Source organism: Paucisalibacillus algeriensis, from assembly GCF_000577245.1.
GTDB lineage: Bacteria > Bacillota > Bacilli > Bacillales > Amphibacillaceae > Ornithinibacillus.
This window is the reverse complement of sequence record NZ_CBYO010000016.1, coordinates 230,685-288,355: the sequence shown is the minus strand read 5'-3', so window position 1 is coordinate 288,355 and position 57,671 is coordinate 230,685. Positions and strand designations below refer to the sequence as shown.

At 37.0% G+C, this 57,671-nt stretch carries 58 protein-coding genes (1 of these 58 only partly in view); 16 read left to right on the top strand and 42 right to left on the bottom strand.

The window, feature by feature from the left end:
- Positions 1-52 precede the first annotated feature (52 nt).
- Together TY11_RS13535 and TY11_RS13530 are read left to right on the top strand one after the other, a co-directional pair.
- On the top strand, positions 53-1,057 hold the full coding sequence (locus TY11_RS13535) for a tetratricopeptide repeat protein (RefSeq protein WP_042147052.1): 1,005 nt from the start codon (positions 53-55) through the stop codon (positions 1,055-1,057).
- A gap of 87 nt (positions 1,058-1,144) precedes the next feature.
- Positions 1,145-3,205, top strand: a complete 2,061-nt coding sequence (locus TY11_RS13530; RefSeq protein ID WP_042147050.1) for a thioredoxin domain-containing protein — start codon at positions 1,145-1,147, stop codon at positions 3,203-3,205.
- Positions 3,206-3,289: 84 nt separating this feature from the next.
- On the opposite strand, the gene TY11_RS13525 is transcribed toward TY11_RS13530, so the two are convergent.
- Positions 3,290-3,655 carry a carboxymuconolactone decarboxylase family protein gene (locus TY11_RS13525; protein WP_042147048.1) on the bottom strand — a complete coding sequence of 122 codons (366 nt, stop codon included), beginning with the start codon at positions 3,653-3,655 and terminating at the stop codon, positions 3,290-3,292.
- 261 nt (positions 3,656-3,916) lie between these two features.
- Here TY11_RS13525 and TY11_RS20425 point away from each other — a divergent pair, with 261 nt between their 5' ends.
- Positions 3,917-4,057 carry a hypothetical protein gene (locus TY11_RS20425; RefSeq protein ID WP_155982701.1) on the top strand — a complete coding sequence of 47 codons (141 nt, stop codon included), beginning with the start codon at positions 3,917-3,919 and terminating at the stop codon, positions 4,055-4,057.
- Between the two features lie 144 nt (positions 4,058-4,201).
- Here TY11_RS20425 and TY11_RS13520 read toward each other — a convergent pair whose 3' ends face one another.
- Positions 4,202-4,441 carry a DUF362 domain-containing protein gene (locus tag TY11_RS13520; RefSeq protein WP_010094280.1) on the bottom strand — a complete coding sequence of 80 codons (240 nt, stop codon included), beginning with the start codon at positions 4,439-4,441 and terminating at the stop codon, positions 4,202-4,204.
- Positions 4,442-4,553: 112 nt separating this feature from the next.
- Positions 4,554-9,749 (bottom strand): ATP-binding sensor histidine kinase, encoded by a 5,196-nt coding sequence (locus TY11_RS13515; protein WP_042147042.1) that lies wholly within the window; start codon positions 9,747-9,749, stop codon positions 4,554-4,556.
- A 110-nt stretch (positions 9,750-9,859) separates the two neighbouring features.
- On the opposite strand from TY11_RS13515, the gene TY11_RS21010 reads away from it, so the two are divergent.
- Entirely contained in the window at positions 9,860-10,006 is a 147-nt protein-coding gene (locus tag TY11_RS21010; RefSeq protein WP_081755924.1) for an anti-repressor SinI family protein, read from the top strand.
- Here the strand turns inward: TY11_RS21010 and TY11_RS13510 are convergent.
- The 6 genes from TY11_RS13510 to TY11_RS13485 form a co-directional block, all read right to left on the bottom strand.
- Positions 9,996-10,721, bottom strand: a complete 726-nt coding sequence (locus TY11_RS13510; protein ID WP_042147040.1) for a response regulator transcription factor — start codon at positions 10,719-10,721, stop codon at positions 9,996-9,998. The genes TY11_RS21010 and TY11_RS13510 overlap by 11 nt on opposite strands.
- Before the next feature lie 172 nt (positions 10,722-10,893).
- Entirely contained in the window at positions 10,894-11,334 is a 441-nt protein-coding gene (locus TY11_RS13505) for a GNAT family N-acetyltransferase (protein ID WP_042147037.1), read from the bottom strand.
- A 113-nt stretch (positions 11,335-11,447) separates the two neighbouring features.
- The gene (locus TY11_RS13500; protein ID WP_042147034.1) at positions 11,448-13,625 is read right to left on the bottom strand and encodes a DNA topoisomerase III; all 2,178 of its coding nucleotides are present in this window, start codon (positions 13,623-13,625) and stop codon (positions 11,448-11,450) included.
- 138 nt (positions 13,626-13,763) lie between these two features.
- Positions 13,764-14,177, bottom strand: a complete 414-nt coding sequence (locus TY11_RS13495) for a hypothetical protein (RefSeq protein WP_042147031.1) — start codon at positions 14,175-14,177, stop codon at positions 13,764-13,766.
- A 27-nt stretch (positions 14,178-14,204) separates the two neighbouring features.
- Entirely contained in the window at positions 14,205-14,909 is a 705-nt protein-coding gene (locus tag TY11_RS13490; protein WP_042147029.1) for a hypothetical protein, read from the bottom strand.
- A 1-nt stretch (position 14,910) separates the two neighbouring features.
- Entirely contained in the window at positions 14,911-15,753 is an 843-nt protein-coding gene (locus TY11_RS13485; RefSeq protein WP_052345836.1) for an ABC transporter ATP-binding protein, read from the bottom strand.
- 182 nt (positions 15,754-15,935) lie between these two features.
- On the opposite strand from TY11_RS13485, the gene ytaF reads away from it, so the two are divergent.
- The gene (gene ytaF / locus TY11_RS13480) at positions 15,936-16,562 is read left to right on the top strand and encodes a sporulation membrane protein YtaF (RefSeq protein WP_042147026.1); all 627 of its coding nucleotides are present in this window, start codon (positions 15,936-15,938) and stop codon (positions 16,560-16,562) included.
- A gap of 166 nt (positions 16,563-16,728) precedes the next feature.
- On the opposite strand, the gene TY11_RS13475 is transcribed toward ytaF, so the two are convergent.
- The 11 genes from TY11_RS13475 to TY11_RS13425 form a co-directional block, all read right to left on the bottom strand.
- Entirely contained in the window at positions 16,729-17,112 is a 384-nt protein-coding gene (locus tag TY11_RS13475; protein ID WP_042147023.1) for a 5-carboxymethyl-2-hydroxymuconate Delta-isomerase, read from the bottom strand.
- 13 nt (positions 17,113-17,125) lie between these two features.
- On the bottom strand, positions 17,126-17,881 hold the full coding sequence (locus TY11_RS13470) for a fumarylacetoacetate hydrolase family protein (RefSeq protein WP_042147019.1): 756 nt from the start codon (positions 17,879-17,881) through the stop codon (positions 17,126-17,128).
- Entirely contained in the window at positions 17,878-18,669 is a 792-nt protein-coding gene (locus TY11_RS13465) for a fumarylacetoacetate hydrolase family protein (RefSeq protein WP_052345835.1), read from the bottom strand. The genes TY11_RS13470 and TY11_RS13465 overlap by 4 nt, the downstream gene beginning before the upstream one ends.
- 99 nt (positions 18,670-18,768) lie before the next feature.
- Positions 18,769-20,013 (bottom strand): dihydrolipoamide acetyltransferase family protein, encoded by a 1,245-nt coding sequence (locus tag TY11_RS13460; RefSeq protein WP_042147016.1) that lies wholly within the window; start codon positions 20,011-20,013, stop codon positions 18,769-18,771.
- Positions 20,014-20,016: 3 nt separating this feature from the next.
- On the bottom strand, positions 20,017-21,165 hold the full coding sequence (locus tag TY11_RS13455) for a Leu/Phe/Val dehydrogenase (RefSeq protein ID WP_042147014.1): 1,149 nt from the start codon (positions 21,163-21,165) through the stop codon (positions 20,017-20,019).
- A 33-nt stretch (positions 21,166-21,198) separates the two neighbouring features.
- The gene (locus TY11_RS13450; protein WP_042147011.1) at positions 21,199-21,675 is read right to left on the bottom strand and encodes a flavin reductase family protein; all 477 of its coding nucleotides are present in this window, start codon (positions 21,673-21,675) and stop codon (positions 21,199-21,201) included.
- 536 nt (positions 21,676-22,211) lie between these two features.
- Positions 22,212-23,195 (bottom strand): 3,4-dihydroxyphenylacetate 2,3-dioxygenase, encoded by a 984-nt coding sequence (hpaD, locus tag TY11_RS13445; RefSeq protein WP_042147008.1) that lies wholly within the window; start codon positions 23,193-23,195, stop codon positions 22,212-22,214.
- Between the two features lie 12 nt (positions 23,196-23,207).
- Positions 23,208-24,674, bottom strand: coding sequence for a 4-hydroxyphenylacetate 3-monooxygenase, oxygenase component (gene hpaB, locus TY11_RS13440; RefSeq protein ID WP_042147004.1), 1,467 nt, complete (start codon positions 24,672-24,674; stop codon positions 23,208-23,210).
- Positions 24,675-24,688: 14 nt separating this feature from the next.
- Positions 24,689-26,182: a 5-carboxymethyl-2-hydroxymuconate semialdehyde dehydrogenase gene (gene hpaE, locus TY11_RS13435; RefSeq protein WP_042147001.1), complete on the bottom strand. Its 1,494-nt coding sequence runs from the start codon at positions 26,180-26,182 to the stop codon at positions 24,689-24,691.
- Positions 26,183-26,194: 12 nt separating this feature from the next.
- Positions 26,195-27,115 carry a 2,4-dihydroxyhept-2-ene-1,7-dioic acid aldolase gene (hpaI, locus tag TY11_RS13430; protein WP_042146993.1) on the bottom strand — a complete coding sequence of 307 codons (921 nt, stop codon included), beginning with the start codon at positions 27,113-27,115 and terminating at the stop codon, positions 26,195-26,197.
- Between the two features lie 326 nt (positions 27,116-27,441).
- Positions 27,442-28,113 (bottom strand): GntR family transcriptional regulator, encoded by a 672-nt coding sequence (locus tag TY11_RS13425; protein ID WP_042146991.1) that lies wholly within the window; start codon positions 28,111-28,113, stop codon positions 27,442-27,444.
- Positions 28,114-28,283: 170 nt separating this feature from the next.
- On the opposite strand from TY11_RS13425, the gene TY11_RS13420 reads away from it, so the two are divergent.
- From TY11_RS13420 to TY11_RS13400, 5 genes are all read left to right on the top strand, one after another.
- A complete protein-coding gene (locus TY11_RS13420) occupies positions 28,284-28,511 on the top strand; it encodes a hypothetical protein (RefSeq protein ID WP_042146989.1) in 228 nt (75 codons plus the stop codon).
- Positions 28,512-28,832: 321 nt separating this feature from the next.
- On the top strand, positions 28,833-29,210 hold the full coding sequence (locus tag TY11_RS13415) for a GntR family transcriptional regulator (protein WP_042146986.1): 378 nt from the start codon (positions 28,833-28,835) through the stop codon (positions 29,208-29,210).
- Positions 29,210-30,061 carry an ABC transporter ATP-binding protein gene (locus TY11_RS13410; protein WP_042146982.1) on the top strand — a complete coding sequence of 284 codons (852 nt, stop codon included), beginning with the start codon at positions 29,210-29,212 and terminating at the stop codon, positions 30,059-30,061. Before TY11_RS13415 ends, TY11_RS13410 begins: the two co-directional genes overlap by 1 nt.
- Position 30,062: 1 nt before the next feature.
- Complete coding sequence (locus TY11_RS13405; RefSeq protein WP_042146980.1) at positions 30,063-30,701, top strand: ABC-2 transporter permease; 639 nt, start codon at positions 30,063-30,065, stop codon at positions 30,699-30,701.
- Between the two features lie 12 nt (positions 30,702-30,713).
- On the top strand, positions 30,714-31,376 hold the full coding sequence (locus TY11_RS13400; RefSeq protein ID WP_042146977.1) for an ABC-2 transporter permease: 663 nt from the start codon (positions 30,714-30,716) through the stop codon (positions 31,374-31,376).
- A 100-nt stretch (positions 31,377-31,476) separates the two neighbouring features.
- Here the strand turns inward: TY11_RS13400 and TY11_RS13395 are convergent, their stop codons facing one another.
- The 10 genes from TY11_RS13395 to TY11_RS13350 all read right to left on the bottom strand — a co-directional run bounded on the left by TY11_RS13395 (position 31,477) and on the right by TY11_RS13350 (position 40,106).
- Entirely contained in the window at positions 31,477-32,460 is a 984-nt protein-coding gene (locus tag TY11_RS13395; RefSeq protein WP_042146974.1) for a Gfo/Idh/MocA family protein, read from the bottom strand.
- Positions 32,461-32,565: 105 nt separating this feature from the next.
- Positions 32,566-33,189, bottom strand: a complete 624-nt coding sequence (gene hxlA, locus TY11_RS13390) for a 3-hexulose-6-phosphate synthase (RefSeq protein ID WP_042146971.1) — start codon at positions 33,187-33,189, stop codon at positions 32,566-32,568.
- Between the two features lie 15 nt (positions 33,190-33,204).
- A complete protein-coding gene (locus TY11_RS13385) occupies positions 33,205-34,155 on the bottom strand; it encodes a sugar kinase (protein ID WP_042146967.1) in 951 nt (316 codons plus the stop codon).
- A 29-nt stretch (positions 34,156-34,184) separates the two neighbouring features.
- Entirely contained in the window at positions 34,185-34,871 is a 687-nt protein-coding gene (gene rpiA, locus TY11_RS13380) for a ribose-5-phosphate isomerase RpiA (protein ID WP_042146965.1), read from the bottom strand.
- A gap of 77 nt (positions 34,872-34,948) precedes the next feature.
- Positions 34,949-36,235 (bottom strand): TRAP transporter large permease, encoded by a 1,287-nt coding sequence (locus tag TY11_RS13375; protein WP_042146961.1) that lies wholly within the window; start codon positions 36,233-36,235, stop codon positions 34,949-34,951.
- The gene (locus TY11_RS13370) at positions 36,235-36,714 is read right to left on the bottom strand and encodes a TRAP transporter small permease (RefSeq protein WP_042146959.1); all 480 of its coding nucleotides are present in this window, start codon (positions 36,712-36,714) and stop codon (positions 36,235-36,237) included. Before TY11_RS13370 ends, TY11_RS13375 begins: the two co-directional genes overlap by 1 nt.
- Before the next feature lie 75 nt (positions 36,715-36,789).
- Complete coding sequence (locus tag TY11_RS13365) at positions 36,790-37,821, bottom strand: TRAP transporter substrate-binding protein (RefSeq protein ID WP_052345834.1); 1,032 nt, start codon at positions 37,819-37,821, stop codon at positions 36,790-36,792.
- A 32-nt stretch (positions 37,822-37,853) separates the two neighbouring features.
- Positions 37,854-38,486 (bottom strand): bifunctional 4-hydroxy-2-oxoglutarate aldolase/2-dehydro-3-deoxy-phosphogluconate aldolase, encoded by a 633-nt coding sequence (locus TY11_RS13360; RefSeq protein ID WP_042146955.1) that lies wholly within the window; start codon positions 38,484-38,486, stop codon positions 37,854-37,856.
- A 20-nt stretch (positions 38,487-38,506) separates the two neighbouring features.
- Positions 38,507-39,061 (bottom strand): 6-phospho-3-hexuloisomerase, encoded by a 555-nt coding sequence (gene hxlB, locus TY11_RS13355; protein ID WP_042146952.1) that lies wholly within the window; start codon positions 39,059-39,061, stop codon positions 38,507-38,509.
- Positions 39,062-39,104: 43 nt separating this feature from the next.
- The gene (locus TY11_RS13350) at positions 39,105-40,106 is read right to left on the bottom strand and encodes a LacI family DNA-binding transcriptional regulator (RefSeq protein ID WP_042146949.1); all 1,002 of its coding nucleotides are present in this window, start codon (positions 40,104-40,106) and stop codon (positions 39,105-39,107) included.
- A 600-nt stretch (positions 40,107-40,706) separates the two neighbouring features.
- Between TY11_RS13350 and TY11_RS13345 the strand changes: the two genes are divergently transcribed.
- Positions 40,707-41,555 carry a CvfB family protein gene (locus tag TY11_RS13345; protein ID WP_042146946.1) on the top strand — a complete coding sequence of 283 codons (849 nt, stop codon included), beginning with the start codon at positions 40,707-40,709 and terminating at the stop codon, positions 41,553-41,555.
- Between the two features lie 104 nt (positions 41,556-41,659).
- Here the strand turns inward: TY11_RS13345 and TY11_RS13340 are convergent, their stop codons facing one another.
- Complete coding sequence (locus TY11_RS13340; RefSeq protein ID WP_042146943.1) at positions 41,660-41,950, bottom strand: hypothetical protein; 291 nt, start codon at positions 41,948-41,950, stop codon at positions 41,660-41,662.
- A gap of 199 nt (positions 41,951-42,149) precedes the next feature.
- On the opposite strand from TY11_RS13340, the gene TY11_RS13335 reads away from it, so the two are divergent.
- Positions 42,150-43,352, top strand: coding sequence for a dicarboxylate/amino acid:cation symporter (locus TY11_RS13335; protein WP_042146940.1), 1,203 nt, complete (start codon positions 42,150-42,152; stop codon positions 43,350-43,352).
- Positions 43,353-43,661: 309 nt separating this feature from the next.
- Positions 43,662-45,359, top strand: coding sequence for a M3 family oligoendopeptidase (locus tag TY11_RS13330; protein WP_042146937.1), 1,698 nt, complete (start codon positions 43,662-43,664; stop codon positions 45,357-45,359).
- Positions 45,360-45,405: 46 nt separating this feature from the next.
- Here the strand turns inward: TY11_RS13330 and TY11_RS13325 are convergent, their stop codons facing one another.
- Positions 45,406-46,017 (bottom strand): VanZ family protein, encoded by a 612-nt coding sequence (locus tag TY11_RS13325; protein ID WP_042146935.1) that lies wholly within the window; start codon positions 46,015-46,017, stop codon positions 45,406-45,408.
- Positions 46,018-46,100: 83 nt separating this feature from the next.
- Positions 46,101-46,553, bottom strand: coding sequence for a GNAT family N-acetyltransferase (locus TY11_RS13320; RefSeq protein ID WP_042146932.1), 453 nt, complete (start codon positions 46,551-46,553; stop codon positions 46,101-46,103).
- Positions 46,554-46,794: 241 nt separating this feature from the next.
- Between TY11_RS13320 and TY11_RS13315 the strand changes: the two genes are divergently transcribed.
- The gene (locus TY11_RS13315; protein ID WP_042146929.1) at positions 46,795-47,586 is read left to right on the top strand and encodes an HAD family hydrolase; all 792 of its coding nucleotides are present in this window, start codon (positions 46,795-46,797) and stop codon (positions 47,584-47,586) included.
- Positions 47,587-47,659: 73 nt separating this feature from the next.
- Here TY11_RS13315 and TY11_RS13310 read toward each other — a convergent pair whose 3' ends face one another.
- Genes TY11_RS13310 through TY11_RS13300 form a run of 3 tightly spaced genes read right to left on the bottom strand, consistent with a single transcriptional unit; the run spans position 47,660 to position 50,394 of the window.
- A complete protein-coding gene (locus tag TY11_RS13310) occupies positions 47,660-48,190 on the bottom strand; it encodes a chromate transporter (protein ID WP_042146926.1) in 531 nt (176 codons plus the stop codon).
- Positions 48,190-48,750 carry a chromate transporter gene (locus TY11_RS13305; protein WP_042146924.1) on the bottom strand — a complete coding sequence of 187 codons (561 nt, stop codon included), beginning with the start codon at positions 48,748-48,750 and terminating at the stop codon, positions 48,190-48,192. Before TY11_RS13305 ends, TY11_RS13310 begins: the two co-directional genes overlap by 1 nt.
- Before the next feature lie 30 nt (positions 48,751-48,780).
- Positions 48,781-50,394 (bottom strand): gamma-glutamyltransferase family protein, encoded by a 1,614-nt coding sequence (locus tag TY11_RS13300; protein WP_042146922.1) that lies wholly within the window; start codon positions 50,392-50,394, stop codon positions 48,781-48,783.
- A gap of 200 nt (positions 50,395-50,594) precedes the next feature.
- Between TY11_RS13300 and TY11_RS13295 the strand changes: the two genes are divergently transcribed.
- The gene (locus tag TY11_RS13295) at positions 50,595-51,044 is read left to right on the top strand and encodes an Lrp/AsnC family transcriptional regulator (protein WP_042146921.1); all 450 of its coding nucleotides are present in this window, start codon (positions 50,595-50,597) and stop codon (positions 51,042-51,044) included.
- Positions 51,045-51,200: 156 nt separating this feature from the next.
- Positions 51,201-52,538 carry a trypsin-like peptidase domain-containing protein gene (locus tag TY11_RS13290; RefSeq protein WP_042146919.1) on the top strand — a complete coding sequence of 446 codons (1,338 nt, stop codon included), beginning with the start codon at positions 51,201-51,203 and terminating at the stop codon, positions 52,536-52,538.
- Between the two features lie 245 nt (positions 52,539-52,783).
- On the opposite strand, the gene dhaM is transcribed toward TY11_RS13290, so the two are convergent.
- The 6 genes from dhaM to fdhA all read right to left on the bottom strand — a co-directional run.
- Entirely contained in the window at positions 52,784-53,155 is a 372-nt protein-coding gene (gene dhaM / locus TY11_RS13285; RefSeq protein ID WP_042146917.1) for a dihydroxyacetone kinase phosphoryl donor subunit DhaM, read from the bottom strand.
- A gap of 1 nt (position 53,156) precedes the next feature.
- Positions 53,157-53,774, bottom strand: a complete 618-nt coding sequence (gene dhaL, locus TY11_RS13280) for a dihydroxyacetone kinase subunit DhaL (RefSeq protein ID WP_042146915.1) — start codon at positions 53,772-53,774, stop codon at positions 53,157-53,159.
- A 15-nt stretch (positions 53,775-53,789) separates the two neighbouring features.
- Positions 53,790-54,779, bottom strand: coding sequence for a dihydroxyacetone kinase subunit DhaK (dhaK, locus tag TY11_RS13275; RefSeq protein WP_042146914.1), 990 nt, complete (start codon positions 54,777-54,779; stop codon positions 53,790-53,792).
- 85 nt (positions 54,780-54,864) lie between these two features.
- The gene (glpK, locus tag TY11_RS13270; protein WP_042146911.1) at positions 54,865-56,361 is read right to left on the bottom strand and encodes a glycerol kinase GlpK; all 1,497 of its coding nucleotides are present in this window, start codon (positions 56,359-56,361) and stop codon (positions 54,865-54,867) included.
- A gap of 30 nt (positions 56,362-56,391) precedes the next feature.
- Positions 56,392-57,222 carry an MIP/aquaporin family protein gene (locus tag TY11_RS13265; protein ID WP_042146909.1) on the bottom strand — a complete coding sequence of 277 codons (831 nt, stop codon included), beginning with the start codon at positions 57,220-57,222 and terminating at the stop codon, positions 56,392-56,394.
- 205 nt (positions 57,223-57,427) lie between these two features.
- On the bottom strand, positions 57,428-57,671 hold the 3' end of the coding sequence (gene fdhA / locus TY11_RS13260; protein WP_042147132.1) for a formaldehyde dehydrogenase, glutathione-independent. It continues 1,007 nt past the right edge of the window; the window shows 244 of its 1,251 coding nt (coding positions 1,008-1,251); its start codon lies off the right edge, out of view; it ends in the stop codon at positions 57,428-57,430.

The window sequence follows — 57,671 nt, the reverse complement described above, 5'->3', positions numbered from 1 at the left end:
ATATAAAATATGAGATACTCTAGAAAATCAGATGTAGAAAGGTGACTGTTTGGTGAACGTGCACGATTTGCAAAAGGAATTATATAACAAAGGTTTCATAAATACTGCAAAACAATTAGAAAATTTGATAAAAAGCGAAGACTTGATTGATAATATACAATCGATATTTAAGGAGTGCGTCTCTCCTACTCAAACATTTCCTGATGATATTAACTTATTATACAAACAACTATCTAATTTAACTGAAGTAAAAGGTGAATACAGCCCAATAATTACACGTAATTTACTTACTACTTTAATAGAAATCATTAAGCCAACAGATGAATTATCGATTATTTATATGGAGGATGAAGAATTAGAGGAAGCTATTTCACTCTATCAATATGCCGTAATTGGTAATGTAAATGCGCAATTAGAGCTTGGCCACTTGTATAGAAACATTGAACATGATGATTGGGCATTTCCCTGGTTCGAAGCATCAGCGAAAGCAGGGAACCCAGAGGCTCTTTATTGGTTGGGTAATTATTACTATATGGGAAAAGTGGTAGGTAAGGATTTAGGAAAGACCTATTTTTGTTATAAAGAAGCCGCCGAAAAAGGTTATCCAGATGCAATGAATAACTATGCGGATATGTATTTACGTGGTGAATATGTAGATAAGAATGCTAACCGTGCATTGGAACTTTTTATGCAAGCTGCAGAAAAAGAAGTCCCCGAGGCAATGTATACATTGGGGTATATGTATGAAAATGGGGTTGGAACTAAGAGTGACCTTAACGAATCAAGAAGTTGGTATATAAAATCAGCCCTTGCTGGTGATGTATTTGCAGCCAATAAACTAGGGCATGAAGCAGTGGAAAATGGCTTAGGGGAAGAAGCAATCTCATGGTATAAAATGGCTGCAGATCATGGAGACTCATATGGAGAATTTAATCTTGGGCATTGTTATGAGAATGGGATTGGGACACCAATAAACCTAAAAAAAGCAAAGACCTGGTATCAAAAAGCGGCATTAAAAGGGGATAAACAAGCGAAGGAGAGATTGCGGGTGTTATAGGATTGCTTTTACATCTTTCTGTCATTTTTTATTTAGTTTGGGTAACATAATTGTATATACAAGTTTGTATAAAAAGGTGGGAACCGAGTGAAAGAAAATAAAACATCAAATAAATTAATTGAAGAAAAGTCACCTTACTTACTTCAACATGCACATAATCCTGTAAACTGGTATCCCTGGAGTGAGGAAGCCTTCTTAAAAGCGAGCGAAGAGAACAAGCCTATATTTCTTTCAATTGGCTACAGCACTTGCCATTGGTGCCATGTCATGGCACATGAATCCTTCGAAGATGAAGAAGTTGCAAAATTACTAAATGAACATTACATATCCATAAAAGTAGACCGGGAAGAACGACCAGATATTGACTCCATCTATATGAAAGTTTGCCAGATGATGGCCGGACATGGTGGTTGGCCACTCAATATTTTTATGACACCAGAAAAAATACCATTTTATGCCGGGACGTATTTTCCTAAAGAAAGTAAATATGGTAGACCTGGGTTAATCGAGGCTTTGGAACAATTACATAACAAGTATTCTACAGATCCTGAGCATATCTCTGAGGTAACCGAAAGTGTAAGACAAGCATTAGAAAGTACCACCCGTGAAAAGAGTAAAGACCGATTAACGATTGAAACGGCAGACAAAGCCTTTCAACAATTAGGGCGTGGATTTGATTTTTCATATGGTGGCTTTTGGGAAGCACCAAAGTTTCCACAACCACAGAATTTATTGTTCCTACTACGTTATTACTATTTCACCGGTAAAATTGCTGCATTAAAGATGGTTGAAAGTTCATTGCAGAACATGGCTGCAGGTGGTATTTGGGACCATGTTGGCTATGGATTTGCCAGGTATTCGACCGATGAGAAGTGGCTCGTCCCACATTTTGAGAAAATGCTTTATGATAATGCCCTCTTACTATCGGTGTATACCGAATGCTATCAAATTACAAAGAATCCGTTTTATAAACAAATCGCTGAACAAATAATAGATTTTACCAAACGGGAAATGACTAGTACAGATGGTGCTTTTTATTCTGCTATTGATGCGGATTCTGAAGGTGTAGAAGGAAGATATTATGTCTGGAAAGATGAAGAAATATACGAGATATTAGGGGAAGAATTAGGCGAGATTTACACGACAGTCTATGGCATATCCCCATATGGTAATTTTGAAGGAAAAAATATACCTAACCTAATCAAATCAAATCCAGAAAGTGTTGCCGAAGAGTTCGATCTCTCACTGAATGAGTTAAACGAACACTTGGAAGAAGCAAGACAAAAACTTTTGGTCGAACGTAAAAAGCGAAATTATCCTCATGTTGATGATAAAATACTAACCTCATGGAACGCCATGATGATTGCTGGTTTAGCTAAAGCTGGTAGCGTATTTCATTCGGAAGATTATTTGACTATGGCCGATAGAGCTATTCAATTTATTGAATCAAGGATTATAGTGGAAGACCGCTTAATGGCGCGGTGCCGGGATGGTGAAACCAAATATAAAGGTTATTTGGATGATTATGCTTACCTCACTTTGGCATATCTCGAGCTTTATCAGGCGACGTATAACTTGAACTACTTAAAAAAAGGAAAATCTCTTGTTAATCAAATGAATGATTTATTCTGGGATGATGAAAATGGTGGCTATTTCTTTAGTGGAAAAGATAATGAAAAGCTAATTTCCAATGATAAGGAAATCTATGATGCTGCTACTCCTTCTGGAAATAGTGTAGCGGCATTTGTCCTTGTTCAAATGGGTTATTTAACTGGAGAGACTGCTTATCTGGATAAAGTAGATGAAATGTATTATACCTTCTTTGAGGATATAAATAGGCAAGCATCTGCAGGGACTTTCTTTATCCAGAGTTTGCTTCTAACGGAGAACCCGACAAAAGAAGTGGTGATTTTAGGCCGGAACGATTCATCGAATCAAATGCTCAACACGCTTGCTGAAAAGTTCATACCGGACATCTCTTTACTTATTGCAGAAGATTCTAGTGTGTTTAATACTGTAGCTCCGTTCGCTGCAGAATATAAAAAGTTGCATGACAAAACAACGATTTATGTTTGTGAAAATTTTGCATGTCAACAACCGACTACAGATATCAGTCAGGCACTTTCAACAATATTACCAATGCATTAGAAATCTAGGACTAAATTAACCATATCTAACATTTAAAGAGAGGTGCAAGTTTCACCTCTCTTTCATGTCTTACAAACAGCCACTTTACTGTTTCAGTTGGTTTAAATCCTCCATGCTCTCTTGAACAAGTGTAACCGCCTGACTCATTGCAGCCCCGCCACCAAATGCGGCTGTCACTCCGACAGCCTCTAGAATTTCTTCCTCCGAGCACCCTTGATCAAGACAGCCTTTTAGATGATAAATAATGCAATATTCATCTTGAGAATACAAACTTATGCCTAATGCAATAAGTTGCTTCTCCTTTTGAGACAAAACACCCTCCTTAAAACACTCTTGAGTAAAGGCATTATACAGCTCTGCTAACTTTGGCATTTTCTTTGTAAATGTACCTAGCCCAGCTTTATAATCAAGTAATGCTTCTTCGGTAGCATTTCTAGCTTCCATTTCCATATCTAACTCATCTCCATTAATTATATTTTAAAAATCTAAAGTTAGTATGAACAAAACACCAAAGAGTACTCTTGATATCTGGAAAAATAAATATCAAATCACATAACCATTATTCTACTAGTAGAAATAGATTGTTATTCATAGAAGCAAAACGAGTAATTGAAGAGTACTTATTTTTGCAAAAGACACTATTATCCAAATAAATGATTAGAAAAACTTTCTATTGTTCGTTATAATAGAATAAGGAAGGGGTTTTTTACTATGATGATCAAAGTAAAAATGAATGTTCAAACTGCCTATCATGGTGAGCTTTTTCGTGCAGGAAAAGTATATGAAGTTGATGAGGCAACGGCAAAACGTTGGATATCTAGTAAACTAGCAGTTAGTGTCGAAGAAGAATAGAATTAAAAAGTTTAATCATCCTCCCAGAGAGTACTTTTACATCGTTCTCCATCTTAATACTCCTGAATAACATACTGGGAACATTACCAACATACATAAAATCCCGTTAGCAACTTTGCTAGCGGGATTTTCTACTATAATATATTAACGATTCGCAAAAAACTCTTCTGCTTTTTCTAAGAAAATTTCTTGTTCTGGTGTCAAATCATATTCTTCCTCAATTGCCGCAACTGGACATGCTGCTTTACAAGCTCCACAGTCAATACAAATATCTGGATCTATGTAGAATTGATCTGGCCCCTCTTCTATACAATCAACTGGGCAGACACTGACACATTCAGCTGCTTTTTCTTGTCTGCATGGATCTAAAATAACGAAAGCCATCTATGTTAACCCTCCCTAATAAGTAATTCAAGGTACACTTACATATTAATGATACAACTACTAGAAGCTCAAGTAAACTGCTTCACAAAAAGTTTCATGAATTATTTTATTTCTAGTATTCACCTTGAATATCAAAGATTGGAAGAGAAATACAGAATTTTGTCCCTATACCTACTTTACTTTCTGCCCAAATTATACCTTTATGGGCCTGAACGATTTCCTTACTTATTGTAAGTCCTAAACCATTTCCCTTCTTGTTAGGATTTATATTATTAGAATAAGCTCTTTCAAAGATAAACTGGAGTTCTTCTTTTGAAATCCCCTCACCTTGATCTTCTATTAGAATAATTGCTTTTTTGGACGTTTCTAGTAATAAAGCAATACGAATAATTCTTCCTTCACCTGAGTGTTTAATCGCGTTTGATACTAGATTTCCCATTACCTGTTCCATTCTCTTTACATCGACTTCAACTAATGGATATGCCCCATTGCGGTTTGGAAGTTCCATTTGGAACATAAGACCTGATTGCTCAATTTCAAGTTTAAATTGATTACATAAATGAAGAAACAACTTATCAATAGGAATCGTATCCATTTCAAATATTATATCTTGTGATTCAAGTCTTGCAAGGACAAATAGATCCTCAATTAATCCATTTAATAATGCAAGACGTGTTCTCACAACCTGCAAATACTCTCTTTCTTTTTCAGGAGATTCTACAAACCCATCTAAAACTGCTTCTACATATCCTTTAACAACCGCTACCGGGGAAAGAAGGTCATGTGAAATATTTGCAAGCATTTGACGTCTTTTTTCTTCGGAACGTTCTAGTGAACGATTAACATGTGTCAAATTTTGATTGGCGATATGGAGCATTTCGGTACGCTGTTTTACCTTTTCCTCTAAATTAGCATATAAATATGCCTTTTCAATCGAAACAGCTGCTTGTGATGCGATAAAAGATAATAAATCTATCTTTTCTTCTGAAAATGCATATGTCGATTGGTTATTTTCCAGATACAAAACCCCAGTTAGTGTGCCTTGGTTAAGAAGGGGCATGCATAGTACTGATTTTGTATGATTCTTCTTAATATAAGCATCCTTCCTAAAATGCCCTTCATTCAAAGCATCCATTAATACAACTGATTCACTACTATTCACTACATAATCGACAATTGCTAAAGATAAGTTTGATTGCGTTGCTGTACTTTCTGGTTGTTCATAGACCTCTATACCTCTGTTAGAATGATTGACTGCTACTACCTCTAGCTCATTTTCATTGTTCAGTAATAAATAAGCATGCTCTGCACCAGAATAAGTTAATACGACATGCATGAGCTTTCTCAGTAAGTGCTTTAGTATAATTTCACTAGAAATAATTCCGGCAGTTTCAAAGATTGCATGCAAATCTAGTTCCTTATTTTCCGTACTCGCTGCTATTAAAGATGGGATACTCACTTGGATGAGGTCTGGGTATGTTTGTAAAAGATCATTTGCTAACTTATTGGCCCCCCACTTCTGAAAGTTGACGTACGCATCAGTCAAATAGGCTTTTGCCGATTTTGGCAATTTTTGAAACAGGTAATATTCCCCGGCACATTGGTTAGCAATGGCAGCATCTTGTATATAGTCATTTTCTTCCGCATACTTTATCGCCAGATTATATAGTTGCATCACTTCTAGTTCATTTCGCTTGTCCTGTTCCCATTCTGCTTTCACTAGTAAAAATTTATGCTGATAATTTTCTGGTGAATGTTCAGCCCATTGTTTTAACTTCACCATCATTTTTTTAAGTCTTTTTTTATCTTTTTTGGATACATGCTGTCCTTCCCGTATCCATCGGATAAGCCATAATGAATGGTAAAAATAAAAATCTGGAACAACAATAAGCTCTAAGGTACTTTCTACCAAAGGTCCTACTGTATTAATAATAGACCTTGCCACTCGCTCATTTTGAAATAAATAGGTCATTTGCAGTCTAAATGTAGTATGCACAATAGCAATAGACGCATCGTCAAGAAGTGTTGGGAAATCCCAGCTAATGAATGAATCCTCATTGGTAAGATTTTCAATCCACTTCTGAAATTCAGACAAAGCATCATCTGAGATACTATACTCGTTGTCCTTAGCAAATTTTAATTGCTGCTCGATTCCAGCAGAAACCTCTGATAATGGATCACCTTTCATGAACATAATAATTCCAATAAATGCACTACCAGCTCCTGCTAAATGTAAATTACCCGACTCAATTGATAATTGTTGCGAACGCACTAAATAGTTTAGGTTAATACGAAGATGATGCTTCCAGTGATTAACGAATGTTCCAATAACAAAATACACATGCCCTCTTAACCCATTATCCCCATGCTTTTCAGAATGTTCGATAGCTAGTTTTCCAAACTGATAGCTACCATGATAATCCTTAAATCCTGCACTCAGTGTAAGGGCATAATTAATATAGATTATTGCAGAAATATCCATATCACCATACTTAAGCATTAAACGAAGTGTACGAAGCATTAAAATGGTAGCTAAATTTTGATTGACCAGATAAACTGGTGCAATCGTATTAATGATAACCTTCATAAGCTGTCGTCTATCGGAATCTGTGATAGATGGTAGCAATAATAAATCCTTAGGATTCTTTTTTCCTAATGCAAATTTGGTTAACAAGTATTCCTTAGCAACAGCAAACCTACTTGGTTCTGGGTTCACCCTTAATCCGAATAGACGTATACCATCCAATCCTGTTTGAACTGCTTTCTTTACTTCATGAATATGTGTATATAATGTAATTTTCACTTGATAAACGGTTAGCTTATCTTGAGTAGATCTTGCGTGGTCAAGAATTAAATTAAATGTTTCCTCAGATTCATCAAATAAACGGTTTAAATATTGTGATTCTCCCAATCCCATCATGATACGAAATGTCGTTTCATAATGATTATTCCAACTAAAAGGTGGAAGCAATTCTTTTGCCACCAAAAAAAACGAAAGGGCTGCCTCGGTTGCAGCACTTTTCATTGCGCGTTCACCAGATGTCCCGTTCCACTTGGAAAGATCAAGTTTTTCCTCTTCATTCAGCCTATTCCTAGCTCGATTTAAGTGGTTAACAATTTCAAAGATATGCTCCTCCAATTGTTCACCAGCATAATGCTTTTGCAGCTGTTGCCCAATTCGCAGATGGTTTACTTCCCGCGTTTCTTCTGTCATCGTCATATAAAACACCTGTAATACCCTATCATGTAGAAATAAATATCTTGGTGGCTGTGATTGTATTAAATCCATATTCTCATTTGGGTAAATCCATTTGTAACTTTGATCTAATGGAAGTATAAGTCCTTCTTTCAGTCCTTCCCAGAGCAACTCAGCCGTGTCAAAGAAACTTTTTTCTGCAATGGTTGCTAACGATTTTAAATCGAATTGGTTTCCAAAGCAAGACGCAAGCTGCAGTATTTGCTTCGTTTGAGGTAGTAGTTTTTCGATCCGTTTTAACATAAAATCCAGAATTGTATCCTGTACTGGAATTTTTTTTAGGGACAGGGAATTAACTTTCCATTTACCCATAGTTGTATCAAAGCTTAAAATGGATTCATCATATAAGGATTGGAACACTTGAACAATATAAAACGGAATCCCTTTTGTTATTCGAAACATCATGTCAACGAGATAATCAGCATCATCTCCTGCAATCATCAACGTCTCATAGACCCATTCCTTGATATGGTTGTCGTTTAATGGAGTCAGGGATAATTCTGTTACAGATACACCGCTCTCTTTAATATTTTTTTGCATCAATTCTAAAGGATGTCCAACATGAATTTCATTCACACGATATGCCCCAATAACAAATAGGTGTTGAATATCTTCATTTCGCATTATATATTCAATAAGATCAAGTGTTGCGGTATCCGCCCATTGTAAATCATCGAGAAATAAAACTAGTGGATGTTCCCTTTTACTAAAAATCCCTATAAACCTTTTTATTGATTGGCGAAAACGATTTAGAACTCCATCAGGTGGTAATTCTGGTATGTCTCCTTGATCCCCAATGATCCACTTAATCTCAGGAATAAAATTAGCAATGACGCCTGCATACGTATCAAGTTCTGTTAAAATAGTAGTCCGCCAGTTTTGTATTCTATCGGTACCTTCTGTCAATATCTGTCTGATTAATCCTTGAAAAGCATGGACAAGGGGCTCATATGGTATTTGTTTTTTGAGTTGGACAAATTTACCTGAAATAAAATATCCTTTTTCTTGGATAAGTGGCTTATGTATTTCATTTACTAATACCGTTTTGCCAATACCAGATAAACCTGGAATGTACAAGATTTCCTTCTTCCCATCTTGCACCCTCTTAAATCCAGCAAGCAATTCCTCTATAGCTTCCTTCCGACCGTAGAGTTTTGAAGGTTTTTCTAGCAGGATCTTTGATTCTTTTTTTGCAAGCTGAAACTTATCAATTTTTCCATTTTGATTTAAATCAGTTAAACATTTTTCAATGTCTAATTTTAAGTCATAAACGCTTTGGTAGCGTGATTCAGGATTCTTTTCTAATAGCTTCATAATAATGTCTGAAATAATCTCGGGAATTGTTTCATCTAGTTTTCTTGGAGGTACTGGTGCCTTTGCCAAATGGGCATGGATTATTTCAGCAGGATCCTCTATTTGAAAAGGAGGTGAACCTATTATTAGTTCATAGAAAATCACTCCCAGAGAATAGATATCTGTACGATAATCTAATGACCGATTCATTCTTCCGGTTTGCTCTGGTGACATGTACATTAATTGCCTCTTTAATTGATAGGGACTAACAGTTGGAAGTTCATTTTCGGTCGGGAGTTTTGTAGCTTGATGAAAGCCTGTTAGCTTCATTTCACCCGTTTTAGGATGATACAAGATGTGATTAGGATGTAAAGATTTATGAATAATACGTTCTTGGTGAACCAACGATAAAATGGTACAAAGTTGGTTAGCCATTCTTAAAAAGGTAGGCAAATGAGGAGTTTTCTCGTTTTTTAACCATTCCTTCATGGTTAAGCCTTGGAATAGATTCGTAGCAATATAAGCTCGATTTCGATACTTTTCTAATTTGATAGGAGAAAGGATCCCGACTTTCGGTAATTCTTTCGTTATATGGTAATCATGGATTACCTCTGCTATTTCATAAGGTAAATCTATGTCGCTCTTTACAGACTTCAATGCTACAATACGGTCTTCTTCTATTGAATAAGCTTTATGAAGTTCCCAAGTTTCACCATCTATAACTTTCTCCATCAAATGATATCCTGGTAGATTTTCCATTTCATCACCTTATAAACAATATTTAATGTTAACTTTAACTGATTTTTATGAAAACTTTAACTTGATGTTTTACTCTTAGTATTGTGGGAATACGAGGAGGTAATTTTGATATGATCGAGAAACAAAGTATACATATACAGACACTTGAACCAATAGAACTAGATGTAGAATGGATTAAGTTAATTTTAGAAGCTAAAAGGGTTGGAATAAGTTTGGATGAAATACGTGATTTCATAGAAAGAAATACTATTCGCTAAAATCTTGAAATTTATAGCCAATACCACGGATTGTAATGATATAATCAAGGGATTCTGCAAGACTTTCAATTTTTTTGCGTAAATTACTGATATGTACCATTACAGTACGGTAATCACCTAGACTATCCTCACCCCATATTAAATCAAATAGTTGCTCAACACTGTATATTCTCCCTGGATTCCTCGCCATGATTGTTAGTAATTGATATTCTTTTGCAGCTAATTTGATTTCAGATCCGTTTATTTTAACTACCGCGCTACTCAAGTTTATAGTCATTCCTGGAAAAACTAATAAAGATTCATCCTTTTGAACATTGTCAGTTTGATTCACTGTAATGTTTTGAACAATTCGAGTCCGTCTTAAATACGCCTTAACCTTTGCAATAATAACGGAAGGACTTGTAGTTTTAGATAAATAATCATCCCCTCCGATACCGAGTCCAATTATTTTATCTATGTCCTCATCCTTTGAGCTTAAAAACAGAATTGGGACATCACTTTTTTTTCGAATTAGGTGGCATAACTCAAAGCCATCAAGCTGAGGCATCATAACATCTAAAATAATTAAGGCTGGGCGCACTTCTTCAACAAATTGAATTGCTTTAAGTGGATCATTTGCAGTAAAGGTGTTGTAGCCTTCATTCCTAAAATATAGACCAAGAACTTCTAGCATGTCATGATCATCATCGACGATCAAGATTCGTTCATTCGCCATGACATTCCCCTTTCTGAGTACATTCATACCCAATAATATGCCTACGTTTAATATAATACAATATTGGTATTTTTACAAAAATTAACTTATTTCAAATTAATTATATTGCGGTAGAATACGAAACATTTCCAAATTCTATTTATTAGAGAGCATCGGCCTCTATGTTCCCTGCTTACCCTAAATCTTTGACCATCACAATATGTGGACCAATCGGCGGATAATCAAACACTTCACCATACGCTCTGAAACCAATCTTTTCGTAATATCCTTGTACAGTTGTTCTCCCCTTACACCACAGTAACTCATATCCTCTACTTCGGATAATCCCTTCAGCGTAGCTTACAACCTCCCTACCAGCTCCTAAATTTCTAAAATCATCTAACGTAGCCATTGCCCTTAGTCGATATTGTTTATCTGAAGAAAAATCGTGATATTTTTCAACATAAAAAGATGCTATAGTGATTAATTTCTCTTGATAAAAAGCACCAACATGAAAGGCTCCCTCCTGGTGATCGGTATCATATACACAAGCCTCAAAAGGTTGATGCGGACGTAGGATAGAATGTCTAAGCGGATATGCCATTTCTGGAGTTATTTCATTAATCTTAATCATTTTTTCTCTTCCTCCAACATTTAAAGTTTACTTTACTTTATTCTGTATTTCTTTTAAAATCCCTGCAAAACAAAAAACTGCCCAAGATAATTTCACCTCAGACAGTTTCATATTTATTTCTTTTCCTTTAACTTAGCAAGCGCATCGGCCAAAGCATTATTCGTAAATCCATCATCCTGTTTTTTCAAATACTTATTCACATCTTTTTTGGAAACCTTACCTTTTTTCTCTTGCTCTTTTCGTTTATTAAAGGTCGAGAGTTTTTCGCGATGTCCACAAGAGCAAGTAAACATTTGCCCTTCACCCTCACCACGTAGTTCTAATCGCTTATGGCAATTTGGACAGCGAGCATTGGTCTTTCTAGCAATGTTTTTCTTATGTCCACAAGAACGGTCCTGACAAACTAACATACGACCATGTTTATTGTTTACCTCGAGCATAAGCTTTCCACAATCCGGACACTTGGTACCAGTCATGTTATCATGCTTAAACTTGCTTTCCTTACTCTTTATTTCCTGTATGATATTTTTCGTATAGTCCCTAATTTCGTCTATGAATTTATTCTTGTTTAGTTTTCCTTCTGCGATAAGGCCTAGTTTTTGTTCCCATTCTGCAGTTAATGCCGGAGAGCGCAAATCCTCTGGTGCAAGGTCTAGTAACTGTTTCCCTTTTGATGTAATGAATATATGTTTCCCTTTTAGCTCCATATAGCCACCATTGAAAAGCTTATCGATAATATCTGCCCGGGTTGCTACAGTTCCAATACCACCCGACTTTTGTAGGGTACCTGCCAAATGCTTTTCATCTGGATTCATGTAGCGCACAGGGTTCTCCATCGCTTGAAGTAGTGCACCCTCCGTAAGGCGTTCTGGTGGTTTCGTTTCTCCTTTAGTTAAGGAAACAGAAACCGGTGAAAATGTCTCACCTTGCTTTATGATAGGTAAACGTTGATCATCGGTGTCTTCCTCATCAAAATGGCGATCATAAACCGCCTTCCATCCTTGTTTCTTCACTACTTTTCCTTTAGCAGTAAATGCTTCAGAGCCAATTGTAGCGTGGATGGTTGTTTGTTCATATTCGTATGGATCCATCAGAACGGATAGGAAACGCTTTACGACCAAATCATATATTTTTCTTTCTTTATCATCTAGATCCTCCAAAATCACGGACTCCTCGGTAGGTATAATGGCATGGTGGTCACTTACCTTTGCATTATCTACTACTGATTTTGGTAGTTTTCCAATTCCTTTATTAAGAATGGTTTGTGCAAAACGAGCATATTGGTCCACACCACAAGCTTTTAATCGGTCCTTTAAAGTTGGAACAATATCTGTAGAGATAACTCGAGAATCTGTTCTTGGATAAGTTAACACCTTATGTCGTTCATATAGCTTTTGCATGATCGATAGTGTTTGTTTCCCAGAAAAACCAAATATACGGTTTGCATCTCTTTGTAGCTCGGTTAAGTCATATAACTGTGGAGCAAATTTCTTTTTCGCTACAGTATCAATTTTATTAACGGTTAAAGGCTGACTTTTTAGCTTACCAAGTAAGCTCTCTGCTTTTTCCTTTGAGAAAATGCGTGTGTTGTTCTTGTTATCTTGCCAGTTATAGGTTACACCATTTCTAGTTTTTGCTTTCAATCCGTAAAATTCCTGAGGTTTAAAATCCTTAATTTCCTGTTCTCTTGCAGCCACCATCCCTAAGGTTGGTGTTTGAACACGACCACTCGATAATTGTGCATTAAATTTGGTCGTTAGGGCTCTTGTAGCATTAAGCCCCACATACCAATCCGCTTCTGAACGGGCAACTGCTGAAGCATACAAGTTTTCATAGTTTTTACCCGGCCTTAATTGTTTGAACCCGTCACGAATTGCTTTATCTGTAACAGATGAAATCCAAAGTCTTTTCACTGGTTTTTGTACTCGTGCTTTTTCTATAATCCATCTTGCAACAAGTTCACCCTCACGACCAGCATCTGTCGCAATAACAATTTCACCGACATCTTTACGGTTCATCTGTGTTTTTACTGCACTAAATTGCTTCCCAGTTTTCTTCATGACGACTAACTTAAGGTTTGAAGGGAGCATTGGTAAATCTTCTAAGTTCCAGGTTTTATACTTTTCATCATAGGTTTCTGGATCTGCCAATGTTACTAAGTGACCAAGTGCCCAGGTCACAATATAGGTAGAACCTTCCAAATAGCCGTTTCCTTTTTTATTGCAATTCAGTACGCGTGCAATATCACGACCTACGGATGGTTTTTCTGCTAGTACTAGTGTTTTACTCATATTTGTACTTCCTTTCTTAGAAAAACTCGGCATTCGCGCAACACAGGCGAATGTGTTAATTTTTCATATGCTGGTGGGAAAGTTTGTTATACTTTCCTGTCTGCTAAAAAAACAGCTATCTTACCACTATACCATATCTTACTTGGCTTCTTTTTTATCGAAGAGAAGCGAAACATAGTAAAAGATTAATGAGGCTATAATTCCTCCTACAATATATGTAATTAAATCCTGTGAAAATAAATGAACTTCCTCCTCTGCAATGGAAAGAATTATCTTGTAAATTACTGCCACAAATATACCTACCAATATATACAGGCCATACCTTGTGTAGTGACGTGCTAATTGAGAGGAAAAGTTCATTTTCTTCATTAGCTTATCAATTAGATAGGAGATAGGAATACCACCAATCAAATAAACCGGTGCTGCATAAATGGCAAAAAAGAACATGGTTGTCCAAAAACTACTGGTTGTATATGTCATGTAATTTATGAATCCCATCAAAGTCCCAAATAGTAATGTTGATATGATTGCAGTAATAATCTTTTTCAGCATGCTTACTACCTCCAACTGGCTAAAAGTTTAGCCTTTTCTTTTTACTAATTTTAAAAATACCCATAATAATAAGGCAGCATATAATAATATCCAAATAAAAGGAATGACATCAATATGGAAAATATTCTCACCATTCCAGTTTATTAATGTTTTCTGTGTAACTAACACAGGCGGAAATATCCATACGATATTTTTAATAGAAACAGGTAAGATTTCATAAATTCCTAATGCAGTAAAAGAAAACGTGATGGTAAGTGCAAGTCCACCATATGAATTTACTACATTTTCCATGATAACTTTGCTAAATATACTAGCAACGACTATCCCTAGAGTTGACAATAAAATATAGTTCATCCATGAAATGAAACCAATCGTAAACGTAACTTGCTCATTAAACATACCAAAAACTATTGGATAAATGAAGGCAAAAGCCGTTAGTATCAATGAAAGTAGCCAGACCGTAATTAATTTTGAAAGATAATACAAGTTTCTCCCACCAATGTGAAGAATCATGACTTGTCTCTGTACAGGTGGATCCAGTGCCATTACACTAATACATAACCAAGCTGAAATAAAATAAATCATTAATGCTGTAACTGCATAACTATCAATAATTGGATTTGGCGTGTAAGAATAATAGACAACAATCAAAATAATGAATGTTGAGATAGGTGGAAAATACTTATGGGACCGAATAAAGTCGTATAGGGTATAGTTAATCAATGTCTTCATATTATGATCTCCTGTAATTCCCTCTAACTGTTGATACTGCTTCTATGCTTCCACCTAGCTGAAGAACCCTTAATAAAATAACATCACTGTCCCTTGAAGAAACATAGAGAAATAACTGATCTTCCTTTTTCTCTACCTGTATTACCCCATCCCATAGTTTAACATCTGATTCCTTTATTTCTTTTATAATCAGCAATTTTACAGGTTGGTTATCCAATACTTTTGTCTCTGAAATATTCCCATTATGTATGTATAACTTTCTCTCTATTATTGATTCAAAGGCATTCGTTTCGTGGTAAGTTAGCAAAACTGTGGTACCTTGCTGTTTCATTTCCCCTATGATTGTAACCAATTCTTCCTGAGCTAGAGAATCGAGACCAGATAAAGGCTCATCCAATATTAAAAGATTAGGATTGTGAATAAGTGCTTGGATAATACCGACTTTTTGAATATTCCCTTTTGACAATTCCATAATCCGTTGATTCTTCACATTATTCAGCCGAAAGCGGTGTAGTAGATTTTCAATTCTATCTTCAAGGTATTTCACTGAAATTCCACCAATTTTCCCAATGTAATGTAAATATTCACTTGGTGTAAATCGAATTTGTTTAGGAAATCTTTCAGGCACATATCCAATTTTCATATTGTTATTTCGATAGGTAACTTTTCCTGAACTAGGTTGCTCGATTCCAGCAATTATACGTAATAAAGTACTTTTTCCAGTACCATTTTCGCCTCGGATCGCCATTATCTGATTTTCTTCTATTGATAAGGAGATATTACTTAGGACTTGTTTATTCATATAAACTTTACTTACATTTTCAAGTGCTACGCGTTTATTCATTAGATATAACCTTCCTTTGTTCCAAGAACATATGGTATATAACTAGCTAATCATACTTACTGTAAATTTAAAAGTTTAATTTTAGGATAGATCTTGATACGCAATGATTTACTTGTTTTCCAAAGCACATAACAATTCGTATCTCCATACAATACCCTAGAACAAGTAAAGGATATGGTGCTATGCTTTTTTTCACTGGGCTATTCTTCCTAGTAATTGCTGTAAGCTTGGATGGGTTTGGAGTTGGAGTCTCCTATGGAATGAGAAAAATACTTGTACCAAAAAGTGCTCTGGCTGTGATTATGGTTTGTTCAGGGATTGTCGTTCTGGTTTCCATGATTGTAGGTACTATGATGCATTCATTTCTGTCAGTTAGTTTTGCAAAAGTAATTGGTGGATCTATTCTAATCTTTATAGGGATTTTTTCTCTTATTAATACGATTCGAAGTCAAATTAAGAGAGTAGATAAAGATGAACATCCTTCCACACCTAATAATTTTCAAAATTTCCGAACCGTTATAACTACACCTGACAAAGCAGACCTTGATCGTTCTGGAACCATTTCGATTGGTGAGGCAATATTGTTAGGTACTGCCTTAGCATTAGATGCTTTTGGAGCAGGAATTGGAGCGGCAATTTTAGGGTATTCACCGATATACACACCTCTATTGATTGCCATTATGAGTGGAGCATTTGTCCATTATGGAATCAAAGTCGGTATTGTGCTATCTCAAAATAAAAGGTTGGAACGTATGAACTTTTTGCCCCCTGTATTATTAATTGCGTTAGGTGTATTTAATTTAATATAGAAAATGACCCGTAATCTAGTTAAGATTCCGGGTCTATCATACATTAGTGGTACTGACTTTATGATTCTTAGATATACTCAGAGTATTTATATAGAGTTCTTTTTCATTCAGATGAAACAACATAATAAAAACCCGAAATCCATTCCCGATTTCAGGTCTTTAATGTCTATCGATATCGTTGATGAATATTATTCTTTTTATACGTTGGATGCATGAACTCATAAAGTTCCAATGATAATGCTAAATTACGATTGGTGAATTGTTCTTTAAAATGATTTTCGACCAATTCAAATAACCGGTCACAAGCAGATTTCTTTACCTCATCCGACCGTCCACTCCCTATTTTTAACGTAACATGAATAAAAGCATCATCTTTACCAGTTCCATCTGCAACAACATAATCTTTTAGTTCAATTGCACGAGAGCGAATCCCACCAACTGGAAAAGTCCCTCCTTCTGCAATCAACGTTTCATTTATTTTCTTTAACAATCCCTTAATATCACCATCATCACGTAGATTATCCGTATATTCAACCGTAATATGTGGCACCTTGTTTCACCTCTTATCTTGCGAACACTGAATCGCCAACAATCGTATTTCTTAATTCCCCTATTCCTTCAATCCCTACGACAACTTCATCACCTTCCACAACATTCACCGTACCTTTTGGAGTACCAGTCAAAATAATGTCGTTTTCGTTTAAGGTCATAAAGCTACTTAAGTATTCGATTAAAAACGGAATATCAAAAACCATATCCTTCGTTGAGCCTTCTTGCTTAAGCTCCCCATTCACATAGGTATAGAGCTTCAAGTTCATTGGATCATCAATTTCTTCCTTTTCAACAAACCATGGTCCTATGGGAGTTAATGTATCCCGGTTTTTAACAGCTAGATTTGGACGATAATAGTTTTCTAGATAATCCCGAATTGCATAGTCGTTTGCTACAGTATATCCGGAAACAAATTGATAAGCTTCTTCACATTTTACGTTCCGTGCTTTCTTACCAATCACAACGGCCAGTTCACACTCATAATGCATCATCTCAACATTTCGAGGTCTACGGGTCTCACCGTTATGCCCCAATAGTGTATTTGGACCTTTTAAGAATACAAGAGGTTCATCTGGTGCTTTAAAACTGATTTCACTTGCATGGTCTGCATAATTTAAGCCTAATGCGAAAATAGTTCCCGCCTCTACTGGTGGTAACCAAACCACTTCCTTTTCATTCACAAATCTACCATCGGCAAGTTTTATTCCACCATTTACTTCAGTTGCTTCATGAATGGCACCAAAGCAAGCTATTCTAGCATGTTTCATACCTTTTCACCCCCAGCAATGCGAACATTTTCTAATACAAATCGGTTTTCCAAACTTCCAATTTGATCGATTTCAATTCGAATTGTATCCCCAACCGTAGCTACTGGGGGATTATGCGGTACCCCGATAAGTAAGAGATCCCCTTTTGCTAATGTCATATATTCTGTTACATCCTGAATTAGCTTTGGAATAGAACGAACCAAGTCTTTTACACTAGTAACCTGAATCAATTCCTCATTTTTAAAGGTCCAAATCATCAAACCATCTGGATTTGGCAAATTTTCTTTTGGAACAATCCATGGGCCAATTGGACAAAATCCATCTCGTGCTTTTTGTTTGATGGCAGGTCGGTAAAAGCTTTCATGGGGAACCGATACATCATTAACTATGGTGTATCCTTCCACATATTCTAAAGCGTTCTCATCTCTTACATTTGTTACAGTTTTTCCTATCACAACACCCAGTGTTGCATTGATTTCAACAGCTTCGACTCCATTAGGTATTGCAACTTCCCTTAGGTGTGCATTAATCGTGTTTCGTGGTTTAATGTATAAAATTGGCCGTTCTGGCGGATTATTATATGGGGCTTTACTAAATTCACTGCTAAAAGCATCCTTCTGTTCCTGAAAGTTTAATAAAGAACCATAGACAGTCCCCGAAACGGGAGATTGCCAATCAAAAGCATCTTCTGTGAGTTTCTCGCCTTTCCATTCAATGTGAGAATGCCCTACAAAGATATCCTCAAGTCCTATCGTAGAAGAAAACCTTGCTTTCGCTCGAAACAACATGAGTGCCACACTCCTATTTCATTAAATATACGTTTACTATATTCATAGGCTAACAGGCAGTAGAACCAATTTCTGATCCTAGCTGCCCGTAATCATTACTTAGTGTAGATATAAGATGAGTTTTTTCGGTTGTTCGACTAACTCAATAAAACGATTAGTAAACATCACAGAATCAGCCCCGTCGATAATTCGATGATCAAAGGATAGCGACATCGTCATGATAGAACGAATCACAATGTTATCATTTTCCATCACAATAGGTTTTCTTTTTGTCTTATGAAACGCAATAATACTCGCCTGTGGATGGTTAATGATTGGTGTTGCAGCTGTTCCCCCAAGTGGCCCAACATTACTAATCGTAAAAGTTCCGCCCTTCATTTCTGCAACAGATAATTTTTGTTCCTGAGCTTTTTTGGTTAATGCCTTCATTTCAACATGTAATTGTTTAATAGATTTTTTATCGGCATCACGAAGAACTGGAACTAGTAAACCCTTTTCTGTATTAGTTGCGAGTCCAATATGATACCCTTTCAACAGTCTAATGACTTGGTTTTCTTCATCTAAACATGCATTAAATAATGGAAACTCTTTTAAAGTAATAGTTAAGGCTTTTAGGAAAAATGCTACAACAGAGATATTTTCCCCTGATTCTTTTAGTTCCTTCCTAAATTCAAGTAAGTTTGTTAAGTCCGCCTCGTCAAAGTGTGTTACATGAGGAATAGTAGATAAAGATTCTGCCATTTTCATCGCAATTTGTTTTCGTATACCAGTAAATGGAATCGTGTCACCGCTAATTATGTTCGATTCCTCCACTTCTTTCATATCTGGTTCTACTGCTACCTCAACTCGGGATTCTCCCTTACCATCTCGTTCACGAACAAATCGAAATATATCCTCATCCGTAACTCTTCCAGCTGGGCCGCTACCTGTAACTTGCTCAATATCAACGTCATTCTCTCGAGCAATTCTTCTTGTATGTGGTGCAGCAATAATTCGTTTTGGTGGTGTCCTGACTTCAGGCTCTACTATTTGGTTTTCCTTTTTCTCTGGAGTTAATACCGCTGCAGAAACCTCTTGTTCGGAGCCATATGAGGATACTGTCGCGTTCTTTCCATCATCGATTTCTAGTAATACGGACCCGATTGTAATCGTTGATCCTACATCAACATTAATTTTCTTTACCGTACCGGAAGTTGGTGAAGGTATTTCAGCAACCATTTTGTCGGTTTGCATTTCCACAAGGGGTTGGTCGACTTTAACCGAATCCCCAACCTTAACGAAATAATTTACTACTTCACCCTCAGTCATGCCTTCTCCAATATCATGAAATTTCACTTCAACCATTGGTTACACCTCATTTTTAAATATCCACTTCGGGCTTCTCTGTCTTCGATAGAAATTATTCCGTCCGCGCTGTTCTTCAAGACGTTGCTGGCACTTACGGTTAGCCGCCTCTAGGGTCGTAATCGCATCAAGCTCGGATTGCTTGTAAATTTCCAAGATAGATTGATAGATTGCTTTCGTCTTCATAAGGACACGCGCTTTATTTGCTCCATATAATTCATCTGCTACTTGAATTAACCCACCAGAATTGACAATATAATCCGGTGCATATAGAATTCCTTTTTCATGCAATAGTTTCGCATGATGTTCTGTCTTTAGCTGATTATTTGCAGAACCAACAATTGCCCTTACCTTTAACTGATCGATTGTTTCATCGTTTAATATTCCTCCCATTGCACATGGGATAAAAACATCTGCATCTACATGGTAAATATCATCACTTTCTACTACAGTTACATTGCCTGTATGGACCTCTGCCTGAGCTTGAATAGCAGCTATTGCATCTTTATTAATATCGGTAACAACCAGATTAGCACCCATTTCTAATAGCTGTTGACCTACCTTATATCCAACTTTCCCCAGTCCTTGAATAGCATAGGTTTTTCCGGACAACGTCTCGTCACCAAAAAGATATTGAGCCGTTGATTTCAAACCATAAATAACACCTTGGGCAGTAGGAACTGATGAATCTCCGCCACCACCAAACTCAACGGGAATTCCATTAATGAAATGTGTTTCCTTTGCTGCTTGCACAAAGTCATCCATTGTTGTACCCATATCAGTCCCAGTATAAAATCTACCATTCAATGAATCTACAAATTGTCCATATGCACGGAACAAAGCGGAAGTTTTATCAGTTTTAGGGTCACCAATTATAACACCTTTTCCACCACCAAAATCAATGTCAGCAGCGGCACATTTATAGGTCATACCTTCTGATAATCGAAGGACATCATCTAATGCATCATCTAAACTAGCATATGGATACATCCTTGTACCCCCTAGTGCAGGGCCAAGGGTGGTGTTGTGAATTGCAATGATTGCCTGTAAGCCGGTACTAGGGTCATTACAAAATACGACCTGTTCATGTCCACTTATCTTTTCAAAAATATCCATTGTCATCTCGGATGATTGATCTAATTGCTGTTTCATGGTCTTACCCCCAATCAGCAAATTTAAAATCTATTATTTTACCCGTTCACTATTTTCTAATTCTCGATACTTTCCCTCATAAAATGCTAGTGGATCGCCTTCTCTTATAACCAAATCTGTTACTTTCCCTATGAAAAGGGTGTGATCACCTGCATCAACTTCATCATGTAATTCACAAACCATATTTACCAGTGCTTCTTTTATAGTTGGCAGCTCATGAAACCAATGAAAATCAATATCCCTAGTCTCATTAATTTGGCCAGCAAAATAGGCAGACAGATCTTTCTGGTCTTGTTTTAAAATGCTAATTGCAAATTTCCCAGAACTTGGAATATAACGTTTCATGGTCGCTTTATGATCAACCGATACTACTACCAGTTTTGGATTTAAGGATACAGACATAAAAGCATTTGCGGTCATGCCATGGATTTCTTCACCTAGCTTGGTCGTAACCACCGTAACACCGGTTGCGAATTTCCCCATTGCGTTACGGAACATACGATCATCCATTATTTGACCCCCTTTTCACTTTTTTCGTGTTATTACACCATTCCTTATGGAAAGGAGTTCTTGTGATGAACATTTTGAACTCTATTCGCTAGGAAATGTCGATGAATGCGCCTCTCATGAACTTTTTAAGCTTCAATTGGTTACGAAATGTCGATGAGAGCACCTCTCATGAACTTTTTAAGCTTCAATTCGTTACGAAATGTCGATGAGAGCACTTCTCATGAACTTTTTAAGCTTCAATTCGTTACGAAATGTCGATGAAAGCATCTCTCATGAACTTTTTAAGCTTCAATCGTTACGAAATGTCGATGAAAGCATCTCTCATGAACTTTTTAAGCTTCAATTGGTTACGAAATGTCTATGAGAGCACCTCTCATGAACTATTTAAGCTTCAATTGGCTACGAAATGTCGATGAGAGCACCTCTCATGAACTTTTTAAGCTTCAATTGGCTACGAAATGTCGATGAGAGCATCTCTCATGAACTTTTTGAATTTTCATTCTCAACGAAATGCCAATGAAAGCTCTCCTTTATGACTAAATCACAAAAGTTGGCTTATGCTGTTCAAGCTTTGCATCCTGTGGCTCTACTACTTTTCCTGTATGCACATTTAATACAGTTGAAGCTTCTGTAAACCACTTGTCAGGGGCAGCGTGACCCCAGAATGTCTGCCGCATCGGATCATTAATATCCCAACGGATTGGTTCAAAATCAGGATCGCTAGTTAGGTAATCACCACTATATAATTCAATGCGATGTCCATCTGGATCGCGTAAATAGAGGAAGAAGGCGTTTGATAATCCATGTCTTCCTGGACCACGTTCAAGCGCTTCGCCGTAGCCCATCGATGCAAGCACATCACAAGTATGAATAAGTGCTAATTGGTCTGGTAGCCAAAAGCCAATATGATGGAGTCTAGGACCTTTTCCATTCATAAAGGCAACATCATGTACATTCTGCTTACGGTGCAACCATGCTGCCCAAACATTTCCTTCTGGTGTATCTGTATATTCTGAGCAAGCAAATCCAAGCTTCTCTTTATAAAAGGCATAGGCTGCCTCAACATCAGTCACGGCACAATTAAAGTGATCAATTCGTTGCATCCGTGACCCTTTATATAAATCATAACGTTGTAAAAGACGATCCACTGTATCCATTTCAGCAAAAAACTCTAACGGTAAACCAGAAGGGTCATTAACCCTTAATGTACGACCTAGGGCATGTTGTTCTCCCTTTTCCACCCATTTTGTAGCACACCCCTCTTCTTCAAACATTAGGGCCAATGCTTCTAAATCACTATCGGAAGATACTTTATAGCCTAAAGCTTCCACAACTGGTGAATCAGATTTTTTCAAAACTAAACTATGGTGGTTATGTTCTTCCAACCCACGCAGATAAATATGCTCATGATCGGACTCTGTTTCAATAAAGCCTAAGGCATCTACATAGAACTTTCTTGATACTTCAAAATCCCGAACATGTAGAATAGCTCTAGCGCAGCGAATCACGTTATAGTTCATCTAATTCCCCCCTTAATTGGAAGCTTTAACGCCACTAGATTTTTTCAAGAAACTCTCCACGTACTGCTTAAACGGTTCTTTGTCATAACCATCAAAGTATGTCATTCCCATTCGAATTGGATCACCAAAAAAGTAATACTCATAATGCGTTTGTCGGCTACCGAATGCACTTAATGTCATATCCCATGCCAAACGGAATAATTGTACACGCTCACGCCCTTCAAGATTTTTTCCTTGTAATCCACGGTGGATAATTGGTCCAATCTCAGCATGATTGAAGTCTGCTTCCGTTGGAATACCCATTAACCCTGATGCCCCTAAGATACGAACAATTTCCGTTAGTCTTGGGTAAACTCTCGGATACCAGTTACGCGCTGCATCAAGAGCTGCAAAGTCAGGTGTCATCGTTCCTGATTTATCTAACTTAGCATTATGCTCTGCACGATATAAGTGGGATTTCATTGTCTCTAGCGTAAGCATGATTTCTGATCCTTTTTCTTGTACATGCTGAAACCCATCAATACCAATCGCATCCATCATGCTAAGCGCAACACCTAAGACAAATTCCGTCTTCACAATGTTTTTTGCAAGGACTTGGTGCGCCATGTGGACCACAGCATTTGTTTCTTTAAATGTACGATTACATACGGAAGAGTTACCACAAACAAAAACGCGCTCCCATGGTACAAACACATTTTCAAAAGAAACAATTGCATCTCCTTCTTCAAAACGTGATCCAAGTGGGTGATCCCATTCATTCTTCCCATAATCAAAGGACTCACGGCTAATAAATTTCAAGCCAGGCGTGTTATTAGGAATCGCAAAAGCTAGTGAATATGGGTCATCAAGCTCTCCGGCCTTTTTAACAGTCGAAGGGAACACCAGTATTTCATCTGTAATACCACCTTGTGTAGCTAAAAGACGAATTCCATCAACTATAATCCCATCTGGACGCTCTTCCACTAAATGAAGCGCGACATTCGCATCCTTTTGTTGATGTTGCATCTTAGCACGGTTTACTTGTGGGTGAATAAGTGTATGTGTTAAACTAATATCATTTTCACGAGCATACTCATAATAATTACGAGCATTCTCTGCAAAACGAGGGTCACCCTCTGCAAATAGGCTATTATTCACACCCATCGCCATTACTTCTGCGTTTAAGTAGTCTGGTGAACGTCCCATCATCCCACCAGAAGTTCTAGCCCATTCCTGCATTGCTTCACGTCTCATAATCAAATCCTCAACAGTTCGTGGCTGTAAGAATGTCATTCCTACCTTATCTCCTGTAGTCGGAGAAGTATAAAGCATTTTCTCAGGCTTCTCATACTGTAAATCATATAGGTTAGCCATCGATTTAATGACATTTTTAAAAGCAGGATGCTCCGTTACATCGTCTACTCTTTCTCCATGGATATAGATATTGTTATTCGCCTTTTTTAATCCTTCAATATAATCTTTTCCTGTTTTAGCTGGCATGTTAAAGTCCCTCCTTATTTTTCTTTTTCTTTTCCGAATTGTGGTATATGATGATCGCCAATTGCGACATGAATTGCTTTTGGTTCCGTGTAAAATTCGAAGATGGCAAAATGTCCACCTTCCCGTCCGATTCCACTAGCCTTCATTCCACCGAATGGAATACGTAAGTCACGAACGTTTTGTGAATTGACCCAAATCATTCCGGAATCAACTGCTTGTGCTACTCGGTGAGCCCGCTTAATATCATTTGTCCAAACATAGCCAGCAAGACCATATTCCACGTCATTCGCCATTTGGACAACTTCCTCTTCGGTCTCAAATTCAATCACTGCCATAACTGGACCAAAAATTTCCTCCTGGCAAACTCTCATCTCATTCTTGGCATTTAATAGCAGTGTTGGAGGGACATAATTTCCCGAAGTAAATTCCGGAGGGACAGTCCCTTGGAATACCTCACAGCCTTCTTCTTTAGCAAGTTCGATATAACCAGTAACTTTTTTAAAATGTCCCTTATCAATTAATGGGCCTATCTCCGTGTCGTTATCTTTTGGATCTCCTACTACAATATTTCGGACACGTTCTTTTAATGCAGCAGAAAAGCTTTCTTTTAGGTTTTTGTGTACAAACACTCTTGAATTTGCTGTACAACGTTCCCCGTTAAAAGAGAAGATACCCCAAACCGCTGCATCCAATGCTTTATCAAAATCTGCATCATCAAACACAATTAGTGGCGATTTACCACCTAACTCCATGGAAGTTTTCTTTAAGGAGTCTGCACTATTCTTAATAATGTGTTTTCCAGTCGTTGTTTCCCCAGTAAATGAAATAGCTTTTACAGATGGATGTTTAACAAGCGATTCTCCGGCTGATTCCCCAAAACCATGAACAACATTAAATACCCCTTTTGGCAGCTCAGCTTTCTGAATAACATTTGCTAAAATATTGGCCGATAATGGCGATAGTTCCGCAGGCTTTAGCACAACGGTATTCCCAGTTGCTAAAGCAGGTGCAACCTTCCATGTTAATAACATAAATGGAGCATTCCACGGAGTAATCAAGCCCACAACACCAAGTGGCTGATAAACTGTGTAATTAATAAACTCAGCATCAACCTGATAGGCATCCCCATGCATTCTTGCTTGCACCATTCGTGAATAAAAACGGAAGTTCTCCGCTCCCCGTGCAGCCATTTTACGAGTTTGACTGATTGGTAGACCGGAATCTAGTGACTCTAAGTGGGCTATGGTTTCCGCCTCTTCCTCAATTAAATCTGCAATTCTTTCAATATATTTCATTCGTTCTTTCAGTTTCATCGAACCCCATGGACCATTAACAAAAGCTTCTTTCGCTGAAGAAACTGCTTTATCTATATCAGCACTAGCTCCTTTTGCTACTAAATTCATAACATCATTCGTAAAAGGGTTAATATTTTCAAAAGTTTCCTCACTTACTGCATCAACAAAGTCGCCATTTATGTAGAGTTTTACATCCTCTAGCTTTTCGCTCAAATTCTGCCCCTCCTATAGACTCACATCTTCTGTGATTAATTGGTAATCTAGTAATACTTCTCGAATTTCAGCCTGAATCTCAGGTGATGGAACATCTAATGGTTTTCTTAAAATAGGTTTAATTTTACCCATCATTCCAAGTGCAGCCTTTACCGGCGCAGGGTTGGTATCACGGAAAAGAACATCGTTTAATGGCATTAATTCATAGTGCAAGCTTTGAGCACCTTGAACATCACCTTCCGCCCAGCGGTTATAGACTTCCGCTACTTCTCTTGGGGCCACATTTGCTGTAGCACTAATATGACCTGCTCCCCCAATTGCTAACATTGGATAGCAGAGAACTTCAATGCCAGAGTATAGATTAAAATCACGGCCACAATGGAGTAATACTTTATTAACATGTTCAAAGTCTTTATTAGATTCCTTTACCCCGATAATATTTGGGCAATCCTCAGCAAGCCTCGCAATTGTAACCGCTTCCAAATTTATCGCCGTTCTACCCGGAATGTTATATAAAATGATTGGAATATCTACTGAATCTGCAATTGCTTTGAAGTGTTTGTATAAAGCGTGTTGGTTAGGTTTGTTGTAGTATGGGACAATGACCATGGCACCGTCTGCTCCCATTTCTTGTGCAGCCATAGTCATGCGGAGTGTTTCTTGGTGGTTTGTTGATCCGGTTCCTGGGATAAACGGAACCCGTCTATTGACAGTTTTGCAGGCAATTTCCATTACTTGAATTCGTTCCTCAACCGTCATGGAACTTGGTTCACCTGAAGTTCCTGTAACGGAAATCCCATGACTGCCACTTTCAATTTGCCAATTGATTAATTCCTTAAACTTATCAAAATCAATGCGCTCGTCTTCATGAAATGGTGTTATCACAGGTGCTATCGAGCCTCGGAATCTTTCTTTTGCTTCTTCAAAAGCCATTTGATTACCTCCAACTCTAGATTCTAATAAATTGAATAACTATAAATTTTCTGAACAGTTAAATCATATATGATTTCATATGTCATGTCAACAGGAATATATGCTTCGTTTTGGCCTGATTACCAAGTATGTGCCTATAACAATCAATCATCCTCCCAAACCTTTAAAACTTGGTCTCTTCTCGCTTAACCATGTTCCTGTTATTTATAAACTTGTGACCTTTCCCAATTCCAAAAGTCATCTTCCTATTCTAACTCACATTCTGCCCTATCCCCAGTACCTTTTCCACATGAAAAAAGAACTAGATAAAAGTTCCAGTTCCCCTCTCAAGAAGTAATAGTATTGGTTTGGATTAGATTCTTACGTCGTTTCTCAAAATTCTCCGCAGTTTTCACTTTATGAGCACGAGCAACACGTTCTATTTCTTCTGTTTCTCCAGATTCTAATAATGCAATAATTTCTTTATGCTCAGCAATTGATTCCTTTACACGTTTCGAGTATAAGGTTGATCCTGTTCCCCGTATGGAATCAATTCGGTTCCAAGTATTTTGAATGGATTCCATTAAAAAGGTATTTCCAGATTCCTCGCAAATAATCCGATGGAACGTCGCATTTAGTTTGCTAAACAGAATAATATCAAATTCTTCCAGTGCCTCCTCCATTAACCGGTTTAGTTCATGTAACTGACCTAATTTTTCTTTTGGGAAATTCCTAGCTGCTAAGGATGCAGCATATCCTTCTAGTAATGCAAGAACATGAACCGTGTCCAAATAATCGGATTCATTCACTTCCGCAACAACTGGTCCTACATTTCGTTTATAGACGACTAACCTCTCCGCTTCTAATTGGCGAAGTGCTTCCCGAACAGGGATGGAACTTGTCTCTAACTCCTTTGCAATTTGATCAATAACAATTCTCTGGCCAGGTACATACTCGCGTTCAATTATTCTACCTTTGATAATACGATATACTTTTTGTTGTTTATTTTCTTTTATCATAATACTTTATATAGTATAGGAAATGATATATAATGTCAATATTCTGAAAACAAATAATCTAAAGTTGACATTTGTTTACATGAAAATTTGTCTTTAGTTTCTATAGCGATGGTAATTTAGCAAGTTTCTCCATATAATAGAATTACCTTTAATAAACGGGGGATGGAAAAATGGAATTTTATTGGGCTGGCTTATTATTCTGGTCACTCCTTTTTTCCGGGTTACTATTTTTCATTGTCGGTCTTCTCAAGAAATCACCTCTTATTCTATCTATTAGTGGTGCGTTATTCATCTTGCCAATGCTTTACTTTTTAGGAGCAGAGCATGAATACAGATTACTTATTTTTATACCACTAATTCCATTTGGTCTAGCTTTATTTCATAGAAAAACAGTATAATATACAATTATACCTGCACGCATGTTCTAACATGGAGTGCAGTTTTCTTTTTTAACAAAACCTCAAATTAATGTATTCTTCATGTAATCTTCCCATTTGAACTACTCCCACATCCAAGACTGTATGATAGCAATTGAAATTTCCCAGGAAATTTTTTGAAGAATTTTGTCGATGATGGTGAAATTTCTATTTAAGCATTTCACTATTATATAATATTTTTTTTAAAATAAGGCGGTATTTTCATACTTTCCCCTTGACACCTATTGTGCATAATGTATATATTGTATATATATACTATATACAATAATAGGAGGTGCCAATTTGAACATTGTAATTTCCAACACCAACAAAGATCCGCTTTTTCATCAAATAAAAGAACAAATTAAACAACATATCTTTTCCGGTGAATTAAAAGAAGGGGATCCACTTCCTTCTATGAGGCTTCTTGCCAAAGACTTAAAGGTTAGTGTAATTACTACCAAACGAGCATATGAGGAGTTAGAAAAAGAGGGTTACCTTGTTTCCGCAGTTGGAAAAGGAACCTTCGTTGCTGGACAGCAGCCACATGTTTTAAAAGAGTGGCAAATTCGGGAATTAGAAAATGATCTAGAAAAGTTAGTGAAGGCCGGAAGACATATTGGCCTTTCGAAAGAAGATTTAATCGAAATGATTGTGATTTATTATGAGGAGGAAAGTTGATGAATACCGTTGAATTTCAACATGTCACTAAAAATCGTAAAGATTTTTCTATCGATAATTTATCTTTCACAATCCCAAAAGGGTATATCACGGGATTTATCGGACCCAATGGTAGTGGAAAAACAACTACAATCCAAATGATGATGGACATTATTCAGATTGATAAAGGAGATATTTCTGTTTTCGGTGAATCTCACAAAGATCACCAAATAAAACAAAAGATTGGTTTTGTTTATGATGAACTTTATATGTATGAAGATTTCACCATAAATAATATGAAGTCTTTCATTGCTCCAATCTACGAAAATTGGAATGAGGAACTTTATCAAAAATATGTGAATATATTTGAACTCCCAGTAAGGAAGAAGATTAAAAAGTTTTCCAAGGGGATGAAAATGAAAACCTCCCTTCTGTTTGCATTAAGCCATGAACCAGAATTTATTGTAATGGATGAACCAACGTCTGGACTGGATCCAATTTTTCGTCGTGAACTATTAGATTTATTGCAGGATTTAATGGTTAATGAAAATCAAACTATATTTCTTTCGACACATATTACTAATGATTTAGATCGAATTGCAGATTATATTGTTTTTATTTACAAGGGAAAAATTCTCTTTCACAAAAGCATGGATGAGATAAGAGACATTTTTCATGTAGTAAAAGGAGCAAAAAACATGATTGATGAGGACACAAAGGGATTATTTACTGGACTTCAAATCACAGATATTGGATTCCAAGGATTATATGAAGGTAATCCTACTATATTTGAAACATATGAAGATGAAGTAGTGGTTGAAAAAGCTACTTTGGAGGATATTATGTTTCTCATGACTCGGAAGGAGGAATAGGATGTGGCAGTTATTTATTAGAGATTGGAAATCTACAAAACTATACATTCTTGTATTATTTGCTGTTATTCCAATTTCGTATGCTATTCATTTTCCTAGCTCTGGTATCTTTATATGGGCTTTACTAAGTCTCTTATTCATCGTTTTTCTTATAGAGAAACAGAATAATGTAGATCTGTTTCTAGTAAGTCTTCCATTAAGAAGAAAAGAGATGGTGCTTGCTAGATATATATTTTTAATATCACTTTCTATTATATCTATTGGATTTCTTTGGTTAGTGGATCTTTTTTTTCATAATGTGTTACCATCCTTTGGATTCTCAAGGTTAGACTTAATTGACATTATTCAGCAGTTTTGGGTAACAACATTATTATTCTCTATTTATGTCCCTGTCTTTTATTATTTTAAACAGTTTATCCATGCAGCGATATTTTTCATTATATCATTCACTTGCTTGATCTATTTAAATGTATTAATGGTTGGAAACCCGCTCATTACATTTGATGATCCAATAAGAGCATTTATTATTGAGCTCTATTCCATCCAACCATATCTAATGCCTATCTTACTATCGATAATATCTTTATGTATTTCTTATCCAATATCTGTACAACTACTTATTCGAAAAGACATTATATAGGAGGTGCAAAAAATGAAAGGTCTAATAATTCGTGACTTTATCAATTATAAAAGTGTTTATGTCGCTATAGCTATTTTAATACCGATTGGCTATGTCCTTACACTTCCACCTTTCCAAATTAGTTTAGGAATGTTACTGCCTGTTTTATTAATAGGAGTATTTTATAGTGACCATCAGTCTCGTATCAATCAATATTTGGTTAGCTTGCCAATTAGTCGGAGTAGTATCGTCATTTCGAGATATATATCCATGCTAATTGTCTGGATTGGAACTATAATATACCAACTTATTATTGGAAATCTAATGGCTTGGTTTGTCCCATACAATGTTTTCACTTTTGGTTGGAAGGAAATCGTAACGTTGCTCTGTTTGGGATTAATCATGCTAGCATTTTTTATACCGATTTTCTTTCTATTTAGATCCTTTTTATTACCAATCATTATCATTGTTGTCTGCTATTTTACTGTTTTTTTCTACTCATTGGATGCCCTAGTTAACCTTTCTGGAATGGAAACAGAAATTATTTTTAATTTTCTGGATCAATGGGTAGTACCACTTATTGAATCTGTCCTAACTTTTTATCCATTTCTCATTTTAACTATTCTTGGATTTTGTTTATTTTTTATATCCATGAAGGTTTCTGAAAAGTTACTCTCAGGTAAGAACATGATATAATCTGCATTTCATATTTTGTGAGTCACATTTTTCGTGTCTCACATTTTTTTTGATAAAAGAAGAAACGAGCCCTTTAATAATAGACTCGCTTCATGTAACTCTACCTCTCACAACCGTAGATAATCCCATTCTGTCTTCTTGCTTCTTCCGTTATAGAAAGTGTTAGCAAACTAAGTTCCTTTAATTCTAGATATTCTTCCTCATTTTTATTGGATATTATCCGCATAAAATTATTTATCTCAAACTTCATATCATCTTCCATATTATAAGTTACAACAGGTAACTCTTGGCCTGTAGCATTATCAATCAATTTCATATCCACGATTACCCCTGCATCTTCAAACACTACAGTACCTTTTTCTCCTTGAATTTCACATGGAATATACGAAGTTGATATTTTCGAACACATGATAGTCGAAATAAAACCATCATACCCTAATGTTAGTGTTCCACTTCCGTCAATACCCGACTCCAATACATTCGCAGAATAAGAAATTTTTGTAGGATTTCCAAACAACCCAACAGAGAGGTACAAGGGATATATCCCCAAATCAGTTAATGCTCCACCTGAGTACTCTGCTGAAAATACGTTTGGTCTACTTCCGGAAAGGTATTCATTATATTTTGAAGAATAACGGCTTCTATGTAAATTAGCAGCCCTAACAGGTCCGATTTTTTCAATTGCATTCTTTAACGCTTTAAAATTTGGCGAATGAAAATTACGGATAGCTTCGAATAAATAAACCCCGTTTTCTTTTGCCACTCGGAATGCCTCTTTAAGCTCCTTCGTGTTTGAAAAAATAGGCTTTTCACAGATGACATGCTTCTTATGTCTTAAAAATAACAGAGCATGTTCATAATGTAAGGAATTAGGTGAAGCAATATAAACGCAATCAATCTTTTCACTCTTAGCCATCTCTTCAAGATCCGTATAAATTAATGCTGCTTGATGTTTTTCAGCAAATTCTTTCGCCTTTATTTCTGACCTAGAATAAACTGCTTTGAGTATAAAATCATCCGATTTACGAGATGCATCAATAAAAGATGATGTTATCCAACTTGTTCCAACTGTTCCGAAATTCATTTCTTCATCCCCAATTTATAATATTTTCATCCTAATAGCCGTTAGAAAAACTACTGGTTTTCCACATTATCGTAGAAAACCAGTGCATTTTTTTTAGTTATTCTTTTAAATCTTATTTATCATTGCTTTCATTTCTGCTGCTACTTCTGCTGGATTTTCATCCTTCGTAATTGCACTTCCAACAATTAAGGTATCCGGCCCTTTTTCCACTACATCTGAGATGGTATTTAGGTCTATTCCACCGGCAACCGTTACTTCAACGTCACTACCCTCAACGAGAGAGAAATACTTTACATCAAACTTCCCTTCTCGTTGTTTATCTTTTCCAATATGAATACTTACCAAGTCTACACCCAGATCTTCTAGTTCCTTTACCCTTTCCTTATTGGATACTTCTAATAGGTCTACCATGATACGTCCACCGTATTCTTTAGCTACTTTAATGGAATCTAAAATAGTTAAATCGGATGCCAAAGCCATAACCGTTGTAATATCTGCTCCTGCTTTAAAGGCCTGTATTGCTTCATGGCCTCCAGCATCCATTGTTTTCATATCTGTAACAATTACTTTATCAGGATATTTCTCTTTGATTTCACGTACGATAGCCATTCCATATTCTTTGATAACACTAGTTCCTACTTCAATCCAATCAATAGATTCTCTTGTTTCATCTATAATATGAAGGCATTCTTCTCTTGTTAATCGATCTAATGCTAATTGTAAATTCATGAACCAACACCTCAATTATCTTTCTATATTTTCTTTTTCACCTAAACGGATTTTCACATCATCCATATATGGCAGTCCTTCATTATCACCTTTTACACCGACAACCATGGAGCCTACTGTATTACCAAATTCTAGTGATTTTCTTAAAGTCCAACCGTTTACTAACCCATAAATAAATCCTGCATTAAAACCGTCTCCAGCACCCACCGTGTCAACTACCTTTTTTGCTTTGAAGGCGTCAACTGTTACAACTTCACCATTATGGTAGCCAATCGAGCCTTTGTCCCCTTGTTTGATGGCTACATAAGGAATACCGATTTCCTTTGCTTTATTAATAATTGCTTCTGGGTCTTTTACACCCCAGATTATCTCCATCTCCTCATCACCTGCAAGCAAAATATCAATCTGTGGCAGGATTTCTGATAAATAGTTTCTTGCCTCTTCCTTGTCCCACAGTTTCAAGCGAATATTAGGATCCAGTGAAATTTTTACACCATGCTTTTTTGCTAAGCTGATTGCTTTTTCAAAAACTGATCTATTTACAGGATTAATCGCAGGATATATTCCTGTCAAATGAAGTATCTTGGCATTTTTAAGATAAGACTCATCCAGGCCATCGGGCGTAATTGTTAACGTCGGTGATTTGTCTCGATAGTAAAACGTTCTAACAGAGCCATCTTCCATAATTTCTTTAAAGTTTAATGAGGTAGGATAGCTATCAATAAAATCAACCTGGGAAACATCGACTCCTTCACCTCTTGCAAAATTTCGAATATGTTTACCGAACTCATCATTGCCTAGTCGACTAATCCAGCCTGCTTTTAGACCAAGTCTTGTACAGCCAATCGCAAAGTTTAACTCCGCTCCTCCGACTTTTTTTTCAAAATTATTTACAAATCTCATAGGCCCTGTTGCTGATGGATCAAAAACAATCATCGCCTCACCAATAGTAATAATATCATTCATTTTTCTTCCCCCAATCAACTTCTTAGGTGTTATAGTTGCTTTTTAGATATGATTTCTATACCATTTTCATCACCAACAATGACAGTATCAACCATATTGACAAACAATCCCGTTTCTACAACACCTACAAGGGCTTTGATACTATCATGTAGCTGTTCGGGATTGTTGATTGATGTAAATTGACAATCTAATATATAGTTCCCGTTATTTGATACGAAGATATTCCCGTCTTTCATCCTTAGTTTTGGGATCGCACCTATGTTGGCAATTCGTTTGGCTGTAACCTGATAGCCAAATGGGACAACCTCAACTGGTAATGGGAATGCACCAAGTGTTTCTACCATTTTAGTGTTATCTGCAATGACAATAAGTTTTTCTGCTATAGCATCTACTATTTTTTCCCTAACAAGGGAACCCCCACCGCCTTTGGTAAGATGGAATTCAGGGTCAATCTCATCCGCACCGTCAATAGCAAGGTCAATTCTCTCTACTTGTGAAAAGTCTACTAATGGAATTCCGAATTCCTTTGCCCAACCCTCAGTTCGTTTTGATGACGGTACACCTTTAATATCCAATCCTTGTTGCACAAGTTCTGCTAATTTTTTCATCATCCAATAGACCGTTGATCCTGACCCTAAGCCAAGTATCATACCATTCTCAATAAATTCCACAGCCTTTTCACCGGCTGCTTTTTTATAAAGTTCTAATTGTTCCATGTTAAATCTCCTTTCATATCTATCTAAATAAACGACTCCAGCATTTCTACTGGAGTCATCTATATCACATTTCCTATCTAAAATAGACTTGGATTAATTAATTTAGGAATATAAAATGCGATGTCTGGGAAGAAAGCGATAAATAATAGGACAACCAGGATAATAGCAAGATATGGAATTACTGCTTTAAACGACCGTTCAATCGACATTTCACCTATTTTGGATGCTAGTAGTAAACATAATCCGTATGGTGGTGTCACTAGACCAATTGCTAGAGTTATAACTACGATTAATCCTAAGTGAACTGGATCGATACCAAATGCTGTTGCAGTCGGTAAGATTACCGGAACGAATAGAATCATGGCAGGTATTGCATCCATAAATGTACCAACAAATAGGAAGAACGCGATTATGATAATTAGAAATACTGCTGTTGAACCAATATTGTTAGCAAAGAAGTTCTGAGCAATAGTACTTAATTGGTAATAACTCATTAATTCCCCAAGTGCACTAGCAGCTGCCAATGCGAATAGGGATAAAGAACTAAGTGCCAACGTATCAAATAGAATTTTCGGTAAGTCTTTTAGTTTTAAAGTTCTATAGTAAAACATGCTAATTAGTAACGTGTAAAGTGAAGCAATCGCTGCAGCTTCTGTTGCTGTGAAGAATCCAGTGGTTATCCCACCAATAATAATGATAATCGTAAATAATGCCGGAGCAGATTCAAGAATTAATTTAATAAGTTTTTTGAACTCCGTACGTTTTGATTTTGGATAGTTTCGTTTTAAAGCGACTATATAGATAAATAGCATCATGCCAAGTCCGATTAGAATACCAGGAACAATTCCTCCTAAGAATAGTGCACCTACTGAAGCATTAGCTATACCAGCAAAAATAATCATCGGGATACTCGGTGGGATGACAACACCAATTGTTGATGATGCTGCAGTAACAGCTACAGCCGTTTCTGTATCATAACCATTTTTCTTCATACTCGGAATCAAAATCTTACCAACACCAGCAGTATCAGCTTGCGATGCACCAGATACACCAGCAAAAAGCATGGAAACTAGAATGTTTGCGTGTGCTAAACCACCACGAATTGGGCCAACAAGCGCAAGGGCAAGTTCAATTAGTTTGGTAGAAATTTTCCCTGAATTCATGAGATTTGCTGCCAATATAAATAGTGGCACTGCTAATAGTACGAAAGAGTCTAGACCATTAAGCATCTTCATTGGAACCGTTACTTCTGGTACATACGGAATATTCATGATCCCTAGCAACGCTACAATTCCGATAACAAAGGCAATCGGTATCCCAATGAGCATTAATATGACAAATAATGCTAATAGAATGAATCCCATTATGCTTGTCCCCCTTTCCATGCTTTTAGATGGTTAATAATATGGTTGACTGAATAAATAATCATCGTTCCTCCCATAATGGGAATGGCAATCCAAACATAGCCCATTTTTAACTCCGGAATGGATGTCCAATTATAGTCCCAGAATTGTTGACATACTTGAATACCATAAATAAAAATTGCAATATTGAATAGAATGAGGACCAAATCATTAAAGATGTTTAACATAAATTTCTTTTTACCTGTTAGTTTTTTCAGAAGGATATCAAAATTGAAGTGTTCTTTTCGATTTACCATAATTGCTGCACCCATAAACATTGCCCAAATAAATGAATTGGATGCCATTTCCACTGTCCAAATAGCTGAAATCCCTAAATGCCTAGTGACAATTTGGTACAGAATGACTAGAAAGAAAACGGATAAAAACGCTACCCCTATTGTAATTTGTATTTTCTCAAGTATTTTAACAAAGCGGTTCATAGTAATCCTCCTATATAAAAGCTAAAGAGAGGGGCGATAAATGCCCCAACTCGTTAGCTAAATAATCATAGCTGATTATTTTGTTTCACGAATCTGTTTTAATAGATCTTCTGCACCCATGTCTTTAGCTGCTTGATCTTGTAATGGTTTTGCTAACTCAATAAATGGCGCTCTGTCGATTTCACTAACTTCTGCACCTTCGTCAATTGCTTTTTGTTTATATTCTTCTTCTTGCTTATAAACTGCTTCTCTTTCTGCTTCAACAGATGCTTCTGCTGCTTCAAGAATTACTTGTTGTTGTTCCTCTGTGAAAGAATCAAACTTCTTACCATTTACTAATAAAAATCTTGTTGTATAGTCATGACCTGTTTCAGAAATATATTTACCATTCTTTGTTGTATGGTGATTTTGCTGTACAAAGTATGGGTAAGCGTTTTCAGCTGAAGCAACAACGTCTTGTTGTAGTGCTTGATATAATTCACCCCATGCTACGTCAGTTGGAACAGCACCAGCTTGTTTCCAATAATCAGCAACAACACCAGATGTTTGTGTTCTAATGGTCAAACCTTTTAAGTCATCCATTGACTCAAGTGTCTTGTTACCATAAAAATGACGAACACCTGCAGACCAATATCCAAGTAACTTAAAGTCATTGTTAGATCCCTCATTGATCATTTCTGCCATTTTTTGACCAACTTCACCATCTACAACTGTTTCCCAATGGTCATAGCTCTCAAATAAATAAGGTAGAGCAAATAGGTCAACTTCTTTAATTCCCGTTGAAGACATGAAACCAGGTGAAACAAGTACGACATCAGCTGCACCAAGTTTTAGCTTTTCAACAAGTTCAGATTCTTCCGTACCAATTGTACCCGCATGAACTTCAACTTCGATGCTACCGTTTGACTCCGCTTCTGCAACTTCTTTAAATTTTAATAAACCAGCTTGGTATGGATTTTCTTGATCGGTTTGGTTATGCGCTGCGATAATTTTGATTTTACCATCTTCACTACCTGCATTTTTGCTGTCATCACTTCCACAAGCAGCTAATGCTGTAAATGTTATAAATACTAAAATTAATGATAAAAATTTTATTCTCTTGGTCATTTGACTTTCCCCCAATAATATTTGATAAACTACTATAATTCCTTGTGTTTGTTTACAAATTTTCTTGCTGTATTTGTCAATAGTTGATAATCTTCATCAGTCTTTAGTTTGCTTACGTTAACCAAATTGCTACCTATACCGACTGCGACACCTCCTTTAGTGAAATAATCATTCATATTCTCCAATGTAATACCCCCAGTTACCATCAACGGAATATGAGGTAATGGACCATGGACACTTTTAATATAATCTGGTCCAAATACATTTGCTGGAAAAACCTTCACCATTTGGGCACCGTTTTCATAAGCAGTTAATATTTCTGTCGGAGTTAGAGCACCGGCAATATTTAATACTCCATAACGACTTGTTAAGCGAATTGTATCCACATTTACTGTTGGTGAAACAATGAACTTTGCTCCTGCAATGATGGTTGCCCGTGCTGTTTCCGGATCTAAAACTGTACCTACACCAATTAAGACATCTTCTTCAAACTCAGCCACTGCCATTTCAATTAAGTTGGTTACTCTCGGTGTTTCGGCAGTGATTTCAACAGCCTTAACTCCACCTAAAGATAACGCCCTAATAATCGGGATGATATTCTTTTCATCTGCTTTTCGAATTACTGCAACAATTGGGTTTTTCTTTAATCGTTCGAATGCATTCATCAACAATCCTTCTTTCTTTTCTATTCCAAATTGGCATGTCTACTTTTTAATTGCTCATGATCCTTACCCTCATTATTTACCAGGTTATAAACGATTAGGGCATCTAATAATAAATGTGCCGACTGATCAAATTGACTACCAAGTGGTTGTATAGTTTTTGGTTCCTCTGGCTTACGTTTCTTAGTAGCTGCTGGAATGGTGATCACACAATCACTCATTTCTGCTATTGTAGATTTTCGATTTGTAGTTACTAAAGCAAGCTTTGCTCCTACTTCTTTTGCCTTCTTCGCAAAGTTTACAAGTGATGCTGTGTTTCCTGACCCAGATATAAGTAAGAGAATATCTCCATTCTGAATGCTTGGAGTTGTTGTTTCACCAACAATAAACACATTGAAACCATTGTGCATTAACCGCATACCGAATACTTTTCCAATGAGGCCCGAACGGCCTGTACCCGCAATAAAAATTCGATTTGAAGATGTCATTACATCATGTAATTGAACAACCTCCTCTTCATTTACTCGATTTAATACCTCAGTGATCTCACTTGAAACCGTTTTAATTATTGTTTTCATTAAACAAACTCCTCTGTGTCTTTGTACATGTCTATTCTTAGGACTAGCTGGATGAACGAACAATTAGCTTTGGTTCAAAACGAAATATTTCTTCACTCGGAATGGTTTTGTTTTTTATTTTCTCAAATAGTAGATTTGCTGCCTTTGTTCCCATTTCAAAAGCAGGTTGTGCTATCGAAGTGATAGTTGGATAATAAATATTTGCAAAGGGAACATCATCAATTGCAATTAAAGCCAAATCCTCAGGAATCCTAAGCTCTTTTTGCTTTGTGTACTTCAGTACTTCATAGAGAGTCAAGTCATTCCCAGCTATGATTGCATTTGGCGGTTCAGGTAAGTCTAACATTTCCTCAAGTCCCTTTTGCATTCCTTGAACTTCTACGCTTTTCATGTAGTCGGGATAAAAAGAAAGCCCATTATCTTGTAATGCTTTTTTATATCCTTCTATCCGCTCCATTCTAGGAGTAATACTTTCGGCGTTCTCCGGCATAATAATCCCAATCCGGTCATATCCCTTAGTTACTAATTCATTTACCGCAAGTGTAGCCGCTTTCATATTATCCAATAATATGGCACTAGTCGTAATCCCTGGAACATGACGGTCAACAAAGACTATTGGAAAATTCTCTTTAATCATTTGTTGATAGGACTGAACATTGCTTCCAGTAGGAAAAATAATAATTCCATCAACTTGTTTTGCACGAAGCATATCAATGTATTTTTTTTCTTTTTGAGGATCATCATCTGCATTACAGAGAATGACATGGAAATCTTGCTGATTGCAAAAATCCTCAATGGCACGAATGATTTGGGTTGAAAACACATGAAGAATATTCGCCGTAATCACACCAATTGTTGTTGTTGACTTTTGCTTTAGACTTCTTGCTATAAAATTTGGATGATAGCCTAATTCATCTATCGCCTGTTCAATCTTCTTTTTCGTCTTATCAGCCATATAATCATAACGTTTATTTAAGTACTGGGAGACGGTACTCTTGGAAACCCCAGCTTGCCTTGCCACATCTGTAATTGTCACCGTTTTCATAAAATCAATTACTCCTATGTGGTTTATCACTAAACCGATTTACTAAACCGGTTTACTAAACCGATTTAGTGTAAGTATAAATCAAATGTAACCGCTTTACAATAGTTTTTTATTTTTATTTTATTTTTTTGCTTTTCTAAATGGCCATCTTTATAATTAGCTTTAATAGATTTGACAAACTTCCCTTCCCATGCGATAATAATCTAGTTACCTAAAGTAACATTCGAATCTGGCAGTCTACAATGTTTTTGTTGATGCTTATTCACACTGGCGCGACTAAGGGGTCGCAAGGACGTAAGAGAAGGTTGGGCTTACGTTGCTTAAGTTAGAAGACATCGGATTAATTTCAGTTACTTCCTATCACCACTGGGATCGGGACGATATTAATCTAGGTGGAAGGTTTACCGCGGTTAAGTGAAATTCTAGAAAGAACTCGGAAGCGTTACCGAGATAACAACTTTTGATAAACAAATTAAATTGAATTTCCCACCCGATGCATTTCGGGATATATATAAAAACGATGTGTTACTTTAGAAATATAAGGGGTACCCTAAATACTAGGGTATCCCTTTTCCAATACATAAGAAATGAGGGTTAAGGATGAACGAATTAGGTACAATTCAATCCATGTCAGTTGACCGAAAAATTGATACTGGATATGTGTTAAAAAAGGATACGACAGAAGCATTACTTCATCATAATGAAGCAGATGGTGAATTAGAGGTTGACCAAAAAGTTGACGTGTTTTTATACCAGGATAAAAAAGGGAATCTAACTGCATCAATGAAGCTCCCTAATATTGTAATGGATCAATATGGGTGGGGAACAGTTGTGAATGTCCTTCCACATTTAGGTGCTTTTGTAGATATTGGAACAACAAAAGAATTCTTAGTATCTAAAGATGATTTACCACTATTCGAAGATGTTTGGCCTAAAGAAGAGGATATGCTTTATGTAACATTAGGTAAGGACCGTAAAGGTAGACTACTTGCTATTCCAGCTACAGAAGGGGTAATTGCACGAGAAATTGAACTCGCTCCGGATTCACTTTTAAATCAAACCGTTTCCGGTCGTGTTTATCATACTAGCAGGGAAGGTACTGCAATCATTACCGATGATAATTACCGCGGATTTATTCACCATTCGGAAAGAAAAAGTGAACCTCGTTTAGGTGAACTTGTACAAGGTCGAATAATTGAAGTTAAATATGATGGGACATTAAATATCTCCCTTCGTCCATTGAAGCAACACGGAATGGTTGAAGATTCAGATATGATATTAGAACATTTAGAGGAACATGATGGAATGATCCCATTTAGTGACAAAAGTGACCCAGAGGATATTCGTGGAACATTTAATATTAGTAAAGCTGCCTTTAAACGTGCATTAGGCAAACTAATGAAAGAAGGAAAGATTGAGCAGCGTGATGGGAATACCTATTTAAAATAATCTATAAGAAAAATTTCAATTTGAAGAAAAACATCGCACAGTAGAAGAACTGTGCGATGTTTTTTTAGTTATGTGTAAATATAATTACTAATCAATTCATTTTTTTATGCTTTCCCATCATGGACTTGATATGCATGACTAATACTAGTCACCAAGAAACTGATACCAGCAGCGAATAGGCATGCAATTCCCCATCCACCTAGGCCAGCTTCCCAAATCATGATTTTTTGTGGAGTAGCTGAGCAAACAACGATGATACCGCCAAAGAATAGAATAGCACTTGGGTAATATGGTAAATAGCCATTGCCACCCGTTGTTTTCAAGAAAATAAAGCCTAAGATAATAGCTACTACTGCTAAGACGGCAGCTATTGTTATAACCGCTTGAACTAACATGCTTACACCTCACTTTTATGATGTATTTATAGTAAATATCAAAATTTTTTTGATATACTAATATAATTTCCGAATTATTCGAATACAAATTAACAAACACTTTTTTTGAAAGTGCTTTCATACTTTAGTAAAGAAAGGATGTGACCTTAATTTCATGACATAATTATTTTTATCATACCAAAAGAAAGGAGATTAATCTATGAAAAAGAGTTTTTTGTGGCAAATACTCGCCGCTTTTGCATTAGCTATTATTGTCGGATTAATATTTGGGGAACGTGCAACGTTTGTTCAGCCACTAGGAGACTTATTTTTACGCTTAATTAAGTTTATTATCGTTCCGTTAATATTAGCAACAATCATTGTTGGAGTTACCAGTGCTGGTGATTTGAAAAAGCTTGGTAGACTTGGTGGGAAAACAATCATTTTTTACTTAACTACCAGTTTCCTTGCTATAGCCATTGGTTTAACCATTGCATCGGTCCTTTCTCCAGGCACTGGTGTCGATGTACAGTTAAATGAAGAAAATATTCCGTCAGGTGAAACACAAAGTGTTATTGATACTCTACTTAACATAGTACCTACTAATCCTATCGAATCCCTAGCAACTGCAAATGTTCTACAAATTATCTTTTTTGCCATTTTCCTTGGACTTGGAATTACAATGGTTGGAGAAAAAGCGGCACCCGTCCAACGTTTCTTTGATGGACTAGCTGAGATTATGTATAAAATCACCTCTGTAGTAATGACACTTGTCCCTCTCGGTATCTTCGGTTTACTAGCACCGATTGTTGGGCAGTATGGATTGGATGTATTAACGCCATTAATGAAATTAATTCTTGCCGTACTAATTGCTTGTCTAATTCAAGTATTGGTAGTTTACTCAATCGCACTGAAATCCCTCGGAAAAATGAGCCCAATGCATTTCTTTAAAGGAATCTTTCCAGCAGCATCAGTTGCATTTACAACATGTAGTAGTTCTGGAACATTGCCTGTAACCATGAAGAACACCCAAGAAAATTTAGGTGTCTCCAAAGAAACTTCGAGTTTTGTTCTTCCGTTAGGCGCAACCATAAACATGGACGGAACAGCAATCTACCAGGGGATAGCTGTTATGTTTACCGCACAATACTTTGGCCAATCCCTTACCTTCAGCCAACTAATAATCGTTGCTTTAGTAGCGACTCTTGCGTCAATCGGTGCTGCAGGAGTACCAGGCGCTGGAATGGTGATGCTTACCATGACTTTAGCAGCTGTTAATTTACCACTTGAAGCGATTGCATTAATCGCTGGTATCGACCGCATTCTTGATATGATGCGTACGTCTGTTAATATTATGGGGGATGCTACAGCAAGTGTTGTGATTGAGCAATCTGAGAAGAAAAATAACGCTAAGGTAGCATAAAACACGGTGTGGAGAACCGACCTGGGAGGGTCGGTTCTTTCTATTTTGCTTAATAAGTACACCGTGGTATTGGAGCTTTGGACCCTGGTTGAAAACTTTTTGACCGAGGATTTGCTGCTTGGGACCATGATTGAGAACCTTGTGCCCGAGGGTCGGAAACATGTGTCCATTAGCGATACCAAACTCCCTTAACAACCAAAGACTCTTTACCAAACTATCTTTTCAATTCTTAATAACAAAAATATCTTATTTTTCCCAAAAATAGTGTACACTAGAAAAGTAAGAATTTTTTATTTAGGGGGAACAGTCATGCAGACATTTGAAAATTATACATACGAGCGTCCGGATCTTCAACAGAATCAAGAAAAGTTTGCGGTATTGCTAGATGCTTTTAAAAATGCTACATCAGCGGATGAGCAAAACGAGGCAATAGAACAGATTAATGCGTTTCGCGCCCACTTTTCAACATTATTTAACCTAGTGTATATCCGTGCTTCCATTGACACTAATGATGAATATTACCAAAAGGAACGCGATTACATGGACGAGATTACTCCTGAAATCCAAAAGCTAGATACTGATTTTTATAAGGAATTAATCAAGACTCCATTTCGTTCTGATTTAGAGAAAAAGTGGGGAACACAACTTTTTGAGATTGCAGATTACTCCATAAAAGCATTTGCACCAGAGGTAATCGAATTACTACAACAGGAGAACAAGCTTACTTCTGAATACTCCAAATTGGTTGCATCTGCTCAAGTTGAGTTTAACGGAGAAACATATACATTAGCACAACTTGGACCTTTCATGCAGGATAGAGACCGTGATGCACGTAAAAAAGCTGCTTCTGCTGCTTCTGGATTCTTTGAAGCGAACGCAGAAAAATTCGATGCTATATACGACCAATTAGTGAAATTACGTCATGATATTGCAACAACACTTGGATACAAGAACTTTGTTGAACTTGGCTACATCCGTATGATGCGAATTGGTTATAATGCGGATATGGTAGCTAATTATCGAAAACAGGTTCAGGAATCTATTGTTCCATTAGTAACGAAACTATTTAAGAAACAAGCTGAGCGCATTGGGATTGATTCTTTGAAATTTTATGATGAAAGTATTGAATATAAAACAGGTAATGCAACACCGAAGGGTTCACCGGAATGGATTATTGAAAATGGCAAGAAAATGTATGAAGAACTTTCACCAGAAACAAATGAATTTTTCCACTATATGCTTGATCGGAACTTAATGGATCTAGAAGCGAAAAAAGGTAAAGAATCAGGTGGATATTGTACCTTTATAGAAGATTATCAATCACCATTTATTTTCTCTAATTTCAATGGTACTTCTGGAGATATAGACGTTCTAACTCATGAGGCAGGTCATGCATTCCAAGTGTATCAAAGTCGTGGTATTGGAATTCCGGAATATATTTGGCCAACACATGAAGCTGCAGAAATCCATTCAATGAGCATGGAATTCTTAACATGGCCATGGATGGATCTATTCTTTGAAGAGGATACCGATAAATATAAGTATTCCCATTTAGCGAGTGGACTTCGTTTCCTACCGTATGGTGTAGCTGTTGACGAATTCCAGCATCTAGTTTACGAAAATCCTGAATGGTCTCCAGAAGATCGAAAAGTGGCATGGAAACAATTAGAGGAAAAATATTTACCACATCGTGATTACGGTGATATGCCTTATTGGGGAACTGGTGCAATCTGGCAACGTCAAGGTCATATTTATGAATCTCCATTCTACTACATCGATTATACCCTTGCACAAATTTGTGCATTCCAGTTCTGGAAGCGTTCCAGGGAAGATCGTGAGGCAGCATGGAATGATTACTTGAATCTATGTAAGCTTGGAGGGTCTAAACCCTTCCTAGGTTTAGTAAAAGCAGCTAATCTTCAGTCACCATTTGAAGATGGTACAGTAGAGTACACCGTTCAAGCAATTGAAGAATGGCTTGAATCTGTGGATGATAAAGCACTATAATTAGAACAAAAAAGGATTGGGGCTATCGACCTCAATCCCTTTTTTGTTATGCAACTAACTTATGGAGCCTCTTTATATTAAGCTTAGAAACCACAAACACAAATAACTTATAGATTAAATATCCCACTAAGGTACCTAATACATTAAAAATAAGATCATCAATGTCGGTAATTCTTCCTACCATACCTAATGAAGATTCAAGCAGTTGCAAGAATTCTATGGCAACAGAAACCGCGCCCCCAGCAAGTAAGGTATATCGAAGAGACTTTAACTTTTTCCATACTATTGGTGCTAGAAACCCAAAAGGCATCAATAAAAGGATATTGCCTAGTACATTTCTCGCAATTAAGCTAATCATGAATAGTGAATCCCCTTCATAAGCAACGCCAATCTGCTTAATATCCAGTAATACCGTCCTAAATGGGATGACATTCATATTTCTAAAAACACTTTCCACCGCATAAAAATCTCCCAATGGTAAGGGGAATAATGTAACAGATACTACCATGGACATATACAATACAAAAAGAAAATATATAATCTCTCTCATCCAATTGAACTGTTGTGATTTATTTCTAATACTAGTTATGACTTTTACAACTACATAAATTACGATAGAAATGACGACAAAAACATCTCCGTCAATATTATAATACACCTTTTCTCACCCTTACATTATTCTATTACCAAAAAGGTTCCTGTTCATTAGAGAGATACTTAGATGAAAGGACTACTGTTAATTTATAAATCTAATTTCAACCGAATCATATCCCTGCACGGAATTCCAAATTCAATAATTTCCTCTGAATAGTTACGAATAAAAAAGTCTGTATCAATACCAATAATTCTAAATCCGCATTTTTGATACAATGCTAATTGATTAATGCTAGAGTTACCTGTACCAATTTCAATAGCATTATACCCACCTATTCTTGCTTTTCGGATAGCATCGGAAACTAACTTTTTACCAATCCCTTTACCACGATGTTTATCTGAAACGGCAACATTCACAATTTCCATCGTTCCTGGTCTTGTTGGAAGTAGTACATATACACCGACGATTTCACTGTTCAATTCACCAACATAACAATCCCCGCGTTGAAGATAACCCATAATCATTTCTTCAGAAGGGTCTGCTAATAACAATAATTCAATTGGAGGTACTTCCTCTTTGCTAAGTTTTCTTATGTCCATACTTTTCTCCTGCCTTATTGGAAATAGATTGAGCACATCTAAATAGAGTGAATACGCTTAACTTTATATTTTAGCATAAATTCAAAAATCTATAAATATTATACTATCTCTTCCCCTATCTTAACATAAATATTTACCGATTTTACTACTGTTTTTGGCTAATATGTATAACAGATGTTGTTCGATTACTTTTACTTTCTGTGATAAACTATCTTCATCATGACATATTGAGGAGATGCATATGGCGTATAAAATTTTATTCTTAGACATTGATGGAACTATTTTAAAACCAGATCATACCTACCACCCTAAGACAAAAGAAGCAATTAAACAGATTCAAGATCAGGGTATGGAAGTTTTCTTAGCAACTGGTAGACCTACCCATGAGCTAAGTGAACTAGCTGAAGATCTAAAAATTAATTCCTATATAGGTTATAATGGTGCTTATGCAGTTTACCAAGGTAGAAATATTTTAGATGCACCAATAAAAAAAGATATTGTAGAAGATTATGTACGCATAGCAAAGAAACATGATCATGAAGTCATTCTTTATACTAGTGAAAGTAATTATGCAATAAATGTTGATTCAACAGCCATTAGAAATTTCACAGAACTTTTTCAAGTAACGAATAAAAGCCTTCTTCCAATAAATGAAGAAATGACCAGTTACGTACTAGGAGCTTCATTGATTAATGTCCGTCCGGAGGAAGCTTATCTATATGAGATAGATGAGGATATTCGACTTGCTGAGGTAAATGTAAATGGGTTACAGGATTGTTATGATCTTATTCGACTATCTGCCAATAAAGGCGAGGCGGTTAAAGTAGCACTAAAACACCTGGGTATATCATCAGAAGAGGCAATTGCTTTTGGAGATGGGATGAATGACAAAGAAATGTTAGAAACAGTCGGCGAGGGATTTGCTATGGGAAATGCTCATCCAAATTTATTGCCATTCGCAAAGTATTCAACCACTACTGTTAATGAAGCTGGAGTTTATCAAGGATTGAAAATGCTTGGGTTAGTTAAGTAATTAGACAGTCAAATATGAAATTACTATATCCTAAAAAATGCTACGTACTCCATAGGGATACGTAGCATTTTCATTACAATAACAATCCCCCATACACAAATGCACCTAAAATTACAAATGCTGGATGGATTTTGATCCGTTCAATTAATAAATAACTTGCAACCCCAATAATAACAGTGTGTAGAATACCTATCCCTACATACGACTCAGAGAAAAATCTCCAAGCCATTAATCCTAACAAGATTGCTATTACTGGTCGAACAAATAACGTTATTCTTTTTACTTTAGGGGAGTCTTTGTATTTATATAATAGCCCAAGTAAAGCGATCATAATAATTAACGATGGTGCTACAGTTGCGAATACTCCGATGACCGCTCCCGGAATACCACCAACTTCATAGCCAACATAACCCGCCATTTTAGTGGCAATTGGTCCTGGAAGGGAGTTAGCTACTGCCAACACCTCACTAAATTCCTGAACAGACATCCAACCATATCTTCCAACAACCTCATTTTCTACTAGCGGAATCGATGCGGGACCACCACCATATCCAAGTATCCCAGGAATGAAAAAGGCCAAAAATATTTCCCAATACGTCTGCATTAGGCATTCACTCCTTTTTCCCGTTTTTTATCCCGGATAACGAGCGCAGAAACGATTAAGACAGCTATTATAATCCCAGGATGAATATCTAAGAAAATAAGGAATATAAATACGACACCTGTCATGATACTCGTTTGGAGCCAACCCATGCCTTTTCTTGCTTTATCAAAAAACTGCCATGTCAAAGTTACCATCATCATCCCCACTACAGGGATCACGGCTGCTGTCATCCCTTTTACCCAATCAATATCTTTAAACGAGGCAAGGGTTGATAGCAAAATAATTAATAAAATAATGGTCGGTAGAGTAGTTGCTAATACGGCATTAAGCATACCGATTACACCGGATACTCGGTACCCAATATACCCCGCCAGTTTTGTGGCTATTGGACCTGGAAGGGTATTGCCAAGTGCTAGCATGTCACCAAACTCTTCGTCTTTCATCCATTTATACGTAGAAACCACTTCTTTGTGAATGAGCGGAATCGAAGCAGGGCCACCACCGTAGCCCAAGATTCCTACCCGAAAAAAAGCTATGAATAAATTCCATTGTGTTTTCATAAAAGACTATTCACCTTTCAGTTAAACGTATTACCAAGCCGCTACTGTTCCGTCGGTTCTTGATTCCGTCCCCCCAGCTAATACTCCTGTTTCGGGATTCCGCCAAATAATCTGTCCACGACCAAAGCTATTTGGCTCTAATGCTATTTTAATATGATGTCCTTTTTCAGCTAAACCTTGTGCTAAATGGTGTGGAAATCTATTTTCTACCTCCACTACCTTCTCCTTCATCCATTGCCAACGTGGTGCATCAAGCGCTGACTGTGGATTCATTCCAAAATCAATAGTATTCATGACAACTTGGACATGTCCCTGTGGTTGCATAAAGCCACCCATTACACCAAATGGACCAACTGGTTGATCACCCTTTGTCATAAATCCAGGGATAATTGTATGATAGGTACGCTTTCCACCAGCTAAAGCATTGGAGTGCTCCAGGTCCATTGAAAAGTTGTGCCCACGGTTTTGTAATGCAATTCCTGTATCGGGTACAACTAGGCCAGAGCCGAATCCCATGTAATTACTTTGAATATAGGAAATCATATTTCCTTCTTCATCAGCTGCAGCTAAATATACCGTTCCACTTAAGGAGGGGTCTCCTGCTTCAGGGAATAATGCTTCATCTCCTATGAGTTTTCTGCGTATTTCACCATAATCATCACTAAGTAGTTGTTCCGCTTTAACCCTCATATGCCCATCATCAGTAACATATTTTTCACCATCAGCAAATGCTAATTTTAATGCTTCAATTTGCTTATGATACGTATCTACAGAGTCACGTTCTGGAAAATCAAAACCTTTTAAAATGTTCAAAGCTTGTAATGCAACAATACCTTGACCATTTGGTGGGATTTCCCAAACATCATAGCCACGATAATTGACACAGATTGGTTTCACCCATTCAGCTTTAAATTCTGCTAAATCTTCTGCAGTTAAATAGCCACCAGTTTCATTTGAAAATTGAGCAATCTTTTCTGCTAATTCTCCACGATAAAAGGATTCTGCATTTGTTTTTCCAATTGATCGTAGGGTTTCTGCATGACCTTCTGATGACCATACTTCCCCGACCTTTGGTGCTCTTCCATTTGGTGCAAAAGTATCAAACCAATGCTTAAACACATCATCGGTTAATTTTGCCTTATAGGATTTATACGCATAGTTCCAGTATTTTCCTAACGTTGGCGAAACTGGATACCCCTCTTGAGCATATTGAATAGCAGGTTTTAATACTTCTTCAAGTGGAAGCTTTCCAAATTTAGTGGAAAGTTCGGCCCATGCTCCAGGAACACCTGGAACTGTAACTGGAATCCAACCGTGTGTTGGGATTTCATCATGTCCAGCCTCCTTGACAGCATCAATTGATATATGCTTCGGTGCTTTCCCACTGGCGTTTAATCCATGTAATTCACCTTTCGTCCAAACCAATGCAAATGCGTCCCCACCAATGCCATTAGAAGTTGGCTCTACAACTGTTAAACATGCAGCAGTTGCAATAGCCGCATCAATAGCATTTCCACCTTTTTTCAAAATCTCTAGTCCAGCTTGTGCTGCAAGCGGTTGGGATGTGGCTACCATACCTTTTTTTCCATATGTAGAATGTCTTGTATTAGAATGTGGATAAGCTTGATGATTAATCGTAAGCATAAAATCCCCTCCCTTATGAATCTTCGAAATTATATATCATATTACGAAAGATATAGTATTCTGTCAATCTGATAATCTTCAAAAATTAAGCTGTTAAGCTCAAATACTTAACTTTTAAAGCGATTTGCTTTCATTTACTTTCCTTTTGTTCATATTTAACCTATAATAATACCAATATATTGACAGGGAGCTGATTGAGTATGAAAATCGACGACATTGATAAACAGTTACTATCCCTTTTATCAGAAGATGGTCGGTTATCCTATGTGGAATTAGCAGAAAAAGTTGGATTATCACGTGTTGCTGTAAAAGACCGCATTAAAAACCTGAAAGATAAAGGAATCATTGAAAAGTTTTCCGTTGTTATAAATTCAGAAAAAATAGGAATGAAGGTGTCAGCATTTTTTGAGGTTGATGTTGAGCCGAAACAATTACAAAAGGTTGCCGAGAATTTAGCTAACAATCCAAATGTGGCTAGTATTTATCAGATGACAGGGCCAAGTACACTCCATACACATGTGTTGGTAGAGGATTTTCAAAAACTTGAAACCTTTATTAATGATCAGCTTTATTCTGTTGAGGGGATAACACGAGTAGAAAGTTCCGTCATTTTGAAGCGATTTAAGAGTAGGACAGGCTATAAGTTGTAAGTGTCTTCTTTACACTGGTTTACACTCACAAAACCAAAAACAGTAACTAGCAAATTATTAACCTAAAAATCTACTTCAAAATCATTTATACCACGCTTAAAGCTACACTTTTCGTGCTATAATTATAGTATTTACTACATGGAAAGAGGTTCGAATATGTTCTGTCAATCGTGTGGAAGAGAGCGACGGCCCAACTCAAATTTTTGTCCTCATTGTGGAGCCAAACAGAAAATTAAGCAAAAATTGAATCCTTTTACGATTATTTTCTTATCGCTATTACTAGTCGGTTCCATTGCACTTAGTGTTTTTGTGGTAACAACCTTTTACTCAAAAGCACCAGAAAATCTTGCTTCAAAGATAATACCTAAAGAACCTGAACAAGAACCCGAAGTAGTGGAAACTACCGCGCCACCTACCGAAAAACAAGAATTACAAGATGAGCAAAAACGAGAATTAAGCGATATTATCGCTACTGCACAAGAAAGCGTCTATACTGTTTTTACACAGTACAGCCAAGGATCTGGTTTCCTATATAATAATAATGGTGCGGTTGTTACGAATGCTCACGTTGTAGAAGGAGAAACTGAGGTTTTTATCAAAACAATTGATGGTACAGAATATCCTGGCACGGTTATTGGTTATTCGAATGAAACCGATGTTGCGGTTATAATTGTTCCAGATTTAGTAGGTATAGAACCTTTTGAACTTGAATTCTCGGACACTTCTAAAATAGGAGAAGAAATCATTGCTCTTGGTAGTCCACTTGGTCTAGAAAACACTGCAACAATGGGATATATCACAGGGAAAAATCGAAGTTTTGTAATTGATCCGTACGTTTATGATAATTTGTATCAGATTTCTGCTCCAATCTCCCCTGGTAGCAGTGGTGGCCCATTAATAAATAAGGTATCAGAAAAAATTGTGGCCATTAACTCTGCCGAGAGTATTGAGGAAGCTTCAATCGGATTTAGCATTCCCTTATATACCGTACATTCCCTAATTGAATCATGGATTAATCATCCGATGAACGAAGAAGATATCCTCGCACAATTTTATGGGGATACGTATAACGAGGATTCATGGAGTGAAGGATACTTTGATGGTGGTGAGTATTCCGAAGATGAAGATTACTACAATTACTGGGAATATGATTATGAGGATTTCTGGGCGGAGTTTGGTGATGCTCTTTGGGAATACTTTGAGGATGAAAATTCTCACTATGACAACTGGTACGATGATGGTAATGAGTACCATGAAGAAAATTGGTCTGAAGGTGACAGTACGGACTCCTATACCGATGAAGGATATGTAGACCCTAGCACGGACCCCAATATGTATTACGATGAGGAAACAGGTGAATGGAGTTATTATGACGAAGTGGAGGACCAGTGGTATTACTACGATGAATACATACAGGCATGGACGTACTATGATGAATACGATGGTCTATGGTACTACTACGATGAAGAACTAGAAGAGTATTTCCCATTTTAATAAAGGCTGTTTTCGTACAGTTTGTTGCTATTCAGAGAAACTGCGCGATAACTAGGATTTTGGGTAGAGTAACATACCCGCTATCTCACTATAATTATGGGGGATGTACCGCACACTACCTATCTACTATTTGATAGATTAAACTATCCGGAAAAAACATCAATCTTTTTAGAAATCAGCCAAAATAAATATTTTAAACAAACAGGGTCTAGCATTCCTTTTATAAGGATGCTAGACCCTGTTTGTTAAAATTCCTTCATTACGGCCTCGTAAACCTCATCAAGTGTCTTTCTCATATTTGACTCTACTGCGGCTACATAAGCTCCTTCTACTAATGGAGCATCTACTATTTTTATCTGTATTGAATCTAGCATCTCTACAGCGACCTCAGCATTCATTTTCGCGCTTCCTAGGTCATAGAGTACGAGAACTCCTTTACCGGAATTCGCAGTTGTTATGGCAGACATTATCTTTTCAACGTTTGTTCCGATCTCATTTTCATCCGTTCCACCTGCGATTGCTATAGGAACATCATGAATAACTTGCCTAATAATGTCTAATAATCCCTCAACTACTTTTGAACTATGTGAGACTAGTACAATACCTACAAAATTCATATTATTCTTTCTCCTTTATCACTTCAGCTAGAGCCTCAAAAATATAGAATGAAGATGCTGAGCCAGGATCAATATGACCAATAGACTTTTCCTTAAAATAAGCTGCCCTTCCTTTTGTTGCCATGGTATCTTTTGATGTTTCTAAAGCATCCCTCGCAAGTTCAATTAAACCATCCGAACTGATTTCTCCTGTAGAAATATAGTCACCCATCGGACTCCAAACATCTATGAGTGTTTTTTCACCTATATCAGATTTTCCTCGTTGTTTCAGTCCTGCAAGAGCCGCTTCCATACCATTTGCAAGTGTACTTAAACTCAAGACTTCATAACCCTTGACCGCCATTGACATTTTCAAAAAAGCTGTTCCATACAAAGGTCCTGATGCTCCTCCAACCTTTGCTAACAATGCCATCGCTACATCTTTTATAACCTCTGATGGCTCGGCATAGTTTTTGGTCATGATTTTATTAATTGCTTCTTTGCAGCCTCTAGCCATGTTAATTCCATGGTCACCATCCCCTATAGGACGGTCAAGTGCAGATAAATAGTCCTTATGATGCTGAATTTTTTTATTTGCAAAGTCAAACCACTTTACGATATCTGGAACGCCTAATTCCATGGAATCTCCCCTTTTCTACATACGAAATGCTGGAGCAATCGATTCTGCGTCAAGTAATTCTTTTAGTTCATCATCTAGTTGAAGGATTGTGATAGAACAGCCAGCCATTTCGAGTGATGTCATGTATTCACCAACAAATGTTTTATATACGTTAATACCCTTTGCTGCTAATAATTCATGAACCTTTTTATTCATAATATATAATTCCATCTCGGGAGTTGCCCCTAACCCATTCACTAGAACTGCGACATCCCCTGAAAAGTCACGGTCTGACAATACTTTTTCCGTTAGAGTGGTTGCTATTTCATCAGCCGTTGCAATAGACCCACGATTAATACCTGGTTCACCATGAATTCCCATTCCGATTTCCATTTCATCCTCTGCAAGTTCAAAGCTTGGCTCACCTGCTGCAGGAACCGTACATGGTGTGAGTGCCATTCCCATTGAACGAACATTAGCAACAACTTTTTCAGCGACTGCTTTTACTTCATTCAAACTAGCACCTCTTTCCGCCTTTGCACCTGCAATTTTATGGACAAAAACCGTCCCTGCAATCCCACGGCGTCCAGTTGTAAAGGAACTGTCTTCTACTGCAACATCATCATTAACGATTACTGTCTCCACTTGAATTCCTTCTGCTTCTGCCAGCTCTGCAGCCATTTCAAAATTCATAATATCTCCGGTATAGTTTTTAATAACTAAAAATACACCAGCACCTCCATCCACCGCTTTAATTGCTTCAAAGACTTGGTCTGGAGTTGGGGAAGTAAAAACCTCTCCACAAACGGCAGCATCTAACATTCCCTTCCCAATATAGCCTGCATGTGCTGGCTCATGACCACTTCCACCACCACTAACTAGCGCAACCTTTCCGTTTATCGGCGCATCTTTTCGCGCTACTACAAACGTGTCGGGCACTTGTTTTAAGTGCTTAGAATTTGCTACGATCAAGCCATCGATCATGTCCTGTACTACTTGATTCGGATCATTAATAATTTTTTTCATCCAAAATCCCCCCGGTTTATTATAAAAGGACCCTAGCATTCATCATGTCATTAGGGTCCTTTCGTATGCTTTACCTTTTATTTAATTACAGTTTAAATGTTCTTGTTGCCTCAACAGCCTTTTGCCAGCCAGCATATAACGTATCTTTAACATTTGCTTCCATTGTATTTTCAAATGTTTTATCATTTTGCCATTGCATAGCAATTTCCTCTTTGTTCTCCCAATATCCTACAGCCAAACCTGCTAAGTATGCTGCACCAAGTGCGGTTGTTTCTTGAACAACAGGACGGTCAACTGGAACTCCCAGAATATCACTTTGGAACTGCATTAAGAAGTCATTCTTTACAGCTCCACCATCCACTCTCAATGTTTTTAAGTCAATTCCAGAATCGGCAATCATTGCATCTAACACATCTCTTGTTTGATAGGCAAGAGACTCAAGTGTTGCACGAATAAAATGCTCTTTCGAGGTACCCCGTGTTAAACCAAACACTGCTCCACGTGCATCACTATCCCAGTATGGAGTTCCCAGTCCAACAAATGCTGGTACTAAGTATACGCCATCTGTAGATTCTACTTTTGTAGCAAAGCCTTCACTTTCTGGCGCACTATTAATGATTCGTAAACCATCACGTAGCCATTGAATAGCAGATCCCGCAACAAATATACTACCTTCAAGTGCATATTCCACCTTTCCATCGACACCCCATGCCAATGTAGTCAGTAGACCATGCTCTGATTTCACACCTTTATCTCCAGTGTTCATCAGCATAAAGCATCCAGTTCCATAAGTATTTTTCGCCATACCTGTTTCAAAACAAGCCTGACCGAACAATGCCGCCTGTTGGTCACCTGCAATCCCTGCTATTGGCACTTCATGCCCAAAGAAATGGTAATCCACTGTATTGGCATACACTTCAGATGATTGCCGTACCTCCGGAAGCATACTCTTAGGTACAGTTAAAATATCTAGTAATTCATCATCCCATTCTAGTTCATAGATATTGAACATTAACGTACGAGAAGCATTAGAATAATCCGTAACATGGGCTTTTCCACCAGATAATTTATATACTAACCACGTATCAATTGTTCCAAAAAGAAGATCGCCATTGTCCGCTTTTTCACGAGTACCTTCTACATTATCCAGAATCCACTTTACTTTTGTTCCTGAGAAATACGCATCAATCAGTAAACCAGTTTTATCACGGAACAGATCATTGTAACCCTTTTCATTCAATTCCTTACAAATATCAGCAGTTTGACGTGACTGCCACACAATTGCTTTATAGACTGGTTTACCAGTATTTTTATCCCAAACAACAGTGGTTTCACGCTGATTGGTAATTCCGATACCAGCAACTTGACTTGGCTCCACATCCGCTTTCCTAAGCACTTCCGCAATACAGGCCAAAACAGAAGTCCAAATCTCATTAGCATCATGCTCTACCCAACCTGGTTTTGGAAAAAATTGCTCAAACTCTCTTTGTGCTGTTTCCACGATTTGTCCCTTGTGGTTAAATAATATTGCTCTAGAACTTGTTGTCCCTTGGTCTAAAGCCATAATAAATTTCTCTTCCATGAAGACACCCCTCTCAATTTTTATAATCCTCTATACCGCTTCTTTGTCTGCCTTTCCGATACTAGCCCCTTGCTTTTTAAAGTCCTCATTTACTGCTCCACCTATAGCCACTAGCATCAAAATACTCATAATCCAGAATAACACTGAAAAGTTTCCTACAAAGAAAGCTTGATAGAAAACAGCCCCGTAAATTCCTCCAAATATTGGTCCTAATACTGGAATCCATGAGTAGCCCCAATCAGAATCCCCTTTACCGGCAATTGGAAGGATAGCATGAGCAATTCTCGGTCCTAAATCACGAGCTGGGTTAATAGCATATCCTGTTGGTCCACCAAGGGACACACCTATTGCTACAATTAATAAGCCAACAATTAATGGGTTCAGCCCTTCTGTAAATTCATTTGCCCCAATAAACATTAAGCCGAGGAGTAACACAAACGTACCAATTGTCTCTGTCAAGAAGTTAGCAAACATACTGCGTTCTGCTGGTGCTGTAGAAAACACTGCAAGCTTTGTAGCTGGGTCATCGGTTTTACGCCAATGCGCCAAATAAGTTAGGTATACTACTGCTCCCCCAATTATAGCACCTAGCATTTGTGCAGTAATATATAATGGTACCTTTGCCCACTCGAATTCCCCAACTGCTGCAAATCCAAGTGTAACTGCTGGATTAATATGTGCACCAGAAAAACTTCCCACCGCATAAACTGCCATAGCTACAGCGAGGCCCCATCCAACTGTTATAACAATCCAACCAGAACCCTCAGCCTTAGAGTTTTTAAGTACTACTCCACCTACTACACCACCACCGAGAATAATCAAAATCATCGTCCCAATCAATTCCGCCATAAATTCTGACATTTTACCTACACCCCTTTTCAGAATAATAATTTTATTAGGAAAATTGGTCTATAAGTCCGAGTACAGCATGTACCAATTTCTCTATTACACTATATTCCAAGTGGAAAAAATACATTCCATATTATTGTAAAAAGGTCTACTCAAATAGCATTCTCTAGCTAGTGTGTAGACCTTTCATACTTTATTTTATTGTTACTTGTAATTATTATTTAGCATGGGCACTTGCTGATGCAGCCATTCGGTCACGAACCATACCATGTGGGTCAATAACAAACTTACGAGAAATCCCACCATCAAATTTCTTATAGCCATCTGGAGCTTCATCTATGGAAATTAGTGTTGCATTGACTGCCTTAGCTATTTGCGCCCTTCCACTAAGTATCGCTCTCATCAAATCACGGTTATATCGCATTACTGGAGTTTGACCAGTAACAAAGATATGCGCCTTT

Bases quoted from the DNA above. Each gene is read 5' to 3' on its own strand.
- TY11_RS13525 (WP_042147048.1), bottom strand. From the start codon at position 3,655: ATGGAAATGGAAGCTAGAAATGCTACCGAAGAAGCATTACTTGATTAT.
- TY11_RS20425 (WP_155982701.1), top strand. From the start codon at position 3,917: ATGATGATCAAAGTAAAAATGAATGTTCAAACTGCCTATCATGGTGAG.
- TY11_RS13520 (WP_010094280.1), bottom strand. From the start codon at position 4,441: ATGGCTTTCGTTATTTTAGATCCATGCAGACAAGAAAAAGCAGCTGAA.
- TY11_RS13515 (WP_042147042.1), bottom strand. From the start codon at position 9,749: ATGGAAAATCTACCAGGATATCATTTGATGGAGAAAGTTATAGATGGT.
- TY11_RS21010 (WP_081755924.1), top strand. From the start codon at position 9,860: ATGATCGAGAAACAAAGTATACATATACAGACACTTGAACCAATAGAA.
- TY11_RS13510 (WP_042147040.1), bottom strand. From the start codon at position 10,721: ATGGCGAATGAACGAATCTTGATCGTCGATGATGATCATGACATGCTA.
- TY11_RS13505 (WP_042147037.1), bottom strand. From the start codon at position 11,334: ATGATTAAGATTAATGAAATAACTCCAGAAATGGCATATCCGCTTAGA.
- TY11_RS13500 (WP_042147034.1), bottom strand. From the start codon at position 13,625: ATGAGTAAAACACTAGTACTAGCAGAAAAACCATCCGTAGGTCGTGAT.
- TY11_RS13495 (WP_042147031.1), bottom strand. From the start codon at position 14,177: ATGCTGAAAAAGATTATTACTGCAATCATATCAACATTACTATTTGGG.
- TY11_RS13490 (WP_042147029.1), bottom strand. From the start codon at position 14,909: ATGAAGACATTGATTAACTATACCCTATACGACTTTATTCGGTCCCAT.
- TY11_RS13485 (WP_052345836.1), bottom strand. From the start codon at position 15,753: ATGAATAAACGCGTAGCACTTGAAAATGTAAGTAAAGTTTATATGAAT.
- ytaF (WP_042147026.1), top strand. From the start codon at position 15,936: ATGCTTTTTTTCACTGGGCTATTCTTCCTAGTAATTGCTGTAAGCTTG.
- TY11_RS13470 (WP_042147019.1), bottom strand. From the start codon at position 17,881: ATGAAACATGCTAGAATAGCTTGCTTTGGTGCCATTCATGAAGCAACT.
- TY11_RS13465 (WP_052345835.1), bottom strand. From the start codon at position 18,669: ATGTTGTTTCGAGCGAAAGCAAGGTTTTCTTCTACGATAGGACTTGAG.
- TY11_RS13460 (WP_042147016.1), bottom strand. From the start codon at position 20,013: ATGGTTGAAGTGAAATTTCATGATATTGGAGAAGGCATGACTGAGGGT.
- TY11_RS13455 (WP_042147014.1), bottom strand. From the start codon at position 21,165: ATGAAACAGCAATTAGATCAATCATCCGAGATGACAATGGATATTTTT.
- TY11_RS13450 (WP_042147011.1), bottom strand. From the start codon at position 21,675: ATGGATGATCGTATGTTCCGTAACGCAATGGGGAAATTCGCAACCGGT.
- hpaD (WP_042147008.1), bottom strand. From the start codon at position 23,195: ATGAACTATAACGTGATTCGCTGCGCTAGAGCTATTCTACATGTTCGG.
- hpaB (WP_042147004.1), bottom strand. From the start codon at position 24,674: ATGCCAGCTAAAACAGGAAAAGATTATATTGAAGGATTAAAAAAGGCG.
- hpaI (WP_042146993.1), bottom strand. From the start codon at position 27,115: ATGGCTTTTGAAGAAGCAAAAGAAAGATTCCGAGGCTCGATAGCACCT.
- TY11_RS13425 (WP_042146991.1), bottom strand. From the start codon at position 28,113: ATGATAAAAGAAAATAAACAACAAAAAGTATATCGTATTATCAAAGGT.
- TY11_RS13420 (WP_042146989.1), top strand. From the start codon at position 28,284: ATGGAATTTTATTGGGCTGGCTTATTATTCTGGTCACTCCTTTTTTCC.
- TY11_RS13410 (WP_042146982.1), top strand. From the start codon at position 29,210: ATGAATACCGTTGAATTTCAACATGTCACTAAAAATCGTAAAGATTTT.
- TY11_RS13405 (WP_042146980.1), top strand. From the start codon at position 30,063: ATGTGGCAGTTATTTATTAGAGATTGGAAATCTACAAAACTATACATT.
- TY11_RS13400 (WP_042146977.1), top strand. From the start codon at position 30,714: ATGAAAGGTCTAATAATTCGTGACTTTATCAATTATAAAAGTGTTTAT.
- TY11_RS13395 (WP_042146974.1), bottom strand. From the start codon at position 32,460: ATGAATTTCGGAACAGTTGGAACAAGTTGGATAACATCATCTTTTATT.
- hxlA (WP_042146971.1), bottom strand. From the start codon at position 33,189: ATGAATTTACAATTAGCATTAGATCGATTAACAAGAGAAGAATGCCTT.
- TY11_RS13385 (WP_042146967.1), bottom strand. From the start codon at position 34,155: ATGAATGATATTATTACTATTGGTGAGGCGATGATTGTTTTTGATCCA.
- rpiA (WP_042146965.1), bottom strand. From the start codon at position 34,871: ATGGAACAATTAGAACTTTATAAAAAAGCAGCCGGTGAAAAGGCTGTG.
- TY11_RS13375 (WP_042146961.1), bottom strand. From the start codon at position 36,235: ATGGGATTCATTCTATTAGCATTATTTGTCATATTAATGCTCATTGGG.
- TY11_RS13370 (WP_042146959.1), bottom strand. From the start codon at position 36,714: ATGAACCGCTTTGTTAAAATACTTGAGAAAATACAAATTACAATAGGG.
- TY11_RS13365 (WP_052345834.1), bottom strand. From the start codon at position 37,821: ATGACCAAGAGAATAAAATTTTTATCATTAATTTTAGTATTTATAACA.
- TY11_RS13360 (WP_042146955.1), bottom strand. From the start codon at position 38,486: ATGAATGCATTCGAACGATTAAAGAAAAACCCAATTGTTGCAGTAATT.
- hxlB (WP_042146952.1), bottom strand. From the start codon at position 39,061: ATGAAAACAATAATTAAAACGGTTTCAAGTGAGATCACTGAGGTATTA.
- TY11_RS13350 (WP_042146949.1), bottom strand. From the start codon at position 40,106: ATGAAAACGGTGACAATTACAGATGTGGCAAGGCAAGCTGGGGTTTCC.
- TY11_RS13345 (WP_042146946.1), top strand. From the start codon at position 40,707: ATGAACGAATTAGGTACAATTCAATCCATGTCAGTTGACCGAAAAATT.
- TY11_RS13340 (WP_042146943.1), bottom strand. From the start codon at position 41,950: ATGTTAGTTCAAGCGGTTATAACAATAGCTGCCGTCTTAGCAGTAGTA.
- TY11_RS13335 (WP_042146940.1), top strand. From the start codon at position 42,150: ATGAAAAAGAGTTTTTTGTGGCAAATACTCGCCGCTTTTGCATTAGCT.
- TY11_RS13330 (WP_042146937.1), top strand. From the start codon at position 43,662: ATGCAGACATTTGAAAATTATACATACGAGCGTCCGGATCTTCAACAG.
- TY11_RS13320 (WP_042146932.1), bottom strand. From the start codon at position 46,553: ATGGACATAAGAAAACTTAGCAAAGAGGAAGTACCTCCAATTGAATTA.
- TY11_RS13315 (WP_042146929.1), top strand. From the start codon at position 46,795: ATGGCGTATAAAATTTTATTCTTAGACATTGATGGAACTATTTTAAAA.
- TY11_RS13310 (WP_042146926.1), bottom strand. From the start codon at position 48,190: ATGCAGACGTATTGGGAAATATTTTTGGCCTTTTTCATTCCTGGGATA.
- TY11_RS13305 (WP_042146924.1), bottom strand. From the start codon at position 48,750: ATGAAAACACAATGGAATTTATTCATAGCTTTTTTTCGGGTAGGAATC.
- TY11_RS13300 (WP_042146922.1), bottom strand. From the start codon at position 50,394: ATGCTTACGATTAATCATCAAGCTTATCCACATTCTAATACAAGACAT.
- TY11_RS13295 (WP_042146921.1), top strand. From the start codon at position 50,595: ATGAAAATCGACGACATTGATAAACAGTTACTATCCCTTTTATCAGAA.
- TY11_RS13290 (WP_042146919.1), top strand. From the start codon at position 51,201: ATGTTCTGTCAATCGTGTGGAAGAGAGCGACGGCCCAACTCAAATTTT.
- dhaM (WP_042146917.1), bottom strand. From the start codon at position 53,155: ATGAATTTTGTAGGTATTGTACTAGTCTCACATAGTTCAAAAGTAGTT.
- dhaL (WP_042146915.1), bottom strand. From the start codon at position 53,774: ATGGAATTAGGCGTTCCAGATATCGTAAAGTGGTTTGACTTTGCAAAT.
- dhaK (WP_042146914.1), bottom strand. From the start codon at position 54,779: ATGAAAAAAATTATTAATGATCCGAATCAAGTAGTACAGGACATGATC.
- glpK (WP_042146911.1), bottom strand. From the start codon at position 56,361: ATGGAAGAGAAATTTATTATGGCTTTAGACCAAGGGACAACAAGTTCT.
- TY11_RS13265 (WP_042146909.1), bottom strand. From the start codon at position 57,222: ATGTCAGAATTTATGGCGGAATTGATTGGGACGATGATTTTGATTATT.